Annotated in this window: 51 protein-coding genes and 2 tRNA genes (2 of these 53 only partly in view); 22 read left to right on the forward strand and 31 right to left on the reverse strand. The window is 64.8% G+C overall.

Annotated features, from left to right (window positions below; all coding sequences use genetic code 11):
- A protein-coding gene (htpG, locus tag IE097_RS17285; protein WP_189462151.1) for a molecular chaperone HtpG crosses the window boundary here: on the forward strand, nt 1-1,631 show its 3' portion. Its footprint begins 256 nt before the window's first position; only the last 1,631 of its 1,887 coding nucleotides appear in the window; the start codon falls outside the window, past its left edge; it ends in the stop codon at nt 1,629-1,631.
- A 71-nt stretch (nt 1,632-1,702) separates the two neighbouring features.
- Here the strand turns inward: htpG and IE097_RS17290 are convergent, their stop codons facing one another.
- The 6 genes from IE097_RS17290 to IE097_RS17315 form a co-directional block, all read right to left on the reverse strand.
- Nucleotides 1,703-2,020, reverse strand: coding sequence for a BON domain-containing protein (locus IE097_RS17290; protein WP_189462152.1), 318 nt, complete (start codon nt 2,018-2,020; stop codon nt 1,703-1,705).
- A gap of 337 nt (nt 2,021-2,357) precedes the next feature.
- Nucleotides 2,358-3,710: a sigma 54-interacting transcriptional regulator gene (locus tag IE097_RS17295; protein WP_189462153.1), complete on the reverse strand. Its 1,353-nt coding sequence runs from the start codon at nt 3,708-3,710 to the stop codon at nt 2,358-2,360.
- Nucleotides 3,707-4,255, reverse strand: coding sequence for a hypothetical protein (locus IE097_RS17300; RefSeq protein WP_189462154.1), 549 nt, complete (start codon nt 4,253-4,255; stop codon nt 3,707-3,709). Before IE097_RS17300 ends, IE097_RS17295 begins: the two co-directional genes overlap by 4 nt.
- On the reverse strand, nt 4,233-5,681 hold the full coding sequence (locus IE097_RS17305) for a sensor histidine kinase (RefSeq protein WP_189462155.1): 1,449 nt from the start codon (nt 5,679-5,681) through the stop codon (nt 4,233-4,235). The genes IE097_RS17300 and IE097_RS17305 overlap by 23 nt, the downstream gene beginning before the upstream one ends.
- Before the next feature lie 38 nt (nt 5,682-5,719).
- Complete coding sequence (locus IE097_RS17310) at nt 5,720-6,163, reverse strand: PilZ domain-containing protein (RefSeq protein ID WP_189462156.1); 444 nt, start codon at nt 6,161-6,163, stop codon at nt 5,720-5,722.
- Between the two features lie 108 nt (nt 6,164-6,271).
- A tRNA-Leu gene (locus tag IE097_RS17315) sits at nt 6,272-6,356 on the reverse strand.
- A 193-nt stretch (nt 6,357-6,549) separates the two neighbouring features.
- Between IE097_RS17315 and IE097_RS17320 the strand changes: the two genes are divergently transcribed.
- Nucleotides 6,550-7,452 (forward strand): ankyrin repeat domain-containing protein, encoded by a 903-nt coding sequence (locus tag IE097_RS17320; RefSeq protein ID WP_189462157.1) that lies wholly within the window; start codon nt 6,550-6,552, stop codon nt 7,450-7,452.
- Nucleotides 7,453-7,546: 94 nt separating this feature from the next.
- A complete protein-coding gene (locus IE097_RS17325; RefSeq protein WP_189462158.1) occupies nt 7,547-8,050 on the forward strand; it encodes a hypothetical protein in 504 nt (167 codons plus the stop codon).
- Between the two features lie 109 nt (nt 8,051-8,159).
- Here the strand turns inward: IE097_RS17325 and IE097_RS17330 are convergent, their stop codons facing one another.
- A complete protein-coding gene (locus IE097_RS17330) occupies nt 8,160-10,664 on the reverse strand; it encodes a beta-N-acetylhexosaminidase (protein ID WP_189462159.1) in 2,505 nt (834 codons plus the stop codon).
- A 225-nt stretch (nt 10,665-10,889) separates the two neighbouring features.
- Here IE097_RS17330 and purL point away from each other — a divergent pair, with 225 nt between their 5' ends.
- On the forward strand, nt 10,890-14,837 hold the full coding sequence (gene purL, locus IE097_RS17335) for a phosphoribosylformylglycinamidine synthase (RefSeq protein WP_189462160.1): 3,948 nt from the start codon (nt 10,890-10,892) through the stop codon (nt 14,835-14,837).
- Between the two features lie 98 nt (nt 14,838-14,935).
- Complete coding sequence (locus IE097_RS17340; RefSeq protein WP_189462161.1) at nt 14,936-15,217, forward strand: GNAT family N-acetyltransferase; 282 nt, start codon at nt 14,936-14,938, stop codon at nt 15,215-15,217.
- 71 nt (nt 15,218-15,288) lie between these two features.
- On the opposite strand, the gene IE097_RS17345 is transcribed toward IE097_RS17340, so the two are convergent.
- The 4 genes from IE097_RS17345 to IE097_RS17360 all read right to left on the reverse strand — a co-directional run bounded on the left by IE097_RS17345 (nt 15,289) and on the right by IE097_RS17360 (nt 19,731).
- Nucleotides 15,289-17,118, reverse strand: a complete 1,830-nt coding sequence (locus IE097_RS17345; protein ID WP_189462162.1) for a hypothetical protein — start codon at nt 17,116-17,118, stop codon at nt 15,289-15,291.
- A gap of 164 nt (nt 17,119-17,282) precedes the next feature.
- A complete protein-coding gene (locus tag IE097_RS17350) occupies nt 17,283-17,729 on the reverse strand; it encodes a carboxymuconolactone decarboxylase family protein (protein WP_189462163.1) in 447 nt (148 codons plus the stop codon).
- Between the two features lie 90 nt (nt 17,730-17,819).
- Nucleotides 17,820-18,692 (reverse strand): RNA polymerase sigma-70 factor, encoded by an 873-nt coding sequence (locus IE097_RS17355; protein ID WP_189462164.1) that lies wholly within the window; start codon nt 18,690-18,692, stop codon nt 17,820-17,822.
- 7 nt (nt 18,693-18,699) lie between these two features.
- Nucleotides 18,700-19,731, reverse strand: coding sequence for a lactonase family protein (locus IE097_RS17360; RefSeq protein WP_189462165.1), 1,032 nt, complete (start codon nt 19,729-19,731; stop codon nt 18,700-18,702).
- Nucleotides 19,732-19,908: 177 nt separating this feature from the next.
- On the opposite strand from IE097_RS17360, the gene map reads away from it, so the two are divergent.
- On the forward strand, nt 19,909-20,688 hold the full coding sequence (gene map / locus IE097_RS17365; protein ID WP_189462166.1) for a type I methionyl aminopeptidase: 780 nt from the start codon (nt 19,909-19,911) through the stop codon (nt 20,686-20,688).
- A gap of 132 nt (nt 20,689-20,820) precedes the next feature.
- Here map and IE097_RS17370 read toward each other — a convergent pair whose 3' ends face one another.
- Together IE097_RS17370 and ggt are read right to left on the reverse strand one after the other, a co-directional pair.
- Nucleotides 20,821-21,945: a sterol desaturase family protein gene (locus IE097_RS17370; protein WP_189462167.1), complete on the reverse strand. Its 1,125-nt coding sequence runs from the start codon at nt 21,943-21,945 to the stop codon at nt 20,821-20,823.
- A gap of 97 nt (nt 21,946-22,042) precedes the next feature.
- On the reverse strand, nt 22,043-23,770 hold the full coding sequence (gene ggt / locus IE097_RS17375; protein WP_189462168.1) for a gamma-glutamyltransferase: 1,728 nt from the start codon (nt 23,768-23,770) through the stop codon (nt 22,043-22,045).
- Between the two features lie 151 nt (nt 23,771-23,921).
- On the opposite strand from ggt, the gene IE097_RS17380 reads away from it, so the two are divergent.
- On the forward strand, nt 23,922-24,179 hold the full coding sequence (locus IE097_RS17380) for a hypothetical protein (protein ID WP_189462169.1): 258 nt from the start codon (nt 23,922-23,924) through the stop codon (nt 24,177-24,179).
- 81 nt (nt 24,180-24,260) lie between these two features.
- On the opposite strand, the gene IE097_RS17385 is transcribed toward IE097_RS17380, so the two are convergent.
- From IE097_RS17385 to IE097_RS17395, 3 genes are all read right to left on the reverse strand, one after another.
- Complete coding sequence (locus IE097_RS17385; protein ID WP_189462170.1) at nt 24,261-24,464, reverse strand: DUF4113 domain-containing protein; 204 nt, start codon at nt 24,462-24,464, stop codon at nt 24,261-24,263.
- Nucleotides 24,465-24,512: 48 nt separating this feature from the next.
- A complete protein-coding gene (locus IE097_RS17390) occupies nt 24,513-25,415 on the reverse strand; it encodes a polysaccharide deacetylase family protein (RefSeq protein ID WP_189462171.1) in 903 nt (300 codons plus the stop codon).
- Between the two features lie 69 nt (nt 25,416-25,484).
- Complete coding sequence (locus IE097_RS17395) at nt 25,485-28,088, reverse strand: hybrid sensor histidine kinase/response regulator (protein WP_189462172.1); 2,604 nt, start codon at nt 28,086-28,088, stop codon at nt 25,485-25,487.
- Nucleotides 28,089-28,202: 114 nt separating this feature from the next.
- Between IE097_RS17395 and rlmD the strand changes: the two genes are divergently transcribed.
- Together rlmD and cdd are read left to right on the forward strand one after the other, a co-directional pair.
- The gene (gene rlmD, locus IE097_RS17400; protein ID WP_189462173.1) at nt 28,203-29,735 is read left to right on the forward strand and encodes a 23S rRNA (uracil(1939)-C(5))-methyltransferase RlmD; all 1,533 of its coding nucleotides are present in this window, start codon (nt 28,203-28,205) and stop codon (nt 29,733-29,735) included.
- 132 nt (nt 29,736-29,867) lie between these two features.
- Complete coding sequence (gene cdd, locus IE097_RS17405; protein WP_189462174.1) at nt 29,868-30,293, forward strand: cytidine deaminase; 426 nt, start codon at nt 29,868-29,870, stop codon at nt 30,291-30,293.
- Nucleotides 30,294-30,341: 48 nt separating this feature from the next.
- Here cdd and IE097_RS17410 read toward each other — a convergent pair whose 3' ends face one another.
- From IE097_RS17410 to IE097_RS17420, 3 genes are read right to left on the reverse strand one after another with little or no spacing between them, the layout of a single operon-like run.
- Nucleotides 30,342-30,755 (reverse strand): DUF6691 family protein, encoded by a 414-nt coding sequence (locus tag IE097_RS17410; protein WP_189462175.1) that lies wholly within the window; start codon nt 30,753-30,755, stop codon nt 30,342-30,344.
- A gap of 1 nt (nt 30,756) precedes the next feature.
- Entirely contained in the window at nt 30,757-31,191 is a 435-nt protein-coding gene (locus tag IE097_RS17415) for a YeeE/YedE family protein (RefSeq protein ID WP_189462176.1), read from the reverse strand.
- Complete coding sequence (locus IE097_RS17420) at nt 31,188-31,514, reverse strand: ArsR/SmtB family transcription factor (protein ID WP_189462177.1); 327 nt, start codon at nt 31,512-31,514, stop codon at nt 31,188-31,190. Before IE097_RS17420 ends, IE097_RS17415 begins: the two co-directional genes overlap by 4 nt.
- 92 nt (nt 31,515-31,606) lie before the next feature.
- Between IE097_RS17420 and IE097_RS17425 the strand changes: the two genes are divergently transcribed.
- The 10 genes from IE097_RS17425 (at nt 31,607) to IE097_RS19555 (ending at nt 41,081) form a co-directional block, all read left to right on the forward strand.
- Nucleotides 31,607-32,479 (forward strand): MBL fold metallo-hydrolase, encoded by an 873-nt coding sequence (locus IE097_RS17425; RefSeq protein ID WP_189462178.1) that lies wholly within the window; start codon nt 31,607-31,609, stop codon nt 32,477-32,479.
- 37 nt (nt 32,480-32,516) lie between these two features.
- Nucleotides 32,517-33,302, forward strand: coding sequence for a sulfite exporter TauE/SafE family protein (locus tag IE097_RS17430; RefSeq protein ID WP_189462179.1), 786 nt, complete (start codon nt 32,517-32,519; stop codon nt 33,300-33,302).
- Nucleotides 33,303-33,381: 79 nt separating this feature from the next.
- Nucleotides 33,382-34,302, forward strand: a complete 921-nt coding sequence (locus IE097_RS17435; protein ID WP_189462180.1) for a branched-chain amino acid transaminase — start codon at nt 33,382-33,384, stop codon at nt 34,300-34,302.
- Nucleotides 34,303-34,317: 15 nt separating this feature from the next.
- Nucleotides 34,318-34,518 (forward strand): zinc-finger domain-containing protein, encoded by a 201-nt coding sequence (locus IE097_RS17440; RefSeq protein ID WP_189462181.1) that lies wholly within the window; start codon nt 34,318-34,320, stop codon nt 34,516-34,518.
- Between the two features lie 73 nt (nt 34,519-34,591).
- On the forward strand, nt 34,592-34,951 hold the full coding sequence (locus IE097_RS17445; protein ID WP_189462182.1) for a cupin domain-containing protein: 360 nt from the start codon (nt 34,592-34,594) through the stop codon (nt 34,949-34,951).
- 2 nt (nt 34,952-34,953) lie between these two features.
- A complete protein-coding gene (gene waaF / locus IE097_RS17450; protein WP_189462183.1) occupies nt 34,954-35,976 on the forward strand; it encodes a lipopolysaccharide heptosyltransferase II in 1,023 nt (340 codons plus the stop codon).
- Between the two features lie 83 nt (nt 35,977-36,059).
- A complete protein-coding gene (locus IE097_RS17455; protein WP_189462184.1) occupies nt 36,060-36,605 on the forward strand; it encodes an RNA polymerase sigma factor in 546 nt (181 codons plus the stop codon).
- The gene (locus IE097_RS17460; protein WP_189462185.1) at nt 36,602-37,282 is read left to right on the forward strand and encodes an anti-sigma factor; all 681 of its coding nucleotides are present in this window, start codon (nt 36,602-36,604) and stop codon (nt 37,280-37,282) included. Before IE097_RS17455 ends, IE097_RS17460 begins: the two co-directional genes overlap by 4 nt.
- A 103-nt stretch (nt 37,283-37,385) precedes the next feature.
- On the forward strand, nt 37,386-38,684 hold the full coding sequence (gene aroA, locus IE097_RS17465) for a 3-phosphoshikimate 1-carboxyvinyltransferase (RefSeq protein WP_189462208.1): 1,299 nt from the start codon (nt 37,386-37,388) through the stop codon (nt 38,682-38,684).
- A 465-nt stretch (nt 38,685-39,149) separates the two neighbouring features.
- Nucleotides 39,150-41,081: a glycoside hydrolase family 19 protein gene (locus IE097_RS19555; protein WP_308429731.1), complete on the forward strand. Its 1,932-nt coding sequence runs from the start codon at nt 39,150-39,152 to the stop codon at nt 41,079-41,081.
- A gap of 66 nt (nt 41,082-41,147) precedes the next feature.
- Here IE097_RS19555 and IE097_RS17480 read toward each other — a convergent pair whose 3' ends face one another.
- Both IE097_RS17480 and nagZ read right to left on the reverse strand, forming a co-directional pair.
- Nucleotides 41,148-41,642 carry a hypothetical protein gene (locus IE097_RS17480; RefSeq protein ID WP_189462186.1) on the reverse strand — a complete coding sequence of 165 codons (495 nt, stop codon included), beginning with the start codon at nt 41,640-41,642 and terminating at the stop codon, nt 41,148-41,150.
- 303 nt (nt 41,643-41,945) lie between these two features.
- On the reverse strand, nt 41,946-43,469 hold the full coding sequence (nagZ, locus tag IE097_RS17485; protein WP_189462187.1) for a beta-N-acetylhexosaminidase: 1,524 nt from the start codon (nt 43,467-43,469) through the stop codon (nt 41,946-41,948).
- Between the two features lie 81 nt (nt 43,470-43,550).
- Here nagZ and IE097_RS17490 point away from each other — a divergent pair, with 81 nt between their 5' ends.
- Nucleotides 43,551-44,048, forward strand: a complete 498-nt coding sequence (locus IE097_RS17490; protein ID WP_189462188.1) for a superoxide dismutase family protein — start codon at nt 43,551-43,553, stop codon at nt 44,046-44,048.
- A gap of 55 nt (nt 44,049-44,103) precedes the next feature.
- On the opposite strand, the gene gltX is transcribed toward IE097_RS17490, so the two are convergent.
- A complete protein-coding gene (gene gltX / locus IE097_RS17495; protein WP_189462189.1) occupies nt 44,104-45,513 on the reverse strand; it encodes a glutamate--tRNA ligase in 1,410 nt (469 codons plus the stop codon).
- A 116-nt stretch (nt 45,514-45,629) separates the two neighbouring features.
- Nucleotides 45,630-47,093, reverse strand: coding sequence for a membrane-bound lytic murein transglycosylase MltF (mltF, locus tag IE097_RS17500; RefSeq protein WP_189462190.1), 1,464 nt, complete (start codon nt 47,091-47,093; stop codon nt 45,630-45,632).
- Nucleotides 47,094-47,204: 111 nt separating this feature from the next.
- On the opposite strand from mltF, the gene IE097_RS17505 reads away from it, so the two are divergent.
- Nucleotides 47,205-47,294: transfer RNA gene (locus IE097_RS17505), tRNA-Ser, on the forward strand.
- Between the two features lie 209 nt (nt 47,295-47,503).
- Here the strand turns inward: IE097_RS17505 and ccoG are convergent.
- The 4 genes from ccoG to IE097_RS17525 all read right to left on the reverse strand — a co-directional run bounded on the left by ccoG (nt 47,504) and on the right by IE097_RS17525 (nt 51,564).
- Nucleotides 47,504-48,925 (reverse strand): cytochrome c oxidase accessory protein CcoG, encoded by a 1,422-nt coding sequence (gene ccoG / locus IE097_RS17510; protein WP_189462191.1) that lies wholly within the window; start codon nt 48,923-48,925, stop codon nt 47,504-47,506.
- 82 nt (nt 48,926-49,007) lie between these two features.
- Nucleotides 49,008-49,136: a DUF2474 family protein gene (locus tag IE097_RS17515; protein WP_189462192.1), complete on the reverse strand. Its 129-nt coding sequence runs from the start codon at nt 49,134-49,136 to the stop codon at nt 49,008-49,010.
- Nucleotides 49,136-50,140, reverse strand: coding sequence for a cytochrome d ubiquinol oxidase subunit II (gene cydB / locus IE097_RS17520; RefSeq protein ID WP_229797649.1), 1,005 nt, complete (start codon nt 50,138-50,140; stop codon nt 49,136-49,138). Before cydB ends, IE097_RS17515 begins: the two co-directional genes overlap by 1 nt.
- Nucleotides 50,137-51,564, reverse strand: coding sequence for a cytochrome ubiquinol oxidase subunit I (locus IE097_RS17525; RefSeq protein WP_189462193.1), 1,428 nt, complete (start codon nt 51,562-51,564; stop codon nt 50,137-50,139). Before IE097_RS17525 ends, cydB begins: the two co-directional genes overlap by 4 nt.
- A gap of 147 nt (nt 51,565-51,711) precedes the next feature.
- Here IE097_RS17525 and IE097_RS17530 point away from each other — a divergent pair, with 147 nt between their 5' ends.
- Nucleotides 51,712-53,121 carry an aminotransferase-like domain-containing protein gene (locus tag IE097_RS17530; RefSeq protein WP_189462194.1) on the forward strand — a complete coding sequence of 470 codons (1,410 nt, stop codon included), beginning with the start codon at nt 51,712-51,714 and terminating at the stop codon, nt 53,119-53,121.
- Here IE097_RS17530 and trhP read toward each other — a convergent pair.
- The 4 genes from trhP to narJ all read right to left on the reverse strand — a co-directional run.
- Nucleotides 53,118-54,479, reverse strand: coding sequence for a prephenate-dependent tRNA uridine(34) hydroxylase TrhP (gene trhP / locus IE097_RS17535; protein WP_189462195.1), 1,362 nt, complete (start codon nt 54,477-54,479; stop codon nt 53,118-53,120). The genes IE097_RS17530 and trhP overlap by 4 nt on opposite strands.
- An 817-nt stretch (nt 54,480-55,296) precedes the next feature.
- Nucleotides 55,297-56,031, reverse strand: a complete 735-nt coding sequence (locus tag IE097_RS17540; RefSeq protein ID WP_189462196.1) for a peptidylprolyl isomerase — start codon at nt 56,029-56,031, stop codon at nt 55,297-55,299.
- A complete protein-coding gene (narI, locus tag IE097_RS17545; protein ID WP_189462197.1) occupies nt 56,031-56,756 on the reverse strand; it encodes a respiratory nitrate reductase subunit gamma in 726 nt (241 codons plus the stop codon). Before narI ends, IE097_RS17540 begins: the two co-directional genes overlap by 1 nt.
- Before the next feature lie 41 nt (nt 56,757-56,797).
- A protein-coding gene (narJ, locus tag IE097_RS17550; RefSeq protein WP_189462198.1) for a nitrate reductase molybdenum cofactor assembly chaperone crosses the window boundary here: on the reverse strand, nt 56,798-57,279 show its 3' portion. 202 nt of this gene lie beyond the right edge of the window; 482 of the gene's 684 nt are visible here — the last part of the coding sequence; its start codon lies off the right edge, out of view; the stop codon is at nt 56,798-56,800.

Below are 57,279 nucleotides of genomic sequence, written 5' to 3' on the forward strand. Positions count from 1 at the left end.
GTGACGAAGTGGTCGCCAACATCGGCACCATCGCCCGCTCGGGCACCAAGGAATTCTTCAGCCAGCTGACCGGCGACTCGGCCAAGGACTCGCACCTGATCGGCCAGTTCGGTGTCGGTTTCTACTCGGCCTTCATCGTTGCCGACAAGGTCACGCTGACGACGCGACGCGCCGGCGAAACGGCGGCAACGCGCTGGGAATCGGCGGGCGATGGCGAATACACGCTCGAAGACGTCGAGAAGACCGGTCGCGGCACCGAGATCGTGCTGCACCTGAAGGACGGCGAGGACGAATTCCTCAACGACTGGCGCCTGCGCAGCGTGATCACCCGCTACTCGGACCACATCAATCTGCCGATCCTGATGCCCAAACGCGCCGAACACGACGACGAAGGCAAGGAACTGCCGCCGTCGGGCGAATGGGAAGCCGTCAACCAGGCCAACGCATTGTGGACCCGCAGCAAGAGCGAGATCAGCGACGAGCAGTACAAGGAGTTCTACAAGCACGTCTCGCACGACTGGGAGGAGCCGCTGGCCTGGAGCCATGCGCGCATCGAAGGCCGGCAGGAATACACCGAGCTGCTGTACATCCCCAAGCAGGCGCCGTTCGACCTGTACGAGCGTGAACGCCGTCACGGCGTGAAGCTGTACGTGAAACGGGTCTTCATCATGGAAGACACCGAAAAACTGATGCCGCAATACCTGCGCTTCGTGCGCGGCGTGATCGACTCGGCCGACCTGCCGCTGAACGTCTCGCGCGAGATCCTGCAGCAGAGCCGCGATGTCGAAGCCATCAAGACCGGCTGCGTCAAGAAGGTCCTCGGCCTGCTCGAAGACCTCGCCGAGAACCGCAAGGAAGACTACGCCTCGTTCTGGCAGACCTTCGGCAAGGTGCTGAAGGAAGGCGTCGGCGAGGACTTCACCAACAAGGAACGCATTGCCGCGCTTGCCCGTTTCGCGTCGACCGCCAATGAAGGCAGCGAACAGAACGTCAGCCTCGCCGACTACATCGGCCGGATGAAGGAAGGCCAGGAAGCGATCTACTACATCACCGCCGACACCTTTGCCGCCGCACAGCACAGCCCGCACCTCGAAGTCTTCCGGAAGAAGGGCATCGAAGTGCTGCTGCTGTCCGACCGCGTGGACGAATGGTTTGCATCGAGCCTGACCGAGTTCGACGGCAAGCCGCTGCAATCGGTGGCCAAGGGCGAGCTGAAGCTCGATGCCTTTGCCGACGAAGCCGAAAAACAGCAGCAGGAAGCGGCCGAAACCGAGTTCAAGTCGGTGCTCGACAAGGTCAAGGCGGCGCTCGACGGCCAGGTCAAGGACGTGCGCGTCACCACGCGACTGACGGACAGCCCGGCCTGCCTCGTGGTCGAAAACCACGACATGAGCGCCAACCTCGAACGCCTGCTGAAGTCGGCCGGCCAGGACGTCGGCGGCGTGAAGCCGATCCTCGAACTGAACCCGACCCATCCGCTGGTGCAGAAACTCAAGGCCGAACTCGACGGTGAACGCTTCGGTGACTGGACCCACCTGCTCTACGATCAGGCCCTGCTCGCCGAAGGTGGCCAGCTCGACGACCCGGCCGGTTTCGTCAGGAACCTGAACAAGCTGATGCTGGTCGGCTAATCGCCTCCGCCCAACAAAAAGACCGCTGATCGGCGGTCTTTTTGTTGGAACGAGCATCGGCGAAACGCAGCTCAGATTTTCAGCGGGCCGCCGGGCAGCTGCATGTCGCTGCGGATGTCGCGTACGCCGTCGATGCCCGATGCCACCGAGACCGCGAGCGCACCGGTTGACGGTGTATCGACCGTGCCCTTGAGCGTGACCACGCCGTTGTGGCTGACCGCATGCAAATCGAACGCCTTGAGCTGCTTGTTCTGCTGCAGCGCAACGGTCGTGGCCCTGGCGATTTGCGGGTCCGACGGCCCGGCGCTGCCGGTCGCGACGGCAGCATGTGCATAGAGCCCCAGCGACAGCAGCGTGGCAATCAGGGCGGTCTTGGTTCGGGTTTTCACGACATCTCCGGTACGGTAGGTTCAGCGGGCGCCATCCGGTCCTGCGCGGCCTGCGCCCCGGCTGGTCACGCCCCGGCCGATCACCGATCGATCGGGACATCCTGTTTCTCTTGCAGATGTGATTGGTGCTTGGCCCGACGTCGAATTGCGCCGGTAGCCATACCAATGCAAGTGCCGTGCCATGTCGAGAAAATCGATAAAAATCAGGGGGCTACGCGTGAATCGGAACGGTGCGGCATGATCGGCTCGCGCCCGGAAGACCAAACCGTCGCCGAACACCGACAGATGTCGCGCCGCTTTACGCAACCCCCTGTTTCAGCAGCGGATTTTCATGTCGCTATTCGGCGACACCATCACCACGGAACAATGCCGGTGTCAGCGCATGTTTCTGCAACAGGCGGTAAAACTCGGTGCGGTTGCGGTCGGCCAGCTTGGCGGCGTCGGCAACGTTCCCATCGGTGAGCTTGAGCAGGCGGGTCAGGTAATCGAGTTCGAAACGGCGCTTGGCTTCGGCATAGCTGAGCACTTCCGCCGACGGCTGGCGCAGCGCCCGCTGGACCAGCGCAAGCGGCACGATGCTCGCCGTGCACAGCGCGCAGACCTGTTCGATGGCATTGAACAGCTGGCGCACATTGCCGGGCCACGCCGCCGTCGACAGCGCTTCCAGCGCATCCGGCGCAAAGCCGTTCAGGCGCTTGGCGTATTTTTCCGCCAACCGCTGCAGCAGGTGATTGGCGAGCAGCGGAATGTCCTCGCGCCGCGCCGCCAGCGGCGGCAGCGTCAGCGCGACGACGTTGAGCCGGTAGTACAGGTCCTCGCGAAACTCGCCTGCCGCCATGGCCGCATCCAGATCGCGGTGCGTCGCCGACAGGATGCGCACGTCGATCGGCAACGATTCGCTCGACCCGACCGGCCGGATCGCTCGCTCCTGCAGCACACGCAACAGCTTGACCTGCAGCGCCAGCGGCATGTCGCCGATCTCGTCGAGGAACAGCGTCCCGCCGTCGGCGGTCTGGAACAGCCCGCGATGGTGGTTGACCGCACCGGTAAACGCCCCCTTCACATGACCGAACAGTTCGGACTCGAGCAAGGCCTCCGGGATTGCACCGCAGTTGACCGCGACGAACGGTCTCGCAGCACGCGGGCTGGCCTTGTGGATGGCCCGCGCCAGCAACTCCTTGCCCGAACCCGATTCGCCGCGAACCAGCACGCTGGCGTCCGATGCCGCAATCAGGCGCGCTTCGGTCAGCAACTCGGTCATGGCACTGCTGCGGCTGACGATTTCACTGCGCCAGGCGTCGTCACCCGCCTCCGGGGTTGCCGCCGACACGAGCAGCGCCTGCCGCACCTTGTCGAGCAGCACCTTGCTGTCGAAGGGCTTGGTCAGATAGCCGAACACACCGCGACTGGTGGCGTCGACCGCATCCGGAATCGTTCCGTGCGCGGTCAGCAAAATGACCGGCAGCGCCGGCAGCCGGGCACGGATTTCCTCGTACAAGGCCAGCCCGTCGCCATCGGGCAGGCGCACGTCGCTGATCACGAGCTGGGGCGTCATCACCGCCAGCTGCGCCAGCGCCGACTGTACCGTTTCGGCGGTACTGACCCGGTAGCCGGCCGCGACCAGCCGCATCGACAGCAGTCGCAGCAGGTCGACATCGTCGTCGACCAGCAGGAGCGAGGCACCGTTCATGGGGCCGCCTTGGGCTTGAGCGGCAGGCCGTGCTCGATCGCCTTGAGTGCGTTGAGCTTGTCGTTGAGGTCGTTGGCGCGCCGCTGCGCGTCCTTGAGCTGCTGGTTCAGCTTGTCGGTGTCGGCATCCTGACGGCGCAGTTCGGTGTACTGGGCCGACAGCCACTGCACCAGCGGCCGTAATGCATCGGCCTGCGCCCCGCTTTGCTTCTGCTGCGCGTCGAGCAACGCGATCGCCCGTCCGAGGTCGCCGGAGCCGCGCAGCTGCGCGTACGCCATCGCCCGCTGGATCTGCGCGACTTCACCCGGCTCGGCAGCAAGGCGCGTGATCTCGCGGTTCAGCTCGGCCGGCGGGCGGACGCGCAACGACACGGCGTAATCGAACAGCCCCCGCCAGTCGGGGAGCTCGACCGCCGCCGGCGCGCTGGCCACCGGCGGTCTGCTCGCCGGCGCGGACGCCACCGGCGCCGGCTTGGGCTCGGGCGGACTGACACAGGCGGCCAGCAGTAGGACGAGCAGCAGCTCAGGTCGTTTCGGTGCTTTCATCAGGTAACTCGATCCGGAAATGGGCGCCCTTTGCACTCGGCAACAGGACGATACGGCCGCCGTGAGCGGCAAGATATTCACTGACAATGGACAAACCCAGCCCGCTACCGCGCCGGGCCCCGCCGGGCTGGCGCTCGCCCTGGACGAAGGGCTGGAAGATACGCGCAGCGTCGGCGTCGGCCACGCCGGGTCCCTGGTCGATGCAGTCGAGCATCGTTGCGCCGTCGGTCCGGGCCAGCACGAACCGGATCGCGCCACCGCGCGGGCTGAAACGGATCGCGTTCGACAGCAGGTTGCCGATCACGGCGCCCAGCTTGTCGGCATCACCGTCAAACGCCGGTGCTCCGCCTTCAACACCGACGGTCAGCGCCAGCGCCTGCCACTGCAGACGTTGTGCCTCGATCACCGAAGCAATCAATGCCTGCAAATCGATCGGCACACGGACGAGTGCCCGCGCCGAAAAGTGCATTGCGTGATAGCGCAGCAGATCCTCGATCTGTCGCTGCAGCGCGGCGACGTTGTTCGCCAGAATGTCGACGACTTCGCGCTGGCCGGTATTCAGTACGCCGGGGACTTCGTCCTCGAGCAGCGCGACGCCCTCCCTCAGCGAGGCCAGCGGCGTTTTCAGTTCGTGCGACACGTGGCTGACGAAGCGCGCCTTGTCGGCGTCGAGTTCGGCAAGACGCAGGCGCAACCAGTCGAGCTGAACGCCGAGCCGGCGCAGGTCGGCCGGTCCGCGCCGGACGGCAATCGGAGCCTCGAGCCGGCCTTCACCCAGCCGGTGGATCGCTGCTTCGATCTGCGCCAGCGGCCGGGCCAGCCAGCCGGCCAGCGCCAGAGCGATCAGCGCCGCAGCACCGATGGCCACGGCGACCATGACGGCGATGTTCCGGCGTTCGCGGTCGAGCTCGTCGAGCAGCGCATCGTTGCGTCGCTCGAGCTCGTGGCGGCTTTCCTGCGCGATCTGCTCGTTCAGGCTGCGCAAGCGGACGATCTGCTCGAACACCGTGGCCTGCAGCCCGCGATCCCGGAGCAGATCGCGTCCGAGCGCCGCACCGACCGTCTCGCCGAGCCGCGTCCAGTCCCGCAGCGACGTCGCCAGGGCGGCGTCACCACCGGCGTTGGCGGCGAGCCACTGAACGGCTTCGGTAGCGTCCTGGTGCGATTGCCGCGCACGCAGCAGGAAGCTGGCGTCGTCGAGTACCAGAAACTGGCGCAGGCTGCGCTCGAACAGCTGCGTACGCTCGTTCAGGCGTTCGACCGCCTCGGTCTGCCGGACTGCGGCATCGGAGAGCGACCGGCTCTGCACTGCCGTCTGTTCGAGGATCGACAGCGCGCGCAGCGACGTCGCGCTGAGCAGCGCGGCGGCGAGCACGAAGGCCAGCAGCAGCAATTGGCGGAAAGTGGGTTTGGTCAGCGTGGGCATGCCGGCTCGGGATGGCGCGATGCCCCAAGTCTAGCGCGTCATTCGTCGCGCCGGGTTGACCTCGGTGCGGGCACGCGTGCGGCCAGATTGGAATCGAGGTAATGGCGGCCGTCGGCCTTGAAGGCGAGAAAACGTACACCGACACGGAACTGCTGGAACTCGCTCGACAAAACCGTGTAGAGCACGCGGCTTTTCACTTCGAGAATGCGCGGGCGCTGACCGGCAGCCAGAGGGGGGACCGAAATCAGCACGGTCACCTGATCGGACACGGGCAGATTGTGATCCGACAGCAGACTGAAACCGGAATGGGACAGGTCGAAGATTCGGCCGCGAAAGGTCTGCCGCTTGCCGGCATCCTGATAGACCAGCGAGACGCGCCAGTTCAGCAGGTAATGCGGCTCACCCCGCGGCGAAAACCACGCGGTGTCGATCTGGTTGCCCTGCAGCTCGCGATGGAAGCCAAGTTCATCCGGTGTGTTCACAGTCACACTCCATCAATCAGCGTTTGATTATACAGTCTGACGATAGTCGCGCTGCGAACAGGCAACAAAAAAGCCGAAGCATGCGCTTCGGCTTGGTATCGATCTGAATGGTGCCGACAGTGAGACTCGAACTCACACAGCCGAAGCCACTACCCCCTCAAGATAGCGTGTCTACCAATTTCACCATGTCGGCATTCACAATCGATTTGCTTCACTCGCAGCGCTGAGGATGGCGCGCCTTGCGAGAGACGGGAATATACGCCAGCGACTACCGTCTGTCCAGCGCCGGAGCGAAAAAAGTCATGGTCATGCTTGCCTTGTGCAAAGCCGCCATCCGCTATTAAATAAGCCATTCGTCCGATTCTTCCTTGGCCATGACTCATCCCTTGCACACGCTATTGGAGCAGCACGGACAAGCCCATCGCGCGCCGACCCGGCTGATCGAACAGTTCCCGCGCATCGCCAACCGCCTCGTCGAACTGTGGGGCACCGATGCGATGAGCGGTTATCTGGAATCGCTGATGATCATGGACCGTCCCGACCGGCAGGGCTTTCCGCCCGAGATCGGCATGGAACTGATGAGCTTCGGCAACGCGCACGACGACATCCTGCACCGCCCTGCCGCCGAAGCCGGCGTCTGGGATCACGTCCGCGAGGCCGCGATCGACCAGCTCGACCGCCTCGGTCTGCGTGCCACCGTCGGCGACTTTCACCGCCACGTCGGCCAGGGCAAGCCGGAAACGCTGCAGCTTTATCTGGATGCCGGGCTCAAGGTCGACAGCGCCGACGACAACGGCTGGACCGCGCTGATGCGCGCAAGCTTCGACGGCAGCATCAGCTCGGCCGAATGGCTGCTGACCCACGGTGCCGACATCCATGCCACGGACCGTGGCGGCTATACGCCGTTGCACTGGGCCGCGCTGAACGGCTACGACACGGTCGTGGACCTGCTGGTCAACCGCGGCGCCAACGTCAACGCCGAAAGCCAGAGCGGCTTTACCGCGCTGATTCAGGCTGCCAGCCGCGGCCATCTCGTCATCGTCAAGCGGCTGATCGCCGCCGGCGCCCGCGTCGGCACCAGTACGCCGGACGGCTGGACCGCATTGCACAAGGCCGTGGCCAACCGGCATACCGACGTCGCCATCCGGCTGCTCGACCATGGTGCCGATCCCGACGCGCGCCATCAGGACGGCAGCACGCCCTACACCATCGCGGCACAGACCGGTCAGCAACGGTTGTGCGAACTGATGCTGTTGACACAGTCGGTGCGCCAGCGCGAGCGCCATTAGGCACCGCCGCCACCGGATGGTGTAGCCTTGCTGTGCCGCAACTCGTCATCATCAAGAAAGCGAGTACCGGCACCGCCAGGAACAGGAGAAAACAATGGCCCAAATCTACAAGATCACCGCACGTGCCAGCAGCGCTCTGCCCGAATCGCTGCGTAGCAGCGACGGCATTCGCCAGGCGCTGGCAGCGGTGCACGAGTACTTCCCGCTCGACGACGTCCAGCTGACCGATCAGGATCTCGACCGCCTGTGCGAAGCATCGCGCACGCTGGCGCGCCGCATTGCCGGCCGCGGCCACATCGATGTCGCCTTGCGCTTTACCGACCTGTGCGACATTTCCAGCGACCTGTTCAAGGAAGTGAAGGAAATCCGCAAGGCGATCAAGGATCTGCTCGGCGAGTACGAGGACGAGCTTGAGGAAAACTGCGTCGGCGCACTGCGCTACATCTCCGGCTTCCGCAACGAGATGGTGCCGGCGCTGGCGAATTCGATCCTGCTGCGCCGCTTTGCCAACTTCGTCGACGCGGTCGTGCTCGCCCAGATCCGCCACTCCGACGAAAACGTCGAAATCGAACTGCATCTGATCGAGCTGGCCAGCTGATTCCGGCACCGGTCGATCCTGACGCCCCCAACCGGTCCGACGCCGCTGCGTGCGTCAGACCAACAAAAAACCCCGCTTGACGCGGGGTTTTTTGTTGGTGCCAAGCCGGTCAGCCAACGCTGACGACGCGACCGCGACGACCGGTGGTCGTGAATGCAGCCAGCTTGACCGGGCCCGATACCGCCACCGGGCCGGCATACAGCGGCGACGCGTTGGTCGGTTCGCTGCCGTCGGTGGTGTAGCGCAGTGCAAAGCCCGGCGCCTCGACGTTGGCAAGCAGCTTGCCACCTTCGATTTTGGCCCCCGGCACCGGCACCCGGTAGCCGTAGCCACCGACCAGACCATCCAGACGCGGCAGTTCGCGCTGGCCGAGGCTGTTGGCAAACTGGTTCCAGTCGGCGTCCATGCGTGCATCGCGGGCGGTCTTGTCGGCGACAAAGGTCCAGCCCGGATCCTTGGCCCAGGCGCGCTCGGCCAGTGCCACCAGTCGCGGCATTGCCAGATACTCGAGACGGCCCGCATCGCGGATGTTCTCGGCCCACAGCTCGCCCTGGATGCCGATCACGTTCTTCACACCCTGCTCGGTCAGGCGCGCACTGTTCTTCAGCGAATCACCCAGTTCGTGGCCGAACAGGTTGAGCGTCGCCGTCGTGTAGATGTCCAGCGGGCAGAACTCGAAGGCCTTGCGGGTATTGATGAAACCGCCCCAGTAATAGCCCGGCTCGACCGGATCCTTCTCGTACGCCAGGTCGAAGTACAGGTTGGTCACGTTGCACAGTACGACCTTGTAGCCGGCATTCGCCAGCTGGTAGGCAAAGTCTTCCTGGCCCCAGCCCCAGATGTTGTTCCAGATGTACGGGCGGAAGTTGGCGTCGACAAACTTCGGATTCGGGCCGTGATGGACGACACCGTCGACGGTTTCCTTCTTCAGTGCGATCTCTTCCCAGCCGCCGAAAGTCAGACCGTGCTTCTTCAGGATGTCGCGATAGCGGGCGAGGAAGTGGTCCTGCAACTCCTGGATCGTCGTCATGCCGTGTTCTTTCATGAACGCCAGGCAGATCGGCGAGCCTTCCCAGGCGCCGTGCGGCACTTCGTCGCCACCGGTATGCAGCGTCGTCCACGGGGCATTGGCTTCCGCGTACATCGCCTTGACGTCGGCGATCACCGCTTCGATGAAGTTGTACGCGCCTTCGCGGGCAATGCAGATCACGTTGTCGTGCCACAGCTGGACCGACTCGTACTTGGACTCGTCGGCAAAGTCGGTCAGCAGGTACTGTTCGGCGGCGTCGAGCTGGCCGGCGGCCTTCAGGCGCTCGTAGCGGACGTTCATCGCCTTGATCGCCGAACGCGCATGGCCCGGCACGTCGAACTCCGGAACGATTTCGATATGGCGCGCGGTGGCGAAGCGCAGGATCTCGACGAACTCGGCGCGGCTGTAGAAACCGGACCCGCTCGAGCCTTCGACCTCGGCACCCGAGCCGAAGCACGGCACCAGATGGTCGGTCTCGGTCGCGGTAAAGCCGCGGCCCGAACCGATTTCGGTCAGCTCCGGCAGCGTCGGGATTTCCAGCCGCCAGCCTTCGTCGTCGGTCAGGTGGAAATGGAACTGGTTGAGCTTGTACAGCGCCATGCATTCGAGCAGGCGCAGCACGCTTTGCTTGGACGAGAAATTGCGGCCCACGTCGAGGTGCAGGCCGCGATAGGCGAAGCGCGGCGCATCGACGACACGGCCGAACGGCACGGCCAGCGCCGGCAGCGGATTCACGAAGGCATCGACCGGCAGCAACTGGCGCAGGCTCTGGATGCCGTTGAATACGCCGTGTGCCGATGCGCCGGTGATGACGACGCCATCGGCGCCGATCTCGAGCGAATACGCCTCGGCTGCGGCACCGGTCTGTGCGACGTTGACGGTACCAAGCTGCAGCACGATGCCCTTGCCGGCGGCAGCGCGTTGCGCGGCAACGCCGACGTCGGCCAGTGCCGACTGCAGGAATGCGGCTTCAGCATTCAGCGCATCCGGATGAACGATGGCGGTCGATGCGTCGATGACGAACTGGCCACCGCCGAAGCTCGCTTCCAGCGGCGTCGGCGTGATCTTGCCGACCGCATCGGCGGCCAGCAGCGCGAGCTTTTCGTTGTCGGCAAAGCGCGTGGCCGGTGTCACCAGCGGCACCTTATCGTTGGCGTTGCGGTGGCGCTGGCCCTCGGAAACGAACGGCAGGATGAGCGGGTCGCCGATCGCTTCGGCGCGGGCTTGCGGTGTGCCGTCGCCGTAAACGACATAGAAGCCCAATGGTGCGTCGGTTTCCTGGATGACCCAGAACAAGCCCTCGTAACGGATCAGCCGACTTTCACCGGCTGCAAGTGTACCGAAGCCGGCGGCCGGCACCATGCGCCACAGATCGCCGTTGACCTGCTCGATCTGCACGCCACCTTCGATGCCCTCGGGCTTGATCTTGCGGCAGGTGTTGAAATAGATCGCCCAGCCCTGACCGGCCAGCGGCACGGCGGAGCGGTTGCTCAGTGTCAGCTCGGCGATGAAGTTGTCGCCGTTGTGACCGTTGGTGATGCACTGCCATTGCAAAGCCAGTTGCTTGCCTGCGGGCTGGGTCATCTTCTCTTCCTCATTCCGATTCGTAAGACGGTGGTCTGTGCCACCCGACTGCGACAGTGTAGAAGCAAGTGCTTAAGTGGAACAGCACCCGGATTGCGCTTTTCCTGACATGCAACAACCCGAGAAAAACGCCACCGGACGAACGGCGCAGGGCAAAGCGGGCAAGCCGGATTTTCGGTACAATTGCGCCTCCGATTTTTACCCATGATTTCCGGACCTTACGACATGGCAGACGTTCTCCAGCTGCGCGGTGGCACCGCGCTCTCCGCCTTCCGGCTCGACAAACTGCGCAGCGCGCTGGCCGACAACGGCATTCAAGCGGACCTGTACGCCGAGTTCTGGCACTTCGCGGAAGTGGATGCACCGCTGGACGACAAGGAACAGGCGACGCTGGCGCGCATCCTGCACTACGGCGAACCGTGCGAGCCGGCCAAGGCGGTCGGATCGCTGCTGCTGGTGCTGCCACGTCTGGGTACGATCTCGCCCTGGTCGAGCAAGGCCTCGGACATCGCCGTGCACTGTGGGCTCGGCAAGGTCGCGCGCATCGAACGCGGCATTGCCGTCTACGCCAGCAAGAACGGCGCGCCGCTGTCCGCTGCCGAGAAGAGCCTGCTGCTGCCGCTGATCCACGACCGGATGACCGAACAGGTGTTCGAGACGCTCGACGCCGGTCGCGAACTGTTCCGCCATTTCGAACCGCAACCGCTGGCCACGGTCGACGTCCTGGCCGGCGGCAAGCCGGCACTGGAAAAAGCCAACGTCGAATTCGGTCTGGCGCTGTCGGAAGACGAAATCGACTATCTGGTCGAGAACTTCACCAGGCTGAAGCGCAACCCGACCGATGTCGAGTTGACGATGTTCGCGCAGGCGAACTCGGAACACTGTCGTCACAAGATCTTCAACGCCAACTACGTGATCGACGGCGAAGCACAGCCGTACAGCCTGTTCGGCATGATCCGCGAAACGCACAAGGCCGCCCCCGAAGGCACCGTCGTCGCCTACTCGGACAACTCGTCGGTGATCGAAGGTGCAAAGATCGGCCGCTTCTACCCGCAGCCGGGCAGCGCCGAGTACGCCTATCACGACGAGACCACCCACATCCTGATGAAGGTGGAAACGCACAACCACCCGACCGCGATCTCGCCGTTCCCGGGCGCCGCGACCGGTTCGGGCGGCGAAATCCGCGACGAAGGCGCAACGGGCCGCGGCTCCAAGCCCAAGGCCGGCCTGACCGGCTTTACCGTCTCCAACCTGAACCTGCCCGGCGCAATCCAGCCGTGGGAAGACCCGGCCTACGGCAAGCCCGACCGCATCGCGTCGGCGCTGGACATCATGATCGAAGGCCCGATCGGCGGTGCCGCGTTCAACAACGAATTCGGCCGCCCGAACATCGCCGGCTACTTCCGCACCTTCGAGGAAGACTTCGGCGGCGAGCGTCGCGGCTACCACAAGCCGATCATGATCGCCGGCGGCATGGGCAACATCAACGCACTGCACGTCGGCAAGCACGGCCTGCCCGACGGCAGCCTGCTGATCCAGCTCGGCGGCCCGGGCATGCTGATCGGCATGGGCGGCAGCGCCGCCAGCTCGATGGCGACCGGCGCCAACGCCGCCGACCTCGACTTCGATTCGGTCCAGCGCGGCAACCCGGAAATCGAGCGCCGTGCGCAGGAAGTCATCGACCGCTGCTGGCAGCAAGGTGAACACAACCCGGTGCTGTCGATCCACGACGTCGGTGCGGGCGGCATCTCCAACGCCTTCCCCGAACTCGTCAACGACGCCGGCCAGGGCGCGGTGTTCGATCTGCGCAAGGTCAACATCGAAGAAAAGGGCATGAGCCCGAAGGAAATCTGGTCGAACGAATCGCAGGAACGCTATGTACTGGCGATCTCGCCGGCCAACCTGCTGGCGTTCGAAGCCATCTGTGAACGCGAACGTTGCCCGTACGCGGTGATCGGTCGCGTTACCGACGAAAAGCAGTTGGTCGTCGAAGACCCGCACTTCGGCAACAAGCCGGTCGACATGCCGATGGAAGTGCTGCTCGGCAAGCCGCCGAAAATGACCCGCGACGTTACCCGGGTCAAGCCGGAACTGAAGGTGTTCGACTCGTCGGGCATCGACCTGAAGGAAGCCGCCTACCGCGTGCTGCAGCTGCCGTCGGTGGCCGACAAATCCTTCCTGATCAATATCGGCGACCGCACCGTCGGCGGTTTCACCGCGCGCGACCAGTTCGTCGGTCCGTGGCAGGTGCCGGTGGCCGATGTCGCGGTCACCGCGATGGGCTACGACACCTATCTGGGCGAAGCGATGGCGATGGGCGAGCGCACACCGCTGGCGCTGATCTCCGGTCCGGCCTCGGGCCGGATGGCCGTCGCCGAAGCGCTGACCAACCTCGTCGCTGCGCCGATCGCCAAACTCTCGGACGTCAAGCTCTCGGCCAACTGGATGGCCCCGGCCGGCCACCCCGGCGAAGACGCCAACCTGTACGACACCGTCAAGGCCGTCGGCCTCGAGCTGTGCCGCGAACTGGGCATCTCGATCCCGGTCGGCAAGGACTCGATGTCGATGAAGACTGTCTGGTCCGAAGGCGACGTCGCCAAGCAGGTCACTGCGCCGCTGTCGCTGGTGATCACCGGTTTCGCACCGGTCACCGACGTGCGCTGCGTGCTGACGCCGCAGCTGAAGAACGAAGCCGATACCGACCTGATCCTGATCGACCTCGGCGACGGCAAGTGCCGCCTCGGCGGCTCGGCACTGGCACAGGTCTACAAGCAGGTCGGCCAGTGGGCGCCGGACGTCGTCAGCGTGCCGCACCTGAAGTCCTTCTTCAACACCGTGCAGAAGCTCAACGCCGACGGCCGCATCCTCGCCTACCACGACCGCTCGGACGGCGGCCTGTTCGCGACAGTCAGCGAAATGATGTTCGCCGGCCATGTCGGTGTGACGCTGGAAATCGACGAGCTCTGTATCGAGCGCCGTCGTCGCGGTCGCGAGGAGGACGAACTGACGCCGGAAGACATCGCCCGCGCCGAAAACGGCCGGATGATGGGCGTGCTGTTCAACGAAGAACTTGGCGCCGTGCTGCAGGTGAAGCGCAGCGACACCGCCGCGGTCATCGCCGCGTTCGCCAATGCCGGCATCCGCAGCGAGCTGCACGTGATCGGCACGCTGAACCACGACGACAAGCTCAAGATCAAGAAGCGCAACCGTCTGGTACTGGAAGAAGGCCGCGTCGCGCTGCACAAGGCGTGGTCGGAAATCAGCTGGCGCATCCAGCGCCTGCGCGACAACCCGGCCTGCGCCGACTCGGAATACGCGCAGCTCGACGCCAAGGGCGACAAGGGTCTGTTCGCCAAGCTGTCGTTCGATCCGTCCGACAACGTCGCCGCACCGTTCATCAATACCGGCGTCAAGCCGCGCGTTGCAGTCCTGCGCGAACAGGGCGTCAACGGTCACGTCGAAATGGCCGCAGCGTTCACCCGCGCCGGCTTCGCCGCGACCGACGTGCACATGAGCGACGTGATCGCCGGCCGCATCTCGCTGGCCGACTTCGCCGGCCTCGCGGCCTGCGGCGGCTTCAGCTACGGCGACGTGCTCGGTGCCGGCGAAGGCTGGGCCAAGTCCATCCTGTTCAACGATCGCGCCCGCAGCGAGTTCGAAGCGTTCTTCAACCGCGCCGACACCTTCGGCCTCGGCGTCTGCAACGGTTGCCAGATGATGGCCAACCTCTCGGGCATCGTCCCGGGTGCGCAGGCATGGCCGAAGTTCACCCGCAACCAGAGCGAACAGTTCGAAGCCCGCTTCGTCATGGCCGAGCTGACCGACTCGCCGTCGCTGTTCTTCGGCGGCATGGCCGGGACGCAGGTTCCGGTGGTCATCAGCCACGGCGAAGGCTTTGCCAACTTCAGCCAGCAGGGCGACATCAAGCAGGCCATCGTCGCGATGCGCTACGTCGACCACGGCGGCAAGGTCACCGAGACCTACCCGCTGAACCCGAACGGCAGCCCGCAAGGCATTGCCGGCGTCACCACCGCCGACGGCCGCTTCTCGATCATGATGCCGCACCCGGAACGCGTGTTCCGCACCGTGCAGAACTCGTGGCATCCGGAGAACTGGGGCGAGGATGGCGCATGGCTGCGGATGTTCCGCAACGCGCGTCGCTGGGTCGGCTGACCGGCCAGCCGCGGACAACAAAAAACCGGCACGCATGCCGGTTTTTTGTTGTCCTCGATGCGTGCTAGCCTGAACGATCCCCAGTCCGGAAACCCGCCATGGCCGACATCGTTCACGAACCTACCAATCACCGCTTCATTGCCGTCGACGCCGGCAAGATCGTCGCCGAAATGACCTACTCGCCACTGGGCGAAGACCGCCTCATCATCGACCACACCGACGTCGACCAGGCCTACGGCGGACAGGGCATCGGCTACCAGCTCGTCGACGCCGCCGTCGCCCACGCTCGCGCCAACGGCATGAAGATCCTGCCGCTGTGCCCGTTTGCGGCGAGCGTGTTCAAGAAGAAGGGCGAGGAATACGCGGATGTCCGGTTCTGAGCGCCCTTCTCCCTGCCCTTGTTCCGGTCAGGCTCGCAGCGGAAGCACACGCCGGCAAATCCACCGATCGACTAAAACAAGGACCATTTGACGGCGCTACCATCCAGGTTCTTGAAGACGCGGAAATTCCGGCCATCACGATCCACGGCGTTCAACCAGACTTGTGCAGAGGAGCGCGCATAAGTATCGCCAAAACCAAACTGGTAACTGGTCGGATCCTGCAAATATGGCCGATTCAGATTTTGTGAGAAGCCGGAAATGGTCGAGCCTGACCCTGGCGAGCTGAGCTCGCTCCGGATGTATCCAGACACAATCTTGGTCAATTTCGGCTGCGCCCATGTCAGGGCCAAGGGAGCCGGCGGACGCAGATCTGCCATCGATGTCGAGGACGTCAGCACAGGAAAGAAGCGCGACGGGTCGGCTGCAATTTCTGCATCGGATAGCGGCTTGACCTTCAATGCCGACTGGTATACCGCAATTGGTTGAGGGTCACCCTGGCGCGCATAAATCGTCGCAGTATAGCGGGCGCCTTTCTCGACCTTGGTCAAGTCCAGTCCGGCTGACGTGTTGTAAACAGATCGCTTATCGTTGGCAATATCAAAATGATACCAACTGGCGTCTGCGAACGGATTATTGATGCCGTTCATGTCATTGGTCATCGGCAAGCCGGCGGCAGGCAAACCCGGCCCGCTGATAACCACGTAATAGGATCGATGCATGGTCTCCCGGACACCGAATGCAATGCCGTTCTCGATACGATTCCCTTCCGGGACGCTGCTGGAATAGGTCATCACCTTGAAATCGACCAAGCGCCCATTCCCCACGAACTTCCAGCTACCGTCCTTATCCTTTCCTACGCAAGAAGCAAATTGATCCCGATCCCAAGTACTGCCCAGCTTTATTTTTGCATTCCAGTTGGGGAATTGGAAGCAATACCGCTTGCCAACCGGATCTGCACTGACAAGACGTTCCGGTTTATTCCTCAGTGCCCAAATCGAATCGGTTTTCAATGTCGAGGATAGAACATCCGGCTTGAGCTCGCCGTCATTGACGTAATCATCCGAAATGAATGCCCCCATTTTTGGAATCAGGTCCGTACTGCTCAATCCGCTTTGTGTCGTAATGGATTTGACCATTGCGCCAATTGCGGCAAAAAGCTCGTTCACACCAACCAGGTCTCTTTTGACTGCAGACAAATCCACACCTGGATCGGCCAGGACGTCGGCATCATCTGGGTCCAACAAATCATCCCGAATCTGGTCCCCGGTCAGCACATTGCGAATACTGGCAACCGAGAACGAGTAGTCAATCTGAACGCTTAGCGTTTCCAACAGCGCGTCAAGACCCGTTTGATCGGCCTTGAACGGTGAATGAAGCAAATCGGTGTTCTCGGGCAAACCCAGGTTCCTGAGGACAGCAATCAACCTTCCGCGCAACAAGTCCGCCTGTTTAGCAAGCGCCTCCTGCGTGACAGCTTGTATTGAAGTTCCGTTGAACAGTGTTTCTGCAGGTCCACCAGCGATATTGGCAATGATGAGATCGGTCAAAGGCGTGATGTTGACCGCCTTGTTCAGATCATTCAGCGTCGCTGCCGAGTAAAGCGAGCTTGTCTTTCCTTGTGCACGAAGAACAAAGGGCGCAACAAGATCGCTCACATCGACGCTATAGCTGCCATCCGTACCGATACTGGCTTCCTTGGTTTTGCCATTCGCATCCTTGATGGTCACGGTCCCCACAAACGGCGCGCCAGTCGCGGCGGTACCGCTCAGAGTCTTGGCCGACGGTGCCGGCGTCGGTGTCAAACCGGAGTCACTCTCGCCGCCGCCGCCACCACCGCCACACGCCGACAACAGCCCCGCCGCTGCCAGTGCCAGTACTACACCACGCTTCAATTGCTGCATCTTCCCACCAGTTTTTGAAAATTAATTGTCAAAACGAATCGCATTTTACTTTCAAAAAAAGAAAGACGTAACAACTGACACCACAGGCAACGCATTGGCACAACACAGCATTTGTGCACATTCCAACTTCATCGGCACGGTCGACGTGTGCTGCCCCCTGTCAGTTAACCCGCCATCGGCACCGGCATCCGCATGCTCACCGCCATCCGGTTGAAGGCATTCATCAGCGCAACCGCATAGGTCAACTCGGCAATTTCCTGCTCGCTGAACAGCGCCTTCAGCGCATCGAACTCGATGTCTCCTGCGCGGGTTTCGTGGATCAGCGTCACCGATTCCGCCCAGGTCAGCGCGGCGCGTTCACGTTCGGAATAGAACGGCGCTTCGTGCCAGGCGGCGACGCTGTTGACGCGTGCAAACGATTCTCCGGCCTTGAGCAGGTCGTTGCCGTGCAGGTTGACGCAATAGGCGCAACCGTTCAGTTGCGACACGCGCAGGTAGACGAGGTCGATCAGCACCTTGCCGAGCGACGACTCGCCCAGCGCGACGCTGGTGTCGACGAAACCGCGATGGGCTTTGGGTGCGAGGGAACGATAGTTGAGACGGGCGGACATCGGACAACTCCTGTTGGGACGCCCCGAATGGAGCGCTTCACCGACAAGACGTCCCGGCCCGCCCGTTCGTGACAGGTGCCACGAAAAAATTCAGCGCAGGCCGTCCAGCTTGTCCGGATTGCGCAGGACGTAGACCTCGCGGATCTGCGCGCCATCGGTAACGAAGCAGTAGACGGTATCGAGCACACCGTCGACGTAACGCTCGAGGCAAGGCTCGCCATTGATTTCCGCCTCGACGAAACGGCAGCGATCACCATTGCGCCGGGCAATGGCGTGGAACAGCATCGCCAGCCGGTCCGGGCCATGCAAGGGCCGCAACGCCGAGAACACCTTGCCGCCACCATCGCCGACCAGCACCGCATCGGCGCTGAACAGCGGTGCCAATTCGGTGAGATCACCGCTGTGTGCCGCTGCGGCAAACCGGGCCAGCAGCGCGCGGTGCGCGTCGCGGCTGACGGCAAAACGCGGCCGGTCGGCCTCGATCCGCTGGCGCGCGCGGCTGACGAGCTGCCGGCAGCTGTCCTCGCGCTTGTCGAGCATCGCGGCGATCTCGGCGTAATCGGTGTCGAACACTTCGCGCAGCAGGAACGCGGCGCGCTCGTCGGGGCCGAGCCGTTCGAGCAGGGTCAGAAAGGCGATCGACACATCGTTGTAGTGTTCGAGCATGTCTTCCGGCGAGCGCGGTTCGATCGGCTCGGAACTGGCGACCGGTTCGGGCAGCCACGGGCCGGAATAACGGGCACGCTCGAGTTTGGCCTGCCGCAACCGGTCGATGCTCAGGCGCGTCACCAGCGTGACCAGCCAGGCCTCGGCCGACGCCAGTTCGTCCGGACGCCCGGCCTGCCAGCGCAACCACGCGTCCTGCAGGACGTCGTCGGCGTCATGGCGTGCGCCGAGCATCCGGTAGGCCAGCCCGAACAGGCGCGGCCGGTGCCGCTGGAACTCGTCGAGAAGTTGGTTCATCCGCCGCTCAGGCAAACTTCACGCATACCGGCCGGTCGATGGCGACCGTTGTCCCGGACCTGGTCAGCGCACCGCTGGCAGCGTCGCGCACAAACAGCACAAGACTGCCGCTGGCCTGGTTCGCCACCAGCAGCCAGCGGCCGCACGGCGAAAGGGCGAAATTGCGCGGCATCTGTCCGCCGCACGATGCGTGGCCGGCGGCTTCGAGCAGACCGTCGTTGACACGGAAAACCGCGATGCTGTCGTGACCGCGGTTGGAGGCATACAGGAAATCGCCGTCCGGGCTCAGTTGCAGTTCGGCACCGGTGTTGTCGCCGGCAAAACCGGCCGGCAACGACGACACGGTCTGGCGGTGTTCGAGCACGCCGTCGTGCCATGTGTAAACCAGCACGGTACTGGTCAGTTCACCGACCACGTAAGCAAAACGGCCGGCACGGTCGAAGACCAGATGGCGCGGACCGTCACCCGGCGCAGTGGCGGCCGTGCCGTGCGGCACCAGCGACGTGCCGTCGATTCGGTACACGGCGATCTCGTCACGCCCCAGATCGAGCGCCAGCGCATACCGGCCATCCGGACTCGGCGTGATGCTGTGCAGATGCGGTGCATCCTGACGCTCCGCATTGACGCCGCTGGCGCCCTGATGGCGGACCTCGGACGCGACAGCCTGGACGCGCCCATCGACCGACAAGGGCAGCAGCGCCGCATTCCGGCCGAAGTAATTGGCCACCAGCAGCGCACCGCCGTCGGCCGGGCCGGTGCGCGACAGATAGCACGGCGAATCGCCACCGCTGCCGACGCGATTCAGCAGCGACAGCCGCCCTGACGGGTCGACCGCCAGCGTGCACACCTCGCCCTCGGCGGTCTCGCTGACCGCGTACAGCATGTCGCCGTCCGGCAGCAGGTAGGACGCATTGGCGATGCCGGCCAGCGTCTGCAAGGGCAACAGCGCGCCTGCTTCGGCGTCGAAATCAAAAGCATGGATCGTCGCTTGCTCGGCATCGCCGTAGCAGCCGACGTAAACGCGGCTCGAACCGGTCATGGACGTCTCGTCTCGGGGCAAAACGCCATCTTACGGAATGCCCGCGCCACTGCGGCAGCCTTCGGCCACGGCGTCGCCGATCCGCCACGCATCCGCGCGGAACGGGAATCGGTCGCAATCGGCTGCCTTGCTTCGGCCGCTGTGGGACAATGGCGGCTGCACAGCAAGGAAAACCGCATGTCCGTCAGCCTCAAATCCGAAGTCCAGATCGCCAAGATGCGTGTCGCCGGCCAGCTCGCTGCCGAAGTGCTGGAAATGATCGGCGAGTATGTCGTCCCCGGCGTATCGACCGAGGAGCTCGACCGCCGCTGCTTCGAGCACATCACCAAGAAGCAGAAAGCGACCCCGGCCAACGTCGGCTACCACGGTTTTCCGAAGACGCTGTGTACCTCGATCAACGGCGTCGTCTGCCACGGCATTCCGAGCCCGCGCGACATCCTCAAGGACGGCGACATCGTCAATATCGACGTCACCGTAATCAAGGACGGCTGGCACGGCGACACCAGCCGGATGTATTTCGCCGGCACGCCGAGCCCGGCCGCGAAACGGCTCGCCGACGTCACCTTCGATGCAATGATGGCCGGCATCCACGCCGTCCGTCCCGGCGCCCGCCTTGGCGACGTCGGTCACGCGATCCAGATGCTGGCCGAAGCCGCCGGCTACTCGGTGGTGCGCGAGTACTGCGGCCACGGCATCGGCAAGGTCTACCACGAAGATCCGCAGGTGCTGCACTATGGCAAGGCGGGAACCGGCCTGTTGCTGAAGAAGGGCATGACCTTCACCGTCGAACCGATGATCAACGCCGGCGGCGCCGGCGTACAACAGCTGCAGGACGGCTGGACCGTGGTCACGCGTGACGGCTCGCTGTCGGCACAATGGGAACACATGATCGCGGTGACCGATGACGGCTTCGAAATCCTTACGCCGTGGCCGCAAGGCCAGGCGATACCGGGCTGATACCGCGTCAGCCGGTGCGGGCCATGAAAAAGGGCGGGAGTGATCCCGCCCTTCTCTTTTGCCCGGTGCCGGCGCACAGCCCGGCACGCCAGGACGCCCGATGCACCGGCGTTCGGGCCGTCTCGTTGTTGCTCAGTGCTTGCCCGAGAACGGGAAACGCAACTGCTTCAGAAAACCGTTGGGGACGTAATCACCCAGCACACCGTAGAGCGACGGCCACGAGCGGTCCGACTTCACCGCAGTCCCGAACAGGTAGTCCAGAAACGCGAAATGCGCGGCGTAGTTCTTGTCCAGCGCTTCCTGATCCTGGCTGTGGTGCCAGTGGTGGAAGTTGGGCGTGACGATCAGATAACGCAACGGACCCAGCCGGACGTTGACGTTGGTATGGTTGAACACTGCCTGGAAGCCGACGATGACGATGTAGGCATCGATCACTTCCTTCGAAAACCCGAATACGAAGATCGGCGCCAGCACCAGCGTACGGGTGATCAGCAACTCGAGGATGTGCTGACGCGAGCCGGCCAGCCAGTCCATGCTTTTGACGCTGTGGTGCACGGCGTGCAGGCGCCAGAGCAGCGGAATCTCGTGATACGCGCGGTGGGTCCAGTACTGCACCAGATCGGCAACCAGAATGATCAGGAACAGCGCGACAAAAAACGGCAGGTCCTTGACCCACAGCTGGATGTCGCCCTGCACGGCCCAGCCGAAGAAACGGTGCACCAGCTGGTTGGTCAGCATCAGGATGATGCCGACGACCAGATGGTTGACGATGAAATGGTGGAAGTCGGTTTGCCACTCGGCGCGGAATACCGGCTGCTCGCGGCGCAGCGGAAAGAGCTTCTCGAGGAAAATGAAAATCAGGCTCGATCCGAGCAGGTCGAGAATGAACCAGTCGAGCCCGAGATACAGCGTCGGCTGGGCATACGGCCCCACCGGCACCCGGTGGCCGCCAAACAGCGCCGCGCCGACGACGACAAGGAAGGCCGATGCCGACAGCCAGCGCACCCGTCCGAGCAGGATGTTGGCCAGCGCGACGCCGCCGCTGACGACCATGGACCAGAACAGCAACTGGCGCATCGCGCCGGTGTCATAGACCTGGCGCAACTCCGGTGTCGTCAGATAGGCCGGAAAGTGGAACGCCAGCACACCGAGAAAACACAGGACCGCCAGCATCAGTGCAAACACCCCGGACGCGACTCCGCGTCCGAGGTGGATCCGTCCGTGCGACTCGGACAGTTTGTTCAGTTTGTCGTACATACCCGCCATTCCAGATCGATAACGGCGGCCAAACTATCACAAACAATGAAGTAAGGAAAAACACCTACAAAAGTCAGGCCAGTCCGTCACAGATCGCCTATTTGCGCTGAACGATGGCGCTGCCGCCGCCATGGCGCCTGGGCTCGCTGACGGCGGTCACGCTGCCGTCGTCATTGAAGCTGATCGCGTTGGCGGCACCGATCTGTTCGCTTTCTTCCCAAGCATGACCGTAGGCCTCGAGTGCCCTGGCCTCGTCGCTGCCGATGAAGTTGAGCAGCGATTCGACCTCGACCTTGTCCCGATTGCGTTGCGACATCCGCGGTGCGGCCAGTGCATCGGCCAGCGGCAGGCCGAGATCGACGTGATTGAAGACCGTCTGCAGCACCGTGGTGATGATGGTCGAGCCGCCCGGCGAGCCCAGCGTGAATGCCGGCTTGCCATCCTTGAACACGATGGTCGGGCTCATGCTCGAACGCGGTCGCTTGCCGGCTTCGGGCACGTTCGGCGCCGGGCCGCTGAAGTCGAAGTCGGTCATTTCGTTATTGAGCAGGAAACCGTAGCCGGGTACGACAATCCCGCTGCCCCCCCAGTCTTCAATAGTGAACGTGTACGCGACGATGTTGCCCTGCTTGTCGCTGACGGTCAGGTGCGTCGTGTGTGCCGGTTCGGGGGCCCGCTTGGCGACCGGCCGCTGCGGGACCGACAGGTCCTGCTGGAACAGGAAGGGATCGCCCTGCGTGACCTTGCCGTGATCCTGTTTCGGATCGATCAGTTTGGCGCGTTCACGCGCGAACTCCTTCGAGATCAGTCCCGCCACCGGCACGTCGACATACTCGCCGTCGGCAACGTAGGCGTTGCGGTCGGCAAACGCCAGCCTGCTGGCTTCGAGGTACAGGTGTTGCGCCTGTGCACGCGTCATGCGCGAGAAGTCGTAGGTTTCGAGGATGTTCAGCGCTTCGGCAATCGCGATCCCGCCGGACGACGGCGGCGGCATGCCGTAGACCTCATAGCCGCGGTAGGTCGAGACGACGGGCTGGCGGAAGCGCGCTTCGTAGTCCTTCAGGTCGGCCAGCGTCATGGCACCGGCCATCACCCGGGTCCCGCTGGTCGCTGGCGGCAGATTGACCGCATCGACGACAGCCTGCGCGATCGGGCCCTCGTAGAAGGCGTTGACACCGCCTTTTGCGATGGCGCGATACGTGCGTGCCATGTCGGGATTCCTGAACGGCGTGCCGATCGGCAGCGCCTTCCCGTCCTTGAGGTAGAGCTTGCTGGTGGAGCTGAAGCGGGCGAACTTGGCTTCGTTGAGCTGGCTGATGCGGTTGAAATTCGGCTCGACCCTGAAGCCCTGCTCGGCAATGCGGATCGCCGGCTTGAGCACCTGGGCGAAGCTCATGGTGCCGTAGCGGCGCAGCGCTTCGTCCCAGCCGCGCACGGTGCCCGGAACGCCGACGGCAATGCCGTTCGGCACGACGTCGTCCCACTCCAGCGGCTTGCCGTCCTTCTGGAACACGGTCGGGCTGAACGAGCGCGGCGCCGATTCGCGGTGGTCGATGGTGATGACCCGCTTGTCCTTGGCCGAGTAAATCATCATGAAGCCGCCGCCGCCGACGCCGCAACTGAACGGGTCGGTCACGCCCAGTGCCGCTGCCGCAGCCACCGCTGCGTCGACGGCATTCCCCCCGGCATTGAGGATTTCCATCGCGGCCTTGCTGGCCGGATCGGAAATCGTGGCCACCGCGCCGCCGTGGCCGGTCGCCACCGGCTGTTTCGCCATGGCGGCCAGTGCCGCCATCATCAGGATCGTGCCAAGCCAGTGCTTCATGCTGCGCCTCCGGAAATCGGTGGTTCATGCTAGCAGCAGGCTGACGGGTAATTTTATAAGCGCTTACCCGTATGACAGGTGAAACCGGCCACAGCCCGGATGCGCCCAATCTGCTAAGGTAGCGCGCTCACCTTCCCCACCGGATTTCCAGATGCGCCTGATCACCGCCCTGCTCCTCGCCTTTGCCCTGGTCGCCTGCTCCAGGGTGACGAGCGAGAACTACCAGAAAATCTCCACCGGCATGCAACGCGACGAGGTCGTCAGGATTCTCGGCGAGCCCAAGGCCACCGACGGCGGCAGCGTGTTCGGCATCAGCGGCGAAAGCGCCAGCTGGCAAGGCAGCGATACGACCATCACCATCCAGTTCATCAACGGCAAGGTGATGACGAAGAATCTGGAAAAGAAGTAACCACGCGGCTTTGCGCTGATTCCGTTGTAGAAGCTTCTACAATCCGCAGTTATCCACATGAAGCAGTCAGCCCGAAATCCCTTAGGCGACTGTTTCGTCTGCGATCGCCTTTACTAGGCACACCAACAAGCCGATGCAGCCCCTGGCGCGCCACGGCACACCCGCACACACCATCGTCCAGTGCGGTGACACCTTCCCCTGCTTCATCTTCCAGCCCTTGTCGTCGAGCGCGCTGGCCAGCGTGAGCGAGCCGCGGCCGTAGCGCCGGTTCGCCTGGTTGATCACCGCGTTCAGGCCGGCGCCACCGCGCCGGCCTGATTGCGAGCACGGTGCTCAGCGCGGGTACGCGGCGTCGCGGAGCTCGCGCATCCCGACCAGCCTGAAGCCGCGCTCGGCGATGGCATCGCGGAACAGCGGGTCGGCGAACAGCGCCCGGTCGCCGGTCCGCACACGCCAGTCATCGGCGATGGCACGCAGTTCCGGCGTGTCGTCGGCCGGATGGCCGATCAGGCAGTGGACACCGGCACCCAGCGTGTCGAGCCAGTTCACCGCCCAGGCACGACGCTCCTCCGGCTCGAACGCCTCGCCGAACGGCAGGCATTCGAATCCGTCGATCAGCACGGTCTGCCCCGCCGCGTCACGGGTAGCGATCTGGTCGTACATCGTCTGCGCGGCCGCCTGATCGAGCACGCACCACTGGGCAATCTCGTCCGCACTCCAGCGTGGAATCAGCGGTGGCAGGCGGTACTGGTGCGCCAGGTCGAGATAGACCGGCAGCAGTGCCGGACTGAACATCGTCAGCATGTGCGAATCAAGGTGGGTCAGCTCGACGCCGGCGGCGATGGCGCGCTCGATCTGCGCCGTCAGTTCGGTGCGCACCGCCTCGACACGGGCGTGCGCGTGGGTCGGTTTGGCCAGCGGATGGAAATAGCCTTCCGCACCGGTCAGTCCGTCGTCGGCCGACGTCCGCGTGACGGGCCCCCAGCGGTAGTGGTCCCATTCGCAATTCAGCGTCAGGTGGACGCCGAGGTCGGCGCGTTCACCGAGCTCGCCGGCATGCAGTGCCGTCGACGGAAACCAGCTGCAGGCCGGCATCGCCGACGCCGATGTCAACAGGCCGAATTCGACCAGACTGGTCCACGCCGACACCGTGGCCTGACACATGCCGATGTCGTCGGCATGCAGGATCAGCACGCGGGCATCAGCCTCGAAACCGAGTTTTTGCTGCAAGGTCATTGCGGGACTCCTCGATGCGGTTGGTGTCCGCAGTATGCGCCGCCACCGCGCCGAATCGGTGCGACCGAATCAACTGGGCAAGGCGTGCCAAGCGACGGGTTCGACCTTGCCGAGCAACTCTCGCAGCAATGATTGCAGCCGGCCCAGATCGACCGGCTTGGGCAGGAACGCGTTCATGCCGGCCTCCCGGCACATCTGCTCGCTGTCCTGATTGGCATTGGCGGTCAACGCCACGATCGGCCAGTTGCAACTGCCCGGATCGGCACGCAAGCGCCGGGTCGCTTCCAGGCCATCCATCACCGGCATCTGCCAGTCCATCAGCACCAGATCGAAAGGCTGGCTCTTGGCGAGCCCGAGCGCCTCGGCGCCATTGGCTGCAATCGCGACCTCGTAGCCGAGCCGGTTCAGGAATACTTCGATCACCCGCTGATTGACCGGGCTGTCCTCGGCCAGCAGGATGCGCCGCAATGCCAGCGGTTCCGGTTGGGGCGAAACGGGACGGGATTCGAACGTCAGCGGATGAACCAGCAGCGCGTAAAGCTGGCGGATCAGCACGGCATAACCGATCAGCGGCTTTTTCAGGCGCCGCTCGCCCGGCCGGGCCACGACACCGGCACTCCAGCACAGCAGCAGCCGGTGCTTGTCGGCCGGGATGTCGCCGGCAAAGGCCTCGTCGGCGATCACCAGTTGCGCCGAATGCGGATCGACCCATTCGACCCCGCAGTCGCCGAGAAAGGCTTCGACATTGTCGCGGTAGATGCTGGGGCCCAGCCAGGCAAAACGCCGGCCGGCCAGAAAGGCCGTATCGGCGCCGACCGGCAGCCAGTTCGCCCCCCAGCCACTGGCATACGCCGCGGCGCTGGCCGGCAGCGCAAACCAGAACGACGAGCCGGCACCGGGTACCGTGTGCACCCCGATCTGTCCGCCCATCAGCTCGACCAGCAGTTTGCTGATCGCCAGTCCCAGCCCGGTACCGCCATGCCGTCGTGTCGAGCCCGACTCAGCCTGGAAGAAGCGCTGGAACAGCGAGGACTGCTTGTCGCTGGCAATCCCCTGACCGGTATCGGTCACGACGACCTGCAGCGCACCGGAGGCATCGGTCGCCAGCCGTACGCCGACCTGGCCGCGGTCGGTGAACTTGATGGCATTGCCGACCAGATTGACCAGCACCTGCTTGAAGCGGACCGCATCGCCAAGATACGCCGGCACGCTGACGTCCTTGACGTCGAGCAGCAGGTCGAGCCGTTTCTCGGCGGCCCGCGCCGCCAGCATCGTACAGACCTCGGCCGCGACCGCGCGCAGATCGAACGGGCGGGACTCGAGCGAGAACTTGCCCGACTCGATCTTCGAGTAATCGAGCAGGTCGTTGATCAGCGACATCAGCGTGTCGCCGGACTGGGCAATGGTGTCGACAAAATCGCGCTGGTCCAGCGTCAGCGGCGTATCCCCCAGCAGTTGCAGGAAGCCGAGCATGCCGTTGAGCGGCGTGCGGATCTCGTGGCTGATGGTCGCCAGAAACGCGCTCTTGGCGTGGCTGGCAGCCTCGGCTTCGTCGCGCGCACTGGCCAGCTCCTGCGTCTGCTGCGACAGACGCGCGTTCAGCGCCAGCATCTCGGCTTCGACGCGCTTGTTGCCGATGAACTGCGACACGATGGATGCAAACAGCTTGAGCACTTCGCGCTGGTAGGGCTGCAGCGGCCTGCGGCGCAGGAAGTTGTCAGCGGCGATCCAGCCGATCATCCTGTCGTCGATCCACAGTCCGATCATCGCATTCCAGCCGCGGCCGACGACGACCTTGTCGTAGTACAGCGCGGCGTCCTCGTTGACGATCACTTCGCCGGGGCGACGGCGGCTTTCGTCGAGCATCCGGTGCTGCGGCAGCGTGCTGATGAACCAGTTTTCGTTGATGACCTTGCCGTTGTTGTCGGTCCCGTAGGTCCCGCGCATCTCGTTGCGCTCGTCGTCGGCCTCGAAGATCGCCATCCGGTCGATATCGAGCTCGGCAAGGGCCAGCGTCACCGCCCGGCAGTACAGTGCGTCGAGGTCCGGTGCCTCGGCCATCTGCAGCGTGACCTGGTGCAGCCTCTGCAGCAGACCGCGGTAATCTTCGGCGCGTGCCAGACTGGCCTGCAGCTTGCCGGTCATCTCGTCGAGCGAGCGGCTGTGGTCATCGACGACGGTCGCCCATCGTTCGGCCACCAGCGCGGCCAGCGCTTCGGCCTCGCGCCGGAACGACGCCGAGGCGACCAGCATCTCGATTGCCGCCCGTGCGGTGAATTCGGCATAGAGCACGCCGGCCAGCCGCCCCTGCGACACGAGCGGCAGCAGCAGGCGGTGGCGGTGCTGTTCGGCCCCGGTTGCGTCGTCCCAGATTTCGCTGGCCTGGTAATCGATCGGCCGGATCGACGTCGCCGGTTCGCTCAGTTGCCAGGTCAGCTCGTCGACCGGCAGACCGAAGAAGCTTTCCGGCAGCTGCGGCTCGGCGAATGACAGGGCGCGCTGTCCGGCAACGGCCTGCGCATGCACGCGCGGCGCACCGCCGTCGGGCAGGATCAGAAAAACCCGGGATGCGTCGAAGGCGCCCAGCACGGTCTCGACCACCGAAAGCGAGAACAGCTCCCAGCTGTCTGCCTGAATCAGTGCATCAAACTGGAAATAAGATTTTCTACCCATAACTTACACACAGAAAAAGTTATCGCCATGCCATCATAAACAAGCCACGCCAGACGGCCGTGCCGAACGCCCTCGCCCGCGTATAATCGGCGGTTTTACTGCCATTTACGCAACATGTCGCATCCCACTGCCCGCATCGAATCCCTCGACCACGAAGGTCATGGCATCGCGCACGTCGATGGCAAGACGATTTTCATCGACGGTGCCCTGCCGTTCGAAACGGTCAGCTTCCAGAGTTACCGCAAGAAGCCCAATTTCGAGAACGCCCAGGCGCTCGAGATCCACAACGAAAGCTTCATGCGCACCACGCCGAAATGCCCGCACTTCGGTGTCTGTGGCGGCTGTTCGATCCAGCACATGGAGTTCGGTGCGCAGGTGGCCGCCAAGCAGCGCATTCTCGAAGACAACCTCGAGCGCATCGGCCACGTCGACGCCGAAACCAGCCTGCCGCCAATCTACGGTTCGGCCTGGGGTTACCGCCACCGCGCCCGACTGTCGGTGCGCCATGTCGCCAAGAAAGGCGGCGTCCTGGTCGGTTTCCACGAAAAGCGCTCGCGCTACATCGCCGACATGACCGAGTGCCACGTGCTGGTGCCGCATGTCGCTAAGCAGCTGCCGGCGCTGCGCGAACTCGTCGCCAGGCTGTCCATCGTCACGCAGATGCCGCAGATCGAAGTCGCCGTCGGCGAGAACGTCACCGTGCTGGTGTTCCGCAACATGGTCGACATCACCGCGGCCGACGAAGCGCACTTCAAGGCGTACGCCGATCAGTGGAACGTGCAGATCTGGCTGCAGCCCAAGGGCCCGGACACCGCCTACCCGCTGTATCCGAAAAATGCGCCGATGCTCAGCTACACGCTGCCCGAATACGGCATCGAAATGCCGTTCAAGCCGACCGAGTTCACCCAGGTCAACCACGCGGTCAACCGGGTGATGGTCGAGCGCGCGATCAACATGCTCGATCCGCAGCCGGGCGAAGTGATCGCCGACATGTTCTGCGGCCTCGGCAACTTTACGCTGCCGATCGCCCGCCGCGGCGCCAAGGTGCTCGGCATGGAAGGCAGCAAGCAGCTGGTCGAGCGCGCGTTCGAGGGCGCGCGCCACAACCGGCTCGATCACATGACCGACTTCGCCGTCGCCAACCTGTTCGAGATGACCGAGGAATGGCTGGACAAGCTCGGCCGCTTCGACAAGATGCTGATCGACCCGCCGCGCGACGGCGCGATCGATCTGGTCAAGGCCATCAGCGCCGAGCACGGCCCCAAGCGCATCGTCTACGTCTCCTGTAGCCCGTCGACGCTGGCGCGCGACGCCAACGTGCTCGTCAACGTCAAGGGCTACACGCTCAAGGCTGCCGGCGTGATCAACATGTTCCCGCACACCGCACACGTCGAATCGATCGCCTGGTTCGAAAAGACCGGTCCGGGAATGAGCCGCGAGGAAGTCGCCGAAATGGAAGCGGCCGAAGCCGCACTGCGTGAAGCGGTCAAGGCCGAACAGAAGGCCGCCGCCGCGCAGGAAAAAGCCCGCCGCGCGGCGAAGGAAGCCGAGCTGGCCGAGGCCCGCGCCCGCAAGGCGGCCGAGAAGGAAGCACGCCGCGCGCACTATCTCGCCAACCGCGTGGTGCCGGACGGCGAAGCGCAGTAAGACCACCGCACACGACAATGCCCGCAGCGCGGGCATTGTCGTTTCCGGCCATGGCAACATTGCCCCGCAGCGCATCGCCGTCAGCGATATGCTGACTTCATCCAGTCAACTGCGGACCAGGGAGACCATCCAATGAACCGCTACCAACTGCTCGACGAAGCGAAGGCGGCACGGCTGAAAGCCTACGCACCGTATTCGCGTTTCCTTGTCGGTGCCGCCGTGCTGACCCACGACGGCCGGGTATTTCATGGCTGCAATATCGAGAACGCCGTGTATGGCCTGTGTCTCTGTGCCGAGCGCAGTGCGCTGGCTGCGGCCGTCGCCGCGGGCTGCCGGCCGGGCGACTTCGCGACGATCGCCGTCGTTGCCGACACCGACGGCCCGGTCGCGCCGTGTGGTGCCTGCCGCCAGGTGATGATCGAACTCGGCACGCCGTCGCTCGAAGTCGTGCTGACCAATCTGCGCGGCGAAACCGACGTCACCACCGCCGGCGCCCTGCTGCCCGGTGCCTTTCATCTCGACCCGAATGGCAGCGGCGAGCCGGACGACGTGATCTGACCATCGTCGTTGCGGTACGGCGCGGCACAGGGCAGCGCCGCAGCAGCCTCAGCGCCGGCCGGCCGTGATGCGGTGCAAGGCCATCCCGGCCAGCATCGCGAGTACGAAGACCAGCGCCTGCGGCGCGCCGGCGCTGAACGCCACCAGTGCCGGTCCCGGGCAGATGCCCGCCAGCCCCCAGCCGATGCCGAACAGCAGACTGCCCGCCAGCAGCTTGCGGTCGATCACCGTCGACGCCGGCAGTTGCATCGGTGCGCCGAGCAGCGATACCGTCCGGCGCTTCGCCAGACCGAAGCCGGCCAGACCGACGCCGATCGCACCTGCCATCACCAGTGCCAGCGACGGATCCCAGGCGCCGGCCAGATCGAGAAAGCCGGTCACCTTGGCCGGATTGGCCATCCCCGACACGATCAGCCCGAGGCCGAACAGCAGGCCGGCCAGCAGTGCATTCAGTTTGAGCATCTCAGCCTCCGATCAGGTGGCGCACGACGAAGACGGTGGCGAAACCCGCCGCCATGAAGGCCAGGGTGGCGGCCAGCGAACGCGGCGACAGCCGCGACAGGCCGCAGACACCATGGCCGCTGGTGCAGCCCGAACCGAGCCGGGTGCCGAAACCGACCAGCAGGCCGGCCACGATCAGCACACCCCAGCTACTGTCGAACTGCAGCCGCGGCATTGCCGCGACCAGCCGGTACGCCCATGGCGCAGCGAGCAAGCCGCCGACGAAGGCGAGTCGCCACGCCGTCTCGCCACGCTGCGGCGCCAGCAGCCCGCCGACGATGCCGCTGATGCCGGCAATCCGGCCGTTGCCCAGCGCCAGCAGGCTGGCCGCCACGCCGATCAGCGCGCCGCCGATCAGCGCACTCCACGGGGTAAATGCACTCCAGTCTATCGTCATGATCGGGCCTCCTCGTTGCCGCAAAACTGCTGGTAAAGCGTGCCGATCACGGCAATCGCCGCCGCATTGGCCAGACTGTAGTAAACCTGTTTGCCCTCCTTGCGCGTCGTCACCAGTCCGGCACGCCGCAGGACTCCCAGTTGCTGGGACAGCGTCGGCTGGTGGATGTCGAGATCGGCTTCGAGTTCGCCGACATTGCGTTCGCCCTGCGACATCCGGCACAGCAGCAGCAGGCGATCCTGATTGGCGAGCGTTTTCAGCAGATCCACTGCTGCGCTGGCAGCACTGCGCATCTGCTCGAGTTCGGGGGGTGACGCATTCATGTCCGTGGCATCCGGGTTCACGCTGATGGACACATCATATCAAACAATACTATATTAGTTAATATATTATTAAATTCCACCGCGAGGCAGTCATGAACAATGCGCCCGGCCCGAACATCGAGGGCTTTCACGATCCGGTGACCGGTACGGTCAGCTACGTCGTCTATGACCGCGTCGGCGGTCAGGCCGCGATCATCGATCCCGTCCTCGACTACGCCGCCAACGCCGGTCGTACCGGCAGCCGTTCGGTGCAGCGTCTGGCCGACTGCCTCGCAGCCAACAAGCTCACGCTGGCGTGGATACTCGAAACCCATACCCATGCCGATCACCTGTCCGCGGCCGCCTGGTTGCGCGACCGGCTGGGCGGCCTCGTCGGCATCGGCCAGCACATCGGCGCCGTACAGCAGCTCTTTGCCCGGCGCTTCAACCTCGGCGACAGCTTTCCGGCCGACGGCCGCCAGTTCGACCGGCTGTTTGCCGACGGCGACACCTTCCGCATCGGCGAACTCGAAGCCGAGGTGATGTTCGTACCGGGCCACACTCCGGCCGACGTCGCCTACCGGATCGGCGACGCCGTTTTTGTCGGCGACACGCTGTTCATGCCCGATGTCGGCACCGCCCGCTGCGACTTCCCCGGCGGCGATGCCGGTACGCTGTTCGACTCGATCCAGCGTCTGTTTGCCCTGCCGCCGCAAACGCGGCTGTTCATGTGTCACGACTACGCACCGGCAGGCAGAACACCAAGCTGGACGAGCACCGTCGCCGAACAGCGTGCGGCCAACGTCCACATTGGCGGCGGCACCGCTCGCGACGCCTTCGTCGCCTTGCGCCAGCAGCGCGATGCCACGCTCGACGTACCGGCGCTGATGCTGCCGGCCATCCAGGTCAACATCCGGGCCGGCGCCCTGCCCGAGCCCGAAGCCAACGGCACGCGGTATCTGAAGATTCCGCTCGATCCGCAATGAGTCGCCTTCTCCGGCTCCGCCGACCCAAGGTCCGGCCATGACCCTCGTCGTGCTCGGGCTCCTGATCGGTCTCGTACTCGGTCTCAGCGGCGCAGGTGGCGGCATTCTCGCCGTTCCGGCCCTGATGGCCGGACTCGGCTGGAGCGTCCAGCAAGCGGCGCCGGTGGCGCTGCTCGCGGTTGCAGGCGGCGCCGCCACCGGCGCGCTCGAAGGCTTCCGCCGCGGGCTGGTGCGCTACCGTGCGGCGCTGGTGATGGCTGTGGCGGGCATCCCGCTGACCGCGGTCGGCCAGACCGTCGCGCATCACCTGCCCCACGCAGCGCTGCAAACGGCGTTTGCGCTGGTGATGCTGACCGTTGCCGGCCGGCTGCTCCTGCCACGGCACGACGACGATCGCGCGTCGTCGCCGTGCCGGGTCGATCCGGGCAGCGGCCGGCTGGTCTGGACACCGGTGACCGCACTGGCGATCACCGCCGTCGGCGCACTGGCGGGTCTTGCCACCGGCCTGCTCGGTGTCGGCGGCGGTTTCATCATCGTTCCGGCACTGCGCCGGCTGAGCAATCTGGGCATGCACGCGATTGTTGCGACTTCGCTGTTTGTCATCGCCCTGGTCGGCTGCGGCGGCATCGCGGCGGCTTTGTGGCAGGGCCGGACGTTGCCGGTGGCCGTTGCCCTGCCGTTTCTCGTCGCGACCGTCGCCGGCATGATCGCCGGCCGGCGCCTCATCGCCCGCGTCAGCCCGCAACGCGTCCAGCGCGGCTTTGCACTCGTACTGCTCGCAGTGGCGCTGGGCATGCTGGCTGCGACATGGTGGCCCCGCTGATACAGGCGGCTCGCTGAAAGCTGCGCTTTTCGGCTACAATTTTCACCTTTACGCCCCCCGAATTCGCAGGAGAACACCTATGTCGATGGCTGACCGCGACGGCGTCATCTGGTATGACGGCAAACTGGTCCCGTGGCGCGAAGCGACCACACACGTCCTGACCCACACGCTGCATTACGGCATGGGCGTGTTCGAAGGCGTGCGCGCCTACGAAACCGACAAGGGTGCGGCGATCTTCCGCCTGCAGGACCACACCGACCGGCTGTTCAACTCGGCCAAGATCCTCGGCATGGCAATGCCGTTCGGCAAGGAAGAACTGAACGAGGCGCAACTGGCCGTCGTTCGCGAGAACAAGCTGGCGTCGTGTTACCTGCGCCCGATGGCCTTCTACGGCTCGGGCAAGCTCGGCGTGGCGCCGCCGGCCAACGACGTGCACGTGATCGTCGCCGCCTGGCCGTGGGGCGCGTATCTGGGCGCCGAAGGCATCGAGCGCGGCATCCGCGTCAAGACCTCGAGCTTCACCCGCCATCACGTCAACATCACGATGTGCAAGGCCAAGGCCAACGGCAACTACATGAACTCGATCCTCGCCAACACCGAAGCGACCCGCGACGGTTACGACGAAGCGCTGCTGCTCGACGTCGACGGCTACGTGGCCGAGGGCTCGGGCGAGAACATCTTCGTCGTGCGCAAGGGCAAGCTGTACACGCCGGACCTGACCTCGTGCCTCGACGGCATCACCCGCAACACGGTGTTCGAGATCGCGACCGAGATGGGCCTGCAGGTCATCGAAAAGCGCATCACCCGCGACGAAATCTACATCGCCGACGAAGCGTTCTTCACCGGTACCGCTGCCGAAGTCACGCCGATCCGCGAACTCGACAACCGCGCCATCGGCGTCGGCACGCGCGGCCCGATCACCGCGGAAATCCAGAAGCGCTACTTCGACATCGTCCAGGGCCGCGATGCCAAGCGCGCCGAATGGCTGACACTGGCCTGATTCAGGAACACCAAGATGCAACTGCACGAAAACACCAAGACCCAGATCGAAGTCACCGCACACGATCTACCGCTGCACTGCCCGATGCCGGACATGGTCGCGTGGAACTCGCACCCGCGCGTGTTCATCGACCTGTCCAAGACCGGCGAAGGCCAGTGCCCGTACTGCGGCACGCACTATCGCCTGAAAGCAGGCGAAGTGATCAAGGGCCACTAAGACCCGAAGCAGCGAATGACAAAGCGGCGCATGCGCCGCTTTGTCATTTGAAGCGCCCGGACCGGAGCACATCATGAGCGTGATCGATACCACAACCGCCGAGCACTACCGCTGGGGCGGCGTGTGCGATGGCTGGCATCTGGTCAGACAAGCCGGACTGTCGGTCATCGAAGAGCGCGTGCCGCCCGGCGGCAGCGAAGTGCGCCACGCCCACACGCAGGCAACGCAGTTCTTCTACGTACTGGCCGGCGAACTGGCGATCGAGGTCGATGGGATTGAGCATCACGTCACCGCCGGCCAGGGGCTGGAGATCGCACCGATGCAGGCGCACCAGGTCGCCAACCTTGGCGAGATCGACGCGCGCTTTCTTGTGGTCTCGCAACCGCCCTCGCACAATGACCGCATCCCCGCGCCCCACACCGTGAGCTGTTAACGATGAAGCAAATCCTGATCGTCGCTCCTGCCTGGGTCGGCGATGCCATCATGGCCCAACCGCTGTATGCCGAACTGCAGCGCCAGCATCCGGGCGCCGCCATCGACGTGCTCGCGCCGGCGTGGACCCGACCGGTGCACGCGCGCATGCCGGAAATCCGCGAAGCGATCGACAACCCGTTCGGCCATGGCGAGCTGGCGCTGAAAAAGCGCTGGGCCATCGGCCGCGAGCTGAAGAAGCGCGGCTACGATCAGGCGATCCTGCTGCCGAACTCGCTCAAGAGCGCGCTAGTACCGGCCTTTGCCGGCATTCCGGTTCGCACCGGCTGGCTCGGCGAATCGCGCTACGGCCTGCTGAACGACTGGCGCCGGCTCGACAAGGATCGCTACCCGAAAATGGTCGAGCGCTTCGTCGCGCTTGCGGTGGCCGATGGCGCACCGCTGCCGGCCGGTCAGCACTACCCGCAGCTGAAAATCGACCCGGCCGCGCGCGCGGCGACCTTGGCCAAGCTCGGCCTCGACACCGCCAAACCCATCGTCGCCTGTTGCCCGGGCGCCGAGTACGGCCCGGCCAAGCGCTGGCCGGCACGCCACTTCGCCGAATTCGCCAGGAAGCGCATGGCACGTGGCGAACAGGTCTGGCTGTTCGGCTCGAACAAGGACGCCGAAATCGCCGGCGAGATCGCCGCACTGGCGCCCGGGGTGATCAACCTCGCCAGCCAGACCAGCCTCGCCGAAGCGATCGACCTGATGAGCCTGGCCGCAGTCGCGGTCTGCAATGACTCGGGGCTGATGCACGTGGCCGCCGCGCTGAACGTGCCACTGGCGGCGGTCTACGGCTCGTCCAGCCCGGGCTTCACCCCGCCGCTGACCGACCACGCCGAAATCGTCTCGCTGCAGCTGTCGTGTTCGCCGTGCTTCAAGCGTACCTGCCCGCTCGAACACATGAACTGCCTTAACCAGCTTGATGCCGACCGCGTCGATGCCGCCGTCGAACGGCTGATCCCGGTCAAGCCCGTCCGCTAGGGCATCGCCAGCGGCGTCCCGGCTTCGGGAGGCGTGCGCGCAAAACTGACTATATTGGTCAGACCCAAGACACGGACGCCCGCATGCCGCCCCCTGACCAGTTGAATGCCCTGCTCGGCGAGTGCAGTCTCGGCCGGCAGCGCGCGCTCGAAACGCTGTACCGGCTCACCTCGGCGAAACTGTTTGCCGTTGCGCTCCGTATATTGCGCAGAAGGGACTGGGCCGAAGAGGTCCTGCAGGAGTGCTATGTCAGCATCTGGCAGCACGCCGGCCGTTACGATCCGCTGAAAAGCCAGCCGATGACCTGGATGACGCGCATCGTCCGCAACCGCTGTCTCGACCGGCTCGACCGGCCGAACCTCGAGGTCCCCGCCCCCGATGACGACTTTGCCGCAAGCTGGGCCGACGATGCGCCCGGGCCGATGGCCTTGCTGCTGACACAGGAATCGAGCGCGCAGCTGGCCGGTTGCCTGAAGGGGCTGGAAGGCCATCAGCGCCAGGCCATTGCGCTGGCCTTCTTCGAAGGACTCAGCCACAGCGAAGTCGCGCAGCACCTGTGCCAGCCGATCGGCACGATCAAGAGCTGGGTCAGGCGCGGTCTGGAGAAGCTGAAAGGATGCCTGGAATGAGAACCTTCAACCCGCAACTGCGTGACCGGCTGGCCGGCCAGTACGTGCTCGGCAGCCTGCGCGGGCCGGCGCGCCGCCGTTTCGAAAAACTGATGTACGCCGATGCCAATCTGCGCCGTGCCGTCACCGGCTGGGAAGCGCGGCTGCTGCCGCTCGCCAACGCCCTGCCCGAAGTCTCCCCGCCGCCCCGTGTCTGGCGCGGCATTGCCGACCGGCTCCGGGCACGCCAGCCCGTCCCGGCATGGAGCTGGCGCGGGCTGGCACTCTGGCGCACGCTGGCCGGCAGCCTTGCCGCAATGCTGCTCGCCGGCGTGGTGATCTATCCGGTGCTGGTGCAGCGCGGGGCCGAAGCCCAGTACCTTGCCGTCCTGCAGGATCCGCAAGCGCAGATTGCGCTGCTGGCCAGCGCCACGCGCGACGGCCGTCTGCAGATCAAACCGCTGAACGACCTGCGCCAGGTTTCCGGCCGAAAGGCACTGGAACTGTGGGCGCTGCCCGCCGGTGGTCAGCCGCAGTCGCTGGGGCTGATCGCCCCGGACGGCAAGACGGTGATCGTGCTCAAGCAGCGGGCCGGCCTGATTCCCGCACTCGCAGTCAGCCTCGAACCCCCGGGGGGCTCCCCCACCGGTCAGCCGACCGGCCCGGTCCTGTATTCGGGCAGGATGCTCAGCCTCTGAGCCGGGGCTGGCCGAAACCGGGCCGATACGGCGCGCCAACGGTCGCAGAAACCGGCGCCGCCGCGCTATGATCGGGGTTTCCCCCAATCCTGCCTGCCTGAACATGGAATTCCTCGACCTCGACCCGATCGCCCACGTCCGTGGCACCGTGCAAATCCCCGGTTCCAAGAGCATTTCCAATCGCATTCTTCTGCTGGCAGCCCTCGCCGAAGGCGAAACGCTGATCCGCGGCCTGCTCGGCTCCGACGATACCCAGCGTATGCTCGAAGCACTCGATGCGCTCGGCATCGCCTGCCGCCAGCAAGGCGACACGCGTGATTTCACCGTCCAGGGCGGCAACGGGGTCTTTCCGGTCAAGCAGGGCGAGTTTTTCCTTGGCAACGCCGGTACCGCAGTCCGTTCGCTGACGGCCGCGCTGGCCATGGCCGGCGGTGAATACACGCTCAAGGGCGTTGCCCGGATGCACGAGCGTCCGATCGGTGATCTGGTCGATGCGCTGCGCGTGGCCGGTGCGAAGATCGACTATCTCGGCAACGAAGGTTTCCCGCCGCTGGCGATCCACCCGGGCCAGATCGGTGCCGGCCGGCGCATTCCGGTCAAGGGCAATGTCTCGAGCCAGTTCCTCACCGCCCTGCTGATGTCGCTGCCGCTGAGCGGCGAAGACGTCACCATCGAGCTGGTCGGCGAGTTGATCTCCAAGCCCTATATCGAAATCACGCTGAACCTGATGGCCAAGTTCGGCGTGACCGTGGAAAACCGCAACTGGCAGGAGTTCTTCATTTGCGGGGGCCAGCGCTATGTGAGCCCGGGCGAGGTCTTCGTCGAGGGCGATGCGTCGAGCGCGTCCTACTTCCTCGCGGCTGGCGCGATCGCAGCACAGGGCGGCGCGCTGCGGGTCGAGGGCGTCGGTGCCGACAGCATCCAGGGCGACAAGCGCTTCGCCGAAACGCTGGAGCAGATGGGCGCACAGGTCAGCTGGGGACCGAACTGGATTGAAGTCGCACCGCCGGCCTCGGGCAGACTGCAGGCCGTCGATGTCGATCTCAACCACATTCCCGACGCAGCCATGACGATTGCCGTCGCCGCGCTGTTCGCCGACGGCACCACGACGATCCGCAATATCGAAAGCTGGCGCGTCAAGGAAACCGACCGCCTCAGCGCCATGGCCACCGAGCTGCGCAAGGTCGGCGCCACCGTCGAGGAAGGCCAGGACTACATCGTCGTGACGCCGCCCACCGCACTGACACCGAATGCCGAAATCGCCACCTATGACGATCACCGCATGGCCATGTGTTTCTCGCTGGTGGCGCTCGGCGGCGTGCCGATCCGGATTCTCGACCCGAACTGCACGGCCAAGACCTTCCCGACCTATTTTGCCGAGCTTGCCCGCATCGCCGGTTGATCCACCGGCATCCCCAGCAAAGGCCGGCCATGCCGGCCTTCTTTCTTTTTCAGTCAGACTAACCCGGTCAAGGCCACGCATGGCGTAAACCGACAGGCCTGTCGGTGCGGCAAGCGTCTGCCGTCCGCCGTGCCGATGGTGACGTGCGTCGGCTGCATGTGCGCGACAAACCTGCGTCCTCCGGATCGACTGCATCGTTGCAGGCCTCGCCCGGCACTGGCCTCAAACCGGTCAGCCTGTTGATACCAGCTTGATTTTCCAGCATTCCCGATGCGCTCGACGTGCAAAACGCCGCACCGGTGAACCGGGCACGGCCCTTGAAAAGCACCGATCCGGTCCCGGCTTACAACTTTTCGGCCCGGATTCGGCGTCCGGATGCGGTGATACCATCGCCATGCTTTTTTGCATGACCACAGTGGCACGGCTCGGTCCCGCCCCGTCGCCACACATAACGATGGAGTCGAGATGCATTATCCGAAAATTGCCGCGCTCGCCGTGGCTGCAGTCTTTGCTGCCCAACTGGCCCACGCCGCCCCCGCCTGGGACGCGAAGGCCACTTACACCGCCGGCCAGTCGGTCGATTACGCCGGCAAGACCTGGAAGGCCAAGTGGTGGACGCAGGGCAACACGCCCGGCGCCGAGCAATGGGGCCCGTGGGAATTGATCGGCAACGCCGGCGGCGCGACGCCGACGCCTGCTCCGACGCCTGCTCCGACGCCCGCTCCGACGCCCGCTCCGACGCCCGCTCCGACGCCCGCTCCGACGCCCGCTCCGACGCCCGCTCCGACGCCNGCACCGACGCCTGCTCCGACGCCTGCACCGACGCCCGCTCCGACGCCCGCTCCGACGCCCGCTCCGACGCCCGCTCCGACGCCCGCTCCGACGCCCGCTCCGACGCCCGCTCCGACGCCCGCTCCGACGCCCGCTCCGACGCCCGCTCCGACGCCCGCTCCGACTCCGAAACCGACCCCGGCGCCAACACCCGCTCCGACACCCGCTCCGACACCCGCTCCGACACCCGCTCCGACACCCGCTCCGACACCCGCTCCGACACCCGCTCCGACACCCGCTCCGACACCTGCACCGACCCCGGCCGGCACGGCCTGCGTCGCCGCATGGGATGCCGGCACCGCGTACAGCGGTGGCGCCAGCGCCAGCTATCTGAACCACAACTACAGCGCCAAGTGGTGGACCAAGGGCGACGACCCGAGCAAGGGCGGCGTCTGGGTTGATTCTGGTGCCTGCAGCGGCGGGTCCACCGGTGGCAGCACGCCCACGCCCACGCCGACGCCGGCACCGGGCGGTGTTCCGACCAAGGCCCAGGCCGAGGCCAAGGAAGTCGAGCTGACCAACAACGACTTCTTCCGCACCATCAAGGCGTCGATCCGTACCGCGCCGAACGCCGTGGTTGACGCTGTGGCGCCGGGCAAGGCCGACAATCCGGTCAACGTGAAGCGCATCGAGCGCATCCTGCCCGAAGCCAAGTGGGAATACCTGTTCCCGCGCCGCGAACCGAGCTACACCTATCAGCGCTTCCTGCAGGCCAACGCCAAGTTCCCGGCGATCTGCGACGACTACAAGGACGGCCGTGACGCCGATGCGATCTGCCGCCACAGTCTGGCGACGATGTTCGCGCACTTCGCGCAGGAAACTGGTGACCACAACAAGAACGACACCGTGCCCGAATGGCGTCAGGCGCTGAAGTACCTGCGCGAGATGGGTTGCGATGAAACCGGTCCGAGCTGCGGTTACAACACCGAGTGCGCCGATCCGGTCTTCAACACCGTGTGGACCTGCGGCAAGAACGCCGACGGCAGCTGGAAGAAGTACTTCGGCCGCGGCGCCAAGCAGCTCTCGTACAACTACAACTACGGCCCGTTCTCGCAGGCGATGTACAACGGCGACCAGTTCAAGCTGCTGAACGAACCGGACCTCGTCGCGTCGACCTGGCTCAACCTCGCCAGCGCAACGTTCTTCTTCGTCTACCCGCAACCGCCGAAACCGTCGATGCTGCACGTGATCGACGGCACTTGGGTACCGAACCAGACCGACCAGGCTGCCGGTACCGGCAACAACTTCGCGACGACGATCCAGATCATCAACGCCGAATGCGGTCTCGGCACCGAGAAGCAGGCAGCGCAGAACCGGATCGACTACTACAAGGAGTTCTCGCGCGAACTGGGCTGGGACTACAGCAAGGAGCAGCTGAGCTGCGCGACGATGCAGCGCTTCGGCCCGGGCAGCTCGGCGGCGTACAACATCTACTGGGAAAAGAACTGGAACACCGGCGGCGACAACCAGTGCATGCTGGTCAGCTACCAGACGCCGTACAACGCGCTGATCGAAGGCAACTACGTGAAGTGCGTCGAGAAGAACTGGGGCGTGACGCTGAAGTAAGCGCCAGCCCCGGCCATGAAAAACGGGGGCCGTGGCCCCCGTTTTCAATTGTTCATCCTGTCCGGCTCAGCGGTGTGACGTCTTCGCCGTCTTGGTGTGATGCTGCTTGGCCGCCGTATTTTTGGCCGGCGAGGTCGACCGCTTTGCCGTCTTGTGCTTTGACGCCTTTGCATTCGACTTGCCCGCGTGGCTCGACGCCTTGCTGCTGCGATGCTTGCCGGTCGCGGCGGCATGCCGCTTGCCGTGGCCCTTCTTGGCGACCTGCTTGCTCGAGTGCGACTTCGCGGTCTTGGCACTCGCGTGCTTGCCCTTGGTCGCCTTGTGCGACACCGGCTGTGCACGGCTGGTTTTCGGCGCCGGCGCGCTGCGCGCCGCCGCAGGCGGCAAGGCGGCCGGATCGTCGAACGGCAGAGGCGCATCCTCGGCAAACGCACTGCAGAGGGAAAAACTCAGCATCAGGGCAAGCAGGATACGCATGGCATCGACATTCTGGCGAAACAAACGGGGGGCCAGTATACCCGATCGTTTCCCGGGTTCAGGACGAGCAGACCAGCCGTTCATCCACGACAAGACCACTGAAATCGCCTTCCCGAACACCGACAACGCAAGCCTGCAGTCATTGAAAGGTCAAAGTCGGCAAATCGCTTGAAAACAAACGGGAAAACGCGGCGACTTTCTTGACAATACAACTATCGAAGTTACCATGGTGGTTCTATACCAATGACATGGATAAGACCACTTCAGTGGTGAGTCGCACGCAAGTTGCGGTCACCCGAGCCGGCCATCGCCGGCCCAGGATGCTGCTCATGCCTTTGCCTGGGGCATGCGGTCTTGACGGGGAGCTTCGGCTCCCCATTTTTTTGCTCAGCGCAGCAGCGCTTCGGCAATCGCGACCAGCATCGCCGGCCTGTTGCCGAAGGCGGCCAGTCGCCCTGCCGCATGCGGCACCAGATCGACGTCGTAGGGCAACCGGCCCGCGACCAGCCAGAGCCGATCCGGCGGCAAGGCCGCAATCAGCGCACGTTGCGCCGGCTGCAGCACGGCGTTGTAGCTGACGCAGACGATCTGCGCGGCACCGGCGACCAGTGCAAGCGCTGCTGCGGCCTCGGCCGCATCGGGCGCCAGCGGCAGGGCCAGTTCCTCGACCCGGACACCGGCGGCCTGCAGCGGCGTCGCCAGGGTATCGCGCACCAGCGCCGCCTTGCCCAGCGCCACCTCGTCGATCTCGGTCCGCGTCCGGACCTCGAACGTCAGCAACAGGACCGGCTTGCGCGGATCGATGCCGCTACCGTGACGGCGTACCGCCCTTTTCTGCACTTGCCTGGCCAGCGCCAGTCCGGACTCGCCGCGCAACGCCGGCACCGGGTCGGCCGGAAGAGTGCGCCAGTCCGGCAGACGCCGCTTGAGCGCCAGAATCCGCGCGACCGATGCGCCAATCCGTGCCGGATCGATGTCGCCGGCGTCGACCGCCGCATGCATGGCATCGAGGAACCCTTGCTGCCGGTCCTCGCGATGCGAGATGATCAGCACGTCGGCGCCGGCCCGGAACGCGTCGACCGCCCCGCCGACCGTACCGCCCGGCCCCTTGGCGATGGCATCCATTTCCAGACAGTCGGTAATGACCACGCCGTCGAAGCCGAGCTGGGCGCGCAGCAGTCCGGTCAGCACCGAGTGCGAGCGCGTCGACGGCAGGTCCGGATCGGATTCGACCGCGGGAAAGGCCACGTGCGAGCTCATCACCGCATCGACACCGGCGGCAATCGCGGCCCGGAACGGCGCCAGCTCGACCGCGTCGAGCCGCGCCCGGTCGTGGCCGACGCGCGGGACGCCGAGGTGCGAATCGGTATCGGTATCGCCATGGCCGGGGAAATGCTTGACCGTCGCCGCCAGCCCGGCCGCCCGGATGCCGTCGAGGGCGGCCAGCCCGTATCGGCACACGGTGTCGACGTCCTCGCCGAAGGCGCGCACGCCGATCACCGGATTGGCCGGGTTGTTGTTTACGTCGAGGACCGGGGCAAAATTGATGTTGATGCCGAGGGCCGCCAGCTCGGCATTGCCGATCCGCGTCAGCTCGCGGCAGTCGTCGACCGAACCTGCGGCCTGATAGGCCAGCGCCGACGGCAAGGGCGTCATGCCGTCCTCGATCCGCATCACCATGCCGCCTTCCTGATCGATGCCGATCAGGAGCGGCACCTCGCTGACTTCGGCATTGATCTGCTGCAGCCGGCGGCACAGCGCGGCCACTTGCACCGGCGACTCGACGTTGCGGCGGAACAGGATCACCCCGCCGATGCCCCGGGCGCGGATCAGCCGCTCGATGCCCTGCGACGGTACGAATCCGTCGAATCCGGCCATCAGCAGCTGGCCGATCTGTTGCTGCACGTTCATTCGTCTTCTCCAGCTTGCCCCGACCGTGCCGCGAGGCTACATCAAAGTAATCGGCCTTTGACCACCAACCCGGAGCCTGCGATGCGCGCCACCCTCATGCTGACCGGCCTCGCGGTGCTCGCCACCGCCTGCTCGATGATGCCGCAAACGCCGCAAAAGGCACAGGCCACCCTGCTGCCAACCAGCGGCCAGACCGCGACCGGCAAGGTCGGATTCCGCCAGAGCGGCGATACGCTGCTGCTCGACGTCACACTCAGCGGACTGACACCGGGACAGCACGGCTTTCACGTTCACGAAAAGGGGGACTGTTCGGCCCCCGATGCGAGCAGCGCCGGCGGTCACTTCAATCCGGACAAGCACCAGCACGGCAGCCCGGATGCACCGGACCATCACGCCGGCGACCTCGGCAACGTCGTGGCCGGGGCCGACGGCCGGGTCTCGACCTCGATCACGGTCCGCGGTGTCCAGCTCGACACACTGCGCGGTCGGGCCCTGGTGGTTCACGCCGGCGCGGACGACCTGAAGAGCCAGCCGGCAGGCAACTCCGGTGCCCGCATTGCCTGCGGCGTGATCAACTAGATCGCCCTGGCGCGATCAATTCAGCGCCTGTGGCCGCATCGACGGCCCCGAACACTCAGTTGCGCATCGCCAGCCGGCGCAGCACTTCGTCACGGCCGATCAGCGCCAGTACCGCGTCCACCGACGGCGTATTGGTGATGCCGCACACCTTGGCACGCAGCGGCATGCCGACCTGCGGCATCTTCACGCCCTGCTGCTTGACGAAGTCCTTGATGAACGCCCCCAGGCTGGCCTGATCCCAGGTCTCGAGTCTGGCTGCGCCTTCGGCGAAGAAACCGAGACGCGCTTCGTCGTCGGGCGTCAGGTGCTTCTCGGCCACGTCGGCACTCGGCACCAGCGGGCGATAAAAGTACTCGGCCTGATCGGCCATCTCGACCAATGTCTGACTGCGATCCTTCAGCAGTACGCAGACGTCCGTCAACGCCGGACCGCTGGCGGTATCGACCCCCTTGTCGGTCAGGAAGGCGGCAACGCGTTCGGCCAGGCGCTGCGGCTCGGCGGTCTTGATGTGCTGTGCGTTCAGCCACAGCAGCTTGTCGCGGTCGAAACGGCTCGGGCTCGGACTGACATCGGCAAGGTCGAACCATTCGACGAACTGGTCCATGGTGAAGAACTCGTCGTCACCGTGCCCCCAGCCGAGGCGGGCCAGATAGTTGAGCAGCGCTTCGGGCAGGAAGCCCATCTTGTCGTAGTCGACGACGCTCACCGCGTCGCGGCGCTTGCTCATCTTCTGCCCCTGATCGTTGAAGATCATCGGCAGATGGGCGAACACCGGCACCGCAGCGCCCAGCGCCTGGTACATGTGGATCTGCCGCGGCGTGTTGTTGACATGGTCGTCACCGCGGATCACGTGGCTGATCTGCATGTCCCAGTCGTCGACGACGACGCAGAAGTTGTACGTCGGCGTACCGTCCGGGCGGGCGATGATCAGGTCGTCGAGTTCGGTGTTGGAGATCTCGATCCGGCCCTTGACCTGATCATCCCAGGCGACGACACCGTCGATCGGGGTACGGAAACGCACGACCGGCGACACACCGGCCGGCGCCGCCGGCAGCACCTTGCCGTCCTCGGGCCGCCAGCGGCGGTCGTAACGCGGCTTCTCGCCGCGCGCCTCGGCCTCGGCACGCATGGCGTCGAGCTCTTCGCGCGAGCAGTAGCAATGGTAGGCATGGCCCGAAGCCAGCATTTGCGCGATGACCTGCTTGTACCGGTCCATCCGCTGCATCTGGTAGAACGGGCCCTCGTCGTAGTCGAGGCCGACCCAGTGCATGCCGTCCATGATCGCGGCGACCGATTCCGGTGTCGAACGCTCGAGATCGGTGTCCTCGATGCGCAGCACGAATACGCCCTGGTGCTTGCGGGCGTAGGCCCAGGAGAACAGCGCGGTGCGCACGCCGCCGATGTGCAGCAGGCCGGTGGGGCTGGGCGCGAAACGGGTGCGGATGGCGGAAGTCGGAGCAGTCATGGCGGCAGAGGTGTGAATCGCAAAGGCGCCATTTTACCCGCTGCCGCCTGCCCGTGCAGCGGACAGAAAAAACCGGCCACGAGGCCGGCGGATTCACACTGGAACGGCAATGCGCTTTACAGCGCAGCAGTCATGACCGGCTTGGTCTTGGCCCGGGCGACGCGATTGTTGATCTGCAGGATGCGGTTGGCCGGGTTCTGGACTTCGACATTGGCGGCCAGTCGCGGCTCGGCCGGGGTGGCCGGTGCCTCGAAGCGCACGAGGATGTCGTAGAAGCTGCGCAGCGTCTCGACGTAGGCCACCGGCTCGCCGCCACGGGCATAGCCGAATCGCACGGTGTTGTAGTACTTCGGATCGCGCAGCAGCGGCAGCGTGGTCTTCACGTCGGCCCAGCTGTCCGGATTCTTGCCCTGCCGGCGCGCCAGTTCGCGAGCGTCGAGCAGATGTCCGAGGCCGACGTTGTACGCCGCCAGCGCCAGCCAAGTGCGATCGGGCTCGGCGACGGCGTCGTCGAGACCGTCACGCAGCAACGCCAGATAGCGTGCGCCGCCGAGAATGCTCTGCTGCGGGTTCAGCCGGTCGACGCCCATGCGCTGCGCGGTATCGGTCGTCAGCATCATCAGCCCGCGCACGCCGAACGGCGAGACCGCGTTCGGATCCCAGTGCGACTCCTGATACGCCAGCGCGGCCAGCAGGCGCCAGTCGATCTCGGTTTCGGCCTCGGCCTTCTTGAACCAGTTCTGGTACTTGGGCAACACGCTGGTGCGTTTGCTGAGGAAAGCAACCGAATCCGGCGGCGCAATACGGTCGACATGGCCGTAATAGCGGTCGGTGAGCTTGGCCAGCGACTTGTCGGCACGGACTTCGGCGAAGAACTGCGTCAGCTTGGTCTGCAGTTCGCCATCGTCGTCGCGCATCGCCCACGCCAGTTGCTGCGGGTCGCCGCTTTTCTCGGAAATGGCCACCTGCGGGTAGTATTTTTGCGCCAGTTCGGCCACTTGCGAGCCGACGATCGCGTAATCGATCTTGCGTTGCGCGACCGCCTCGACCAGTTCCTCGCTGTCACCGGCCTCGGCAACACGCCAGGTCAGCGACGGTGATTTGGTCTTGAGCTGGTCGAGACCCTGCACGTACTGCGGCATGGTCTCGACGGTGGCAGCCCCGCTCATGATCGCGTTGATCGCCGACTGTTCGCTGCGATCGTTGCGGTAGACGAGGACCGGGCGCACCGATTGATACGTCGGGCCGAAGCGGATTCCGCTTTCGTCCGTCGTCTGGTGCACGCCGACTGCCAGATGCGCTTCGTTGCGTTGGAGCCGCTCGAAGAGCTTTGCGTAGTTGGGTTCGACCACGAAGCGCACCTTGAGTCCGTTTTCGGACGCGAAACGCGTGACGAGATCATATTCCAGCCCTGCGTAATGCCCCTCGGCATCGACATAGAACGTCGTCGGACCGTTCTGCACGAGTACAACCAGCTCGCGCGATTCGGTCCAGGGGGGCGCTTGGTGGGCGGTATTTGCCGGCATGTCGCCGCATCCCACCAGGGCTACTGTCGCCAAAGCCATCAACCAGTTCTTCATGCCACTCCAGAATAATGCTGTTGGCGTGCATTCTGCCTACAGTTTTTCTGCAACACAAACGTAAAGACTTTGCATTTTCCGAAAAGCCGTGTATATTGCGTCTCTCTTGCCGGAGAGGTGGCAGAGTGGTCGAATGTACCTGACTCGAAATCAGGCGTAGGTGCAAGCCTACCGTGGGTTCGAATCCCACCCTCTCCGCCAAGACCCCATACAAAAACCCTGAATTCGAAAGAATTCAGGGTTTTTTCATTTCCGGCCATCCTTCACGCCGGCAGCGTCCTCCGGTTCACCCGGAACCGGCACGCCCTGTTCAAGATAAACGCGAATCGGCAATCCGCAAGTCCGGATTGTCATGGTCCCGACCGCCCGGCGGCGCCGGACGGTCGGCTTTTCTGCTGCCGGGCCGCGGATCAGCGGCCGAAAAACGTGGTCATTTCGCTGATGCCAATGCCGTCGTCATCGATCGCGGTGACTGCAAGCCGGATGTCGTGCCGGCCGGCGCGCACGCTCCCGTCGGCGGCGCTCAATCGCAGCGACACGGTTTCACTTCCTCCGGCGGCAACAGAGACCGGCGCCAGCAGCGAACTCCGGAGCCCCGCCAACCCCTCGGCACGCACCATCAGCCGGTGCGGCCGCGCATCGACATTCTGGATCGTCAGCAGATAGACGTTCTCGACATCACCGTTGTCATTCAGCCGTGCCAGACTGCCCCGGTCGCGGGCGATCTCGAGCTTGAGCGGCTGGTGATTCACGAGGCCGATCGCCGATGCGCCGGCGACCGCGAACAGCACCGCCGCATAGGCGAGTACCTTGGGCCGCAACATCCGCCGGGCGATGGTCGCCCTGCCCGCACTGGCCGCCTGCGCGTGCTCGGTGGTGAAGCGGATCAGCCCGCGCGGGTAACTCATTTTGTCCATTACGTCGTTGCACGCGTCGATACAGGCGCCGCAGCCGATGCATTCGTACTGCAGGCCGTTGCGGATGTCGATGCCGGTCGGACAGACCTGGACACAGACGGTGCAGTCGACGCACGAGCCCAGCCCGTCGCCGGCGAAGTCGGCATCCTTGCGCCGGCCGCCGCGTGGCTCGCCGCGCCGGCTGTCGTAGCTGACGACCAGCGTGTCGCGGTCGAACATCGCACTCTGGAAGCGCGAGTACGGGCACATGTGCAGGCAGATCTGTTCGCGCAGCCAGCCGGCGTGACCATAGGTGATCAGCGCGTAACAGAGTATCCAGAACGTCGTCCAGCCGCCGACGCTCCACGCCAGCGTCGCCTGCCACAGCGGCCGGATCGGCGTGAAGTAGCCGGCGAAGGTGAAGCCGGTCCACAGCGCCAGCGCAATCCACAGCCCGTGCTTGATTGCCTTGCGGGCGACCTTGCCGGCGGACGGCGGCGCGCGGTCGAGCTTGATCCGTGCGTTGCGCTCGCCCTCGACCCAGCGCTCGATCCACATGAACATTTCGGTGTAGACGGTCTGCGGACAGGTGAACCCGCACCACAGCCGCCCCGCCACCGCGGTCCATGCGAACAGCGCGACCGCACAGAAGATCAGCAGCGCAGCCAGATAGATCAGGTCCTGCGGCAGCCAGACCATGCCGAAGACGTTGAAGCGGAAGGTTTCCAGATCGAACAGCAGCGCCTGCTGGCCATCGATCTGCCACCACGGCACCAGATAGAAGAACAGCTGCGTCGCCACCACCGCGGCGATGCGCCAGTTGCTCCAGAAGCCGTGCGCCATGCGGGCGTGGATCTTGCGGCGGCCGGCAACGTTGACCGTCGTTTCGAAGCCGGCCTCGGGCTGCACCGGGACAATGGGGATGGTTTTGCGCATCTCGAATCCGATTACATATATATATTAGTGTTCGCTGCTTTACAGAGGCCGGAACGGCATGGCGCCCCGGCCGCGAGCCCTGCTAGCCCGCCCAGCGCATCAGCAGGCGGAAGAAGCCGGCGACGAGTGTCAGCGCCAGCACGCCGGCCAGCCACAGGCCGACGAACCACAGCGCGCCGCGCCAGCGGCCCCGGCGTTCGGCGGCGCGCATCAGTGGTACCCCGCGTCGTCGGCGTGGACCTTGCCGCGGAATACCCAGTAACCGAGCGCGGTGTAGGCGAGGATGACCGGAATGATGATCAGCGCGCCCACCAGCGTGAACGACTGGCTGCTCGCCGGCGCCGCGGCGTCCCACAGCGTCACCGCCGGCGGGATCAGATAGGGCCAGATGCTGATCAGGAAACCGCAATAACCGAGGGCAACGATCGCCAGCGCCAGAAAATACGGCGCGTAGTCGCGCCCCTGCCGGAGCGCCCGGCGGATGCCCCATGCGCAGCCGAGCACCGCCAGCGGCACCGGTGCCAGCCAGAAGAAGTTGGGCAGGCTGAACCAGCGCGCCGCGACCGCGGGCTCGATCAGCGGCGTCCAGACGCTGACGACGGCAATCGCACCGAGCAGCAGCCCGGTCAGCGGCGACATCAGCACGATCATCCGCCGCTGCAGTTCGCCCTGGGTCTTGATGATCAGCCAGCCGCAACCGAGCACCGCATAGGTGAGGACCAGACCGAGGCCGGTGAACAGGCTGAATGCGCTGAGCCAGTCGAAACCGCCGCCGGCAAACTCGCGGCCGACGACCTTGATGCCCTGGATGTAGGCACCCAGCGCCACGCCCTGGCAGAACGTCGCCAGTACCGAGCCGGCGATGAAGGCCAGATCCCACAGATGGCGCGTGCGCGTCGCCTTGGCGCGGATCTCGAACGCGACGCCGCGGAAGATCAGCCCGACCAGCATCAGCACCAGCGGCAGGTAAAGCGCCGACAGCACCGCCGAATACACGACCGGAAACGCCGCGAACAGCCCGGCGCCGCCAAGCACCAGCCAGGTTTCGTTGCCGTCCCAGACCGGTGCGACGGTGTTCATCATCACGTCGCGATCGGCCTCGTTCGGGAAGAACGGAAACAGGATGCCGATGCCCAGATCGAAACCGTCGAGCATCACGTAGATGAAGACGCCGAGCGCGATGATGCCGGCCCAGACCAGGGTGATGTCGATCATTGCTGTGCTCCTTCGTCGATGAGGTCGTCGGCGCCGGACAGCGGGCGCCTGCCCGAATACGTCGCGGTCTGGCCGATCGGCTCGCGTTCGCCGTCCGGCGTGTGCTCGTCGGCCACCGGGCCGGTGCGCAGCAGCTTGAGCATGTAATAGATGCCGGTCCCGAAGACGAGGAAGTAGACGATCACGAAGATCAGCAGCGACACGCTGACCTGCTGGTAGGACACCGGCGACGCCGCGTCGACGGTGCGCAGCAGCCCGTACACCACCCAGGGCTGACGGCCGACCTCGGTCGTCACCCAGCCCGCCAGCAGCGCGACGAAACCGCTCGGCCCCATCCACAGTGCAAAACGCTGCAACAGGCGGCTGTCGAACTGGCGACCGCGCCAGCGCATCAGCAGGAACAGCCCCGCCAGCGCGATCATCAGGAGGCCGAGGCCGACCATGATGCGGAAGCTCCAGAACACGATCAGCGAGTTCGGCCGGTCTTCCGGCGGCCACTCCTTCAGGCCGCGGATTTCGCCGTCCCACGAGTGCGTGAGGATCAGGCTGCCCAGATGCGGAATCGCCAGCGCATAGTCGGTACGCTCCTCCTTCATGTTCGGAATGCCGAATAGGTTGAGCGCGGTACCGCCCTGCTCGGTTTCCCAGATGCCCTCGATCGCCGCGAGCTTGGCCGGCTGGTGCTTGAGCGTGTTGAGCCCGTGCAGGTCGCCGACGAAAGCCTGCAGCGGCGCGAGGATCACCAGCATGCCGAGCGCCATCGAAAACGATGTTTTGATCGCCGCATCGCGCCGCTGCCGCAGCAGATGCCACGCCGCCGTCGCTGCGACCAGCAGGGCGGTGACGACAAAGGCCGACAGCGTCATGTGCACCAGCCGGTACGGGAACGACGGGTTGAAGATCACCGCCCACCAGTCGGTCGGCACCACGCGACCGTCGACGATGTCGAAACCGGCCGGCGTCTGCATCCAGCTGTTCGACGCCAGAATCCAGAACGTCGAGATCAGCGTGCCGATCGCAACCATCAGCGTTGCACCGAAGTGCGCGCGCGGGCTGACCTTGTTCCAGCCGAACAGCATGATGCCGAGGAAGCCGGCTTCGAGGAAAAACGCCGTCAGCACCTCGTAGGTCAGCAAGGGCCCGGTAACGCTGCCGGCAAAGTTGGAGAACACGCTCCAGTTGGTGCCGAACTGGTAACTCATCACCACGCCGGAGACGACGCCCATGCCGAAGGCGACCGCGAACACGCGCGACCAGAAGCGGCACAGGTCGAGGTAGACCGGCTTGCCGGTCTTGAGCCACAGCCCTTCGAGCACGGCGATGAAACTCGCCAGCCCGATACTGATCGCCGGAAAGACGATATGGAAGGAAACGGTAAACGCGAACTGGATGCGCGCCAGGTCGACCGCGGTCAGGGTACTCATAAACACTCCCGTCGCCCCGCGTCCTCCCGGCGGCGCCGGGCACCTACCGGGCCGTGTTCCCAGTATTCCCATCGTAGCCAACGGGTAACAGAATCAGAAAAATGATATTTTTGCGTATCAGATGAACGGGGCCGCGGCCGGAACGCCATGAAACGCTACGAGGAAATCGCCGAACTGATCGCCGCCGACATCCGCAACGGCCGGCTGGCGCCGGGCACCCGGCTACCGTCGATCCGCAAGGTGATGGCGCAATACCGGGTCAGCCCGTCGACGGCATTCCAGGCCTACTACCTGCTGGAAAAAAGCGGCCTCGTGCGGGCGCGCGAGCGCTCGGGCTACTTCGTCGCCGGCACCCGCCAGCCGCTGCCGCCCGAACCGGCCGCCGACAGCACGACGCAGTTGTCGACGCCGGTCGACGTCAGCGAGCTGGTGTTTTCGGTGCTTGGTGCCGTCGGCGACCGGACCATCCTGCCACTGGGCTCGGCCTTCCCGTCGCCGCAACTGTTTCCGTTGCCACGGCTGGCGCGGTCGCTGGCGTCGGCGACGCGCTTCATCGACCCGTGGGACACCGTCGCCAGCCTGCCACCCGGCCATGCCGCGCTGCGGCAGCAGATCGCGCTGCGTTACCTCGGCCTCGGCATGCCGCAACCGGCCGAGCAGATCGTCATCACCAACGGCGCGCTCGAGGCGCTGAACCTGTGCCTGGCCGCTGTCGCACAGCCCGGCGACGTGATCGCGATCGAATCACCGGGGTTTTACGCGGCGACACAGGCGATCGAGCGGCTGGGGATGCAGGCACTTGAAATCCCGGTCCACGCGCGCGACGGGCTCGATCTCGACGCGCTGGCCAGCGCGCTCGAACGCCACCCGGTCAAGGCCTGCTGGTTCATGACTTCGTTCCAGAACCCGACCGGCGCGAGCATGGCCGAAGAAAAGAAAAAGGCGCTGGTCGCGCTGCTGGCGCGCCACCAGATCCCGCTGATCGAGGACGACGTCTACGGCGAGCTGTATTTCGGCAAGCATGCGCCGCTGCCGGCCAAGGCCTTCGACACGCAGGGGCTGGTGATGCATTGCAGCTCGTTCTCGAAAACGCTGGCACCCGGTTACCGGATCGGCTGGGTCTCGCCGGGCCGCTTCGGCCAGCGGATCGAGCGGCTGAAGCTGATGACGACGCTATCGGCCAGTGTGCCGGCACAGGTGGCGCTGGCCGACTACCTGCACACCGGCGCCTACGACAAGCACCTGCGCAAGCTGCGCTACGCGCTCGAATCGCAGCTGGCCGAGATGAACCGCGCGCTGGTTGCGCACTTCCCCGCCGGGGTGCGCGTCTCGCGACCGAGCGGCGGCTACTTCCTCTGGGTCGAATTCGCCGAAGGCTTCGACACGCTGGCGCTGCACCGCCGAGCGATCGAGCACGGCATCAGCATTGCACCGGGGCCGATCTTTTCAGCCAGCCGCCGCTACCGCCACTGCCTGCGGCTCAACTACGGCTCGCCGTGGTCGGCCGCGTTCGAACAGGGCATGGCGACGCTGGGCCGGCTGGCCGCCGGGGCCTAGTCGCGCAGCAGCCGGGCGATCAGCGCGCCATCGAAACGCGCGTCGAGCGGCATGCTCGCATGCACGCCGTTGCCGGCCGCGGCAGCCAGCGCCTCGTCTTCCTTGCCGCGCAGCGCGGTCAGCGTGATGACCTGATTGCCGGACGGGTGGATGATCTCCAGCTCGTCGCCAACTTCGAAGCGGTTTTTCACGTCGATCTCGGCCCAGCCGTCGACGACCGATTTGACCTCGCCGACGAACTGGCTGCGCCTGGCCTTCGAGTGCCCGTCGAGGTAGTTCTGCGCCTCGTGGGTGTAGTGGCGCTGGTAGAAGCCGTCGGTATAGCCACGGTTGGCCAGCCCTTCGAGATCGGCCAGCAGCGCCGGATCGAACGGCTTGCCGGCACAAGCATCGTCGATCGCGCGGCGGTAGACCTGCGCCGCGCGGGCGACGTAGTACAGCGATTTGGTGCGGCCCTCGACCTTGAGCGAATCGACACCGATCTTCGCCAGCCGCTCGACGTGCTGCACCGCGCGCAAATCCTTGCTGTTCATGATGTAGGTGCCGTGCTCGTCCTCGATGATCGGCATCAGCTCGCCCGGCCGGCTCGCCTCCTCGATCAGATAGGTCTTGTCGGCCAGCGGATGGCGCTCGGCACCGCCGCAGGCGGCGAACGACTGCTCGGCCTCACCCAGTGCGCGGTTGAAATCGAAGTCGATCTTCACCGGCTGCACGTCACCGGCGTCGTCGGCCTGCGTGTCGCTCATCTTGTAATCCCAGCGGCAGGCGTTGGTACAGGTACCCTGGTTCGGATCACGGTGATTGAAATAACCCGACAGCAGGCAGCGGCCCGAATAGGCAATGCACAGCGCGCCGTGGATGAATACTTCGAGTTCGATGTCCGGGCAACGCTGGCGGATTTCCTCGACCTCGTCGAGGCTCAGCTCGCGCGACAGGATCACCCGCTCGAGCCCCAGCGACTGCCAGAACTTCACGCCGGCGTAGTTGACCGTGTTCGCCTGCACCGACAGGTGGATGGCCTGCTCGGGCCAGCGTTCGCGCACCATCATGATCAGGCCCGGGTCGGCCATGATCAGCGCGTCGGGCTGCATCGCGATCACCGGCGCCATGTCGGCGAGGTAGGTCTTGACCTTGGCGTTGTGCGGCAGGATGTTGCTGGCGACAAAGAACTTCTTGCCGCGCGCGTGCGCCTCGTCGATACCCTGCCTGATCTGCTCGAGCCGGAACTCGTTGTTGCGCGCGCGAAGGCTGTAACGCGGCTGGCCGGCGTAAACCGCGTCGGCGCCGAAATCGTAGGCGGCGCGCATTTTTTCCAGCGTGCCGGCGGGCAGAAGCAGTTCGGGGGCTTTGAGTGGCATGACGGCGTGTCGAACATCGGAAGTCCGACATTGTATCGCAGCCGCTGCGGTGCTCATTCGTTGAGCAGCCCGGAAAAGTACATTGCAAACAGTCATTTGGACCGTTTACCCACAGCCCTCCCACATCTTTGCGGTGGTAAAACGGTGGATGAGTGGATAAAACCGGCGGCCGAACGGCTGGCCAGCCACTGCACAAAATTCAGGCAACGAAAAAAAACCACGTCAAAACAAGCGACTGGGCACACGATCCACAGCCCGCTCACACCGTTGCTCCGGCAAAACGGTGGACGAGTGGACAAGATCACCCGCGGGTACCGCACTGAGGGTCAGCGCCTGCCCTCCGCCCGCCCGTTGCCAAGGAATTAGGCAGCGACAGGAAGGCCAAACAAAACAGTCGCCTAGCGACACTATCCACAGCCTTCCCACACCGTTGCAGTCCGGAACTGGGGACAGGCGCGCTCCCGGTGCCCGAACTGCATGCGGTCAAAATGTCTTGAATGAACAGCAACTTGGCCAGTTCGTGCACAAATGACGAACACACTTACCCACAAGACCGGCCAGCCGGCACCGGCCGATGCCATCCGGCATATCCCGCCGTCAATGCAGCCCAAAAAACAGGCAGCAATACAAAACCCAGACCGATCAAGGGCTTGGATCCACTATCCACAGCGCGTCAACACGCCGGCACACCGGAACGGTGGACGAGTCCACGGTGCTGCTGAAAAGAAGGGCTGCCGACAATAAGCCCGTCGGAACAAAGGCTTGTCCTGCTTACCCACAGCCCGCCCACATCGTTGCCCAGCGCATCCGTGGACAATCAGCGCAGCAACGGTGAATCGGCCTGTGCCAACTCGACGCCTTCGACCTCGGCCTTGCCGGCAAGCAGCTGCACGTACTGCGACAACGCGCGCTTCAGCGCACCTGTCTGCAGTTGCCGCGAGACCTGCTGCCGCACCTGCTCGAAATCAAGTGCCCGCCCCGGCTCGCGCGCCTCGATTGCAACCACGTGAAAGCCGTATCGCGTTCGTACCAGCTGTGACAGCACACCGATCGTCTGGCCGCCAAACACCCTCTGCTCGAACTCGGGCACGGCATCGCCACGGGCGAGCCAGCCCAACGCACCGCCATCCGCGCCGGTCGGGCAATTGGAATACTGTCTGGCCTGCTCACCCATGCGCCCCGGCTCCGCCAGCACGGCCTGCAGGACCTGTTGTGCCTGATTGAGCAAGGCCGGTACCGGTACCCCCTGGGTCACGCGGAACAGGATGTGCCTCACCGCGACGCGCTCGCCCACGACATAGTCGCCTGCATGCGCGTCGAAATAGCGGCGACAGGCCGGTTCGTCGACCTCGGGTACGACGACGTCCCGGGCCAGCAGCTCCTCGATGGCAGATTGAACATCGTCGTCCTCGGCCTGCGGATCCAGCAGTCCCTGTGCCTGCGCATGCTGGCGCAACAGCTCGTACACCGCAGCGCTCTCGGCACTGGCCAGCTCGCCGGCATCCACGGCAATACCGTTGATCCGGATTGGCGAGTCGATGCCCCCTTCCATCACTTCATCCCCTGCACGCCACGGGCCCGAACGGTGCGGCGTGTGCGCATGAGCTGGAACGGACGCAAGAGGTAGAACACCGATGCGAATCCGCTCCAGATGTGCACCAGCCGGGTGAACGGGAAAACCAGAAAAACCGTCAATCCCAGAAAAATGTGCACCTTGTAGACCCAAGGTATCGTTGCCAGCAGTTCGGCATTGTTCGGCCTGAAAATCACGATGCCTTGAACGTAATAGATCAGCGCCTGGAAGCTGTAGCCATCGACCCTGGATGAGGAGAAATAGACCGTCGCAAGCCCCAGCGCCAGTTGTACCCACAGAATCGCGACAATGAGCAGATCCCACGGACGGCTGTTGGAGCGCAGCCTCGGCTCGCTCAGGCGCCGGTGGATCAGGATCGACAGACCGATGATCGCCGCCACCCCGGCAATGCCGCCACCGATCATGGCCAGCTGTTCGTGCACATGTTCGTTCATGAACGCCAGCACGATGGGCTCGGGCATCAGGAAGCCGACCAGGTGGCCGGCGAAAACCACCAGTACACCGAAGTGGAACAGATTCGATCCCCAGCGCAGCTGCTTCTTGCGCAGTAACTGCGACGAATCGGCCCGCCAGCTGTACTGCTCTCGATCGAACCGCAGCAGGCTGCCGACAAAGAACACGGTCAGCGCGACATAGGGATAGAACCCGAACAGGAACTGGTGCAGATAGGCTCCGGCATCCATCACACGACTCCTTCACCGGCGCCTCCGCCGGCTCTTGCCAATCAGCGCCCGGGCTTGGGCATGAAACGGATCGTCGACGTTGTTGGCTGCTCGTCCGGCTTGTCGAAGGCCGGCGCGTCCATCCAGTCGTCGTCGATGTCTGCCAGCGGTTCGGGCTCGACCGCCTTTGACCAGTCCAGACCGGTTTCGCCGGCGTGGACCAGAACGGCGTCGAATACCGCGGCGTAGCGACTGCCGCGCCCCGCAACGGCTTCGCCGATTCCGCGGACCAGATGGCCGCAATCGGCCATGATGGCGGCAACCTCGTCATCCGGCCGGTGGCCGAGAAATTCGAGCAGCGCCGGCAGGTAATCCGGCAGTTCACCCGGTTTGAGCAAGAAGCCGGCGTGGTGGTACATCTCGCCCAGCCGGATCATCGCGGCACCGCGCTCCCGCCCTTCGCCATGAAGGTGCTCGAACAGGTGCAGTGAGGTCGCCCTGCCGCGATCGAACAGACCGACATAGGTTTCCTCTGCCGTGACGT

This window comes from Jeongeupia chitinilytica (assembly GCF_014652315.1).
GTDB lineage: Bacteria > Pseudomonadota > Gammaproteobacteria > Burkholderiales > Chitinibacteraceae > Jeongeupia > Jeongeupia chitinilytica.

Coding starts and splice junctions, on each gene's coding strand:
- IE097_RS17370 (WP_189462167.1), bottom strand. CDS start 21,945: ATGTACGACAAACTGAACAAACTGTCCGAGTCGCACGGACGGATCCAC.
- cydB (WP_229797649.1), bottom strand. CDS start 50,140: ATGATCGACATCACCCTGGTCTGGGCCGGCATCATCGCGCTCGGCGTC.
- IE097_RS17455 (WP_189462184.1), top strand. CDS start 36,060: ATGCCGCCCCCTGACCAGTTGAATGCCCTGCTCGGCGAGTGCAGTCTC.
- IE097_RS17445 (WP_189462182.1), top strand. CDS start 34,592: ATGAGCGTGATCGATACCACAACCGCCGAGCACTACCGCTGGGGCGGC.
- IE097_RS17305 (WP_189462155.1), bottom strand. CDS start 5,681: ATGCCCACGCTGACCAAACCCACTTTCCGCCAATTGCTGCTGCTGGCC.
- ccoG (WP_189462191.1), bottom strand. CDS start 48,925: ATGCGCAAAACCATCCCCATTGTCCCGGTGCAGCCCGAGGCCGGCTTC.
- IE097_RS17380 (WP_189462169.1), top strand. CDS start 23,922: ATGCGCCTGATCACCGCCCTGCTCCTCGCCTTTGCCCTGGTCGCCTGC.
- mltF (WP_189462190.1), bottom strand. CDS start 47,093: ATGAAGAACTGGTTGATGGCTTTGGCGACAGTAGCCCTGGTGGGATGC.
- IE097_RS17360 (WP_189462165.1), bottom strand. CDS start 19,731: ATGACCGGTTCGAGCCGCGTTTACGTCGGCTGCTACGGCGATGCCGAG.
- nagZ (WP_189462187.1), bottom strand. CDS start 43,469: ATGAACGTGCAGCAACAGATCGGCCAGCTGCTGATGGCCGGATTCGAC.
- IE097_RS17325 (WP_189462158.1), top strand. CDS start 7,547: ATGGCCCAAATCTACAAGATCACCGCACGTGCCAGCAGCGCTCTGCCC.
- gltX (WP_189462189.1), bottom strand. CDS start 45,513: ATGACTGCTCCGACTTCCGCCATCCGCACCCGTTTCGCGCCCAGCCCC.
- IE097_RS17515 (WP_189462192.1), bottom strand. CDS start 49,136: ATGCGCGCCGCCGAACGCCGGGGCCGCTGGCGCGGCGCGCTGTGGTTC.
- narI (WP_189462197.1), bottom strand. CDS start 56,756: ATGGATGCCGGAGCCTATCTGCACCAGTTCCTGTTCGGGTTCTATCCC.
- IE097_RS17355 (WP_189462164.1), bottom strand. CDS start 18,692: ATGAACCAACTTCTCGACGAGTTCCAGCGGCACCGGCCGCGCCTGTTC.
- purL (WP_189462160.1), top strand. CDS start 10,890: ATGGCAGACGTTCTCCAGCTGCGCGGTGGCACCGCGCTCTCCGCCTTC.
- IE097_RS17530 (WP_189462194.1), top strand. CDS start 51,712: ATGAAACGCTACGAGGAAATCGCCGAACTGATCGCCGCCGACATCCGC.
- IE097_RS17295 (WP_189462153.1), bottom strand. CDS start 3,710: ATGAACGGTGCCTCGCTCCTGCTGGTCGACGACGATGTCGACCTGCTG.
- IE097_RS17490 (WP_189462188.1), top strand. CDS start 43,551: ATGCGCGCCACCCTCATGCTGACCGGCCTCGCGGTGCTCGCCACCGCC.
- IE097_RS17350 (WP_189462163.1), bottom strand. CDS start 17,729: ATGTCCGCCCGTCTCAACTATCGTTCCCTCGCACCCAAAGCCCATCGC.
- map (WP_189462166.1), top strand. CDS start 19,909: ATGTCCGTCAGCCTCAAATCCGAAGTCCAGATCGCCAAGATGCGTGTC.
- trhP (WP_189462195.1), bottom strand. CDS start 54,479: ATGCCACTCAAAGCCCCCGAACTGCTTCTGCCCGCCGGCACGCTGGAA.
- rlmD (WP_189462173.1), top strand. CDS start 28,203: ATGTCGCATCCCACTGCCCGCATCGAATCCCTCGACCACGAAGGTCAT.
- ggt (WP_189462168.1), bottom strand. CDS start 23,770: ATGAAGCACTGGCTTGGCACGATCCTGATGATGGCGGCACTGGCCGCC.
- cdd (WP_189462174.1), top strand. CDS start 29,868: ATGAACCGCTACCAACTGCTCGACGAAGCGAAGGCGGCACGGCTGAAA.
- IE097_RS17480 (WP_189462186.1), bottom strand. CDS start 41,642: ATGAACGGCTGGTCTGCTCGTCCTGAACCCGGGAAACGATCGGGTATA.
- IE097_RS17300 (WP_189462154.1), bottom strand. CDS start 4,255: ATGAAAGCACCGAAACGACCTGAGCTGCTGCTCGTCCTACTGCTGGCC.
- waaF (WP_189462183.1), top strand. CDS start 34,954: ATGAAGCAAATCCTGATCGTCGCTCCTGCCTGGGTCGGCGATGCCATC.
- IE097_RS17440 (WP_189462181.1), top strand. CDS start 34,318: ATGCAACTGCACGAAAACACCAAGACCCAGATCGAAGTCACCGCACAC.
- IE097_RS17390 (WP_189462171.1), bottom strand. CDS start 25,415: ATGACCTTGCAGCAAAAACTCGGTTTCGAGGCTGATGCCCGCGTGCTG.
- IE097_RS17425 (WP_189462178.1), top strand. CDS start 31,607: ATGAACAATGCGCCCGGCCCGAACATCGAGGGCTTTCACGATCCGGTG.
- IE097_RS17460 (WP_189462185.1), top strand. CDS start 36,602: ATGAGAACCTTCAACCCGCAACTGCGTGACCGGCTGGCCGGCCAGTAC.
- IE097_RS17395 (WP_189462172.1), bottom strand. CDS start 28,088: ATGGGTAGAAAATCTTATTTCCAGTTTGATGCACTGATTCAGGCAGAC.
- IE097_RS17540 (WP_189462196.1), bottom strand. CDS start 56,031: ATGGAAGGGGGCATCGACTCGCCAATCCGGATCAACGGTATTGCCGTG.
- IE097_RS17435 (WP_189462180.1), top strand. CDS start 33,382: ATGTCGATGGCTGACCGCGACGGCGTCATCTGGTATGACGGCAAACTG.
- IE097_RS17345 (WP_189462162.1), bottom strand. CDS start 17,118: ATGCAGCAATTGAAGCGTGGTGTAGTACTGGCACTGGCAGCGGCGGGG.
- IE097_RS17340 (WP_189462161.1), top strand. CDS start 14,936: ATGGCCGACATCGTTCACGAACCTACCAATCACCGCTTCATTGCCGTC.
- IE097_RS17420 (WP_189462177.1), bottom strand. CDS start 31,514: ATGAATGCGTCACCCCCCGAACTCGAGCAGATGCGCAGTGCTGCCAGC.
- IE097_RS17430 (WP_189462179.1), top strand. CDS start 32,517: ATGACCCTCGTCGTGCTCGGGCTCCTGATCGGTCTCGTACTCGGTCTC.
- aroA (WP_189462208.1), top strand. CDS start 37,386: ATGGAATTCCTCGACCTCGACCCGATCGCCCACGTCCGTGGCACCGTG.
- IE097_RS17410 (WP_189462175.1), bottom strand. CDS start 30,755: ATGCTCAAACTGAATGCACTGCTGGCCGGCCTGCTGTTCGGCCTCGGG.
- IE097_RS17525 (WP_189462193.1), bottom strand. CDS start 51,564: ATGAGTACCCTGACCGCGGTCGACCTGGCGCGCATCCAGTTCGCGTTT.
- IE097_RS17415 (WP_189462176.1), bottom strand. CDS start 31,191: ATGACGATAGACTGGAGTGCATTTACCCCGTGGAGTGCGCTGATCGGC.
- IE097_RS17330 (WP_189462159.1), bottom strand. CDS start 10,664: ATGACCCAGCCCGCAGGCAAGCAACTGGCTTTGCAATGGCAGTGCATC.